The sequence below is a fragment of the Bacillus sp. FJAT-27245 genome (assembly GCF_001273955.1).
Taxonomy (GTDB): Bacteria; Bacillota; Bacilli; order Bacillales; family Cytobacillaceae; genus Bacillus_D.
The window spans coordinates 2,377,377-2,434,049 of sequence record NZ_LIGI01000001.1 but is presented as its reverse complement, the minus strand read 5'-3'; the positions used below and the strand labels follow the sequence as shown (position 1 = coordinate 2,434,049).

The window sequence follows — 56,673 nt, the reverse complement described above, 5'->3', positions numbered from 1 at the left end:
TGTGGGGCAAAGCAGGACATTCCGGAAGCAGCAGGCAAAGCCGCGGAGAAGTCCGCAACGAACGGGAACACGCTGGAAGAAATAAAGAAGAAGGGCGAGATTACAATCGCCGTTGACGATACGTTCCCACCGATGAATTACAGGAACGACAAAAATGAATTGGTTGGTTTTGATATTGACCTCGCAAAGGCGGTTTCCGAGGAGCTTGGAGTCAAGGCGAATTTTATCCCGACAGCATGGGATGGAATCCTGCCAGGACTAGATGCAAAACGCTATGACATCATCATGTCTTCAATGGGCATTACCGAAGAGCGGAAACAGAAAGTTGATTTTGTTGAATACTTGCGATTGGGCCAGATTCTTGCAGTTCAAAGCGGCAACCCGCTAAATATTCGTACAAAGGAAGATTTGTCAGGGAAAAAGGTCGGGGTCCAGATGGGTTCGACAAGTGAAAGCGCGGCAAGAGAGATTGATGGAGTAAAGGAATTGAAGGCGTATAACGGCTACACGGATGTCTTTAATGACCTTGCGCTTGGGCGGGTTGAAGGGGTCATCGTCGCAGAGGCGGTAGGCAGGTATTATAAGACTCTTAAACCGAAAGTTTTTGATGTAGCAGGAGATCCATTCTTGAAGATGCCAGTCGGGATCGCGGTCCGGAAAGACGATGATTCGCTTGAAAAAGCATTGAATGATGCTGTTCAAAAATTAAAAGAAGATGGTACATTCTCAAAGATCAGCAATAAATGGTTTGGGGAGGATGTAACCAGACAATAGACACTTTAAGCAGGATGAAGGAGAGAGGAAAACAATGGATTTTTTCACATTTGCTCTTACGTATCTCCCCTATTTGCTGAAAGGGGCCCTCGTGACAATTGAAATTGCTGTTATCGGGATTGCAGCCGGCAGTATCATCGGCTTGTTCCTTGGGCTTGGAAGGGTATCAAAGGTAAAGTTTTTTTCGAAAATCAGCGGGTTATATGTTTGGGCGGTCCGCGGAACGCCGCTATTGCTGCAGTTGTTTGTTATCCACTTCGCGATTCCATCGATGTTCAGCGCGCTGACGATGCCGCCGTTCGTTTCTGCCTGCATTGCACTTTCGCTGAACGCGGGCGCCTATATCGGGGAAATTGCCCGGGGCGCCATTCAGTCAATTGACAAAGGGCAAATGGAAGCTGCAAGGTCCCTAGGGCTTAATTACCGCCAGGCAATGCGCTATGTCATTATTCCGCAGGCTTTCCGCCGCATGCTGCCGCCACTTGGAAATGAGTTTGTTGCCTTGATTAAGGAATCGTCGCTAGTTTCAACAATTGCGCTCTATGATCTGCTTCGGACAGGGCAGCAAATCATCAGCAGCACATACCGCTATATGGAGATTTTTATTATGGTCGGGGCAATCTATTTATTGCTAACAACCTTTATGACAGCAATGGTTGGAAAAATTGAACGCAGGGTAAGCGTGTACGAATAATTGGCCGCAACGAACTTAAGATTGCAAAAAATCCGGGGCTGTCTGCGAAATACCAATTGCCAAAGTGGCAGGCAATAGGGTAGTTTTAAAAGGATAATGGCTTAATTTTACGACCCCTCCGGGTGGACTTTTTAAAATGATAACCCGTGGTATTCTTTGGGAGGAAAATTTAATGGCAGCAGTAAACGAAGTAATCAAGGATAAAGTTGAACAATTGTTTCCTAGGCTGGTGGAGATGAGACGGCAGCTTCATATGTATCCCGAGCTGAGCAACAAGGAATTCAAAACGACAAGACAAATTAAGAAGTGGCTTGAAGAAAGCGGGATAAAGACTATCCCACTAACCATGCCAACAGGCACGGCCGCTGAGATCAAGGGAAGGGATGCCGGTGGACCGACTGTTGCAATTCGCGCGGATATTGATGCTCTGCCAATCCAGGAAGAATCCGATCTTCCATTCCGGTCGAAAGTAGACGGCGTCAGCCATATGTGCGGACATGATGTGCATACGGCCATTGCCCTGGGAGCTGCAGTAATCCTGCAGGAAATGGCCGACGAGCTTCCCGTTAATGTCCGTATCCTGTTCCAGCCGGCCGAGGAAGCTGAAGGCGGTGCGGAAGGAATGATTAAGGAAGGACTTCTTAAAGGAGTCAACTCAATCATTGGCCTTCATAACAGCCCGGAATTGCCAACAGGCACTGTTGGAGTCAAAGAAGGGTTTCTAATGGCTAGTGTCGATGATTTTTGGATTACCATTAAGGGAAAAGGCGGGCACGCAGCACTTCCGGAGAAAACAATCGATCCGATCGTCATCGGCAGCGCGATTGTCGGGCAGCTGCAAACAATCGCGAGCAGGACAATTTCCGCGAAGGAGTCAGCAGTTGTAACAATTGGTTCATTCCAGGCGGGTGCGACGAACAATGTCATCCCAGATACCGCAATGCTAAAGGGGACAGTTAGGACATCCAATGAACAGGTAAGGCGTAAGATAGCTGAAACCTTCAAGCGGGTTGTGACAAATACAGCCTCCGCGCTTGGCGGGGATGTAGAGATTGATTATCAATTCCTATTGCCTGCTGTCTTTAATGACGCGGGGGTTACAGCGATTGTCCGCGAAGTTTCGGAAACGATTGTCGGAAAGGAAAAAACAGTTGTAGCCGAGCCAACGATGGGCGGGGAGGACTTCTCCTTTTACCAGCAGGAAGTCCCTGGATGTTATGTCTGGCTGGGGTCCGGCAATGAAGCGAAGGGAATAAAAGAAATGTGGCACCATCCGAAATTCATGGTTGATGAAGAAGCAATGAAAATCGGTGTTCAGCTGATGGTCCAATCGGCAATCCGCCTTTTGGAAAAGTCAACAACCCATGACTAACTCCACGAGTGTTATCGATTAATTCTAAACAAACAACCTTCCCGAATTTATTTCCGGGAAGGTTGTTGTTTTTATTTTTGTAGAGAAACTTTCGCCTCTGCCTTGGGAATCTGGTAAAGGCGTCTGCTGATCAGCGTTTGCAAAATGAGGAACGCACCGCCGACTGTCCAGTAAAGCGGAAGGGCGGCTGGCGATTTCAAGGAAAACATGACGATCATAATCGGCGACAGAAGCCCCATGTACTTCATTTGTTCCTGCTGCTGGGCAGGCATGCTTGATTGGGATACCTTGAATTGCAGGTAATAGATAAGCCCGGCAATTAGGGTAATGATCATATTCGGGCTTCCAAGGCTGAACCAAAGGAATTTATGGGATGCTATTTCCGATGAGCTGCGAATCGCATAGTAAAAGCCTGTTAGAATCGGCATTTGAATCAGGACTGGCAGGCACCCCATGTTCAAAGGGTTGACACCATACTTTTGGTACAGTGCAAAGGTCTGGCTCTGTAATTCCTTTTGCTTGGCAGGGTCCTTTTCAGCCTTGATTTTCTTTTGCAATGCATCTAGTTCCGGCTTCAGGCTGTCCATTTTGCTTTTCATGGCCAATTGATTTTTATATTGGCGGAGCATGAGTGGCATCAGCGCAAGCCTGATGATAAAGGTAATCAGGATAATCGCGAGTCCGTAATTCCCCCCGAACAGCTCACCGAAAAAATGGATGGCCGATCCGAATGGATGGACGATGAATCTTGTAAAAAAGCCCGCATCCCCATTTGAAGAAGATGAGCAGCCAGTCATGGCGATAACTGCAATGAAAAGGATAGTTGACAATAAAAGACTATTTTTATGTTTCATATTTCCTCCTGGTTAGTTAATTTGCGTTAACTGGCAGGGAGGAAATGCGGTTCTTCCGAGTCATCGTGTGAACCGTATTTTATTCGTATATATTTTCCGATCCAAATAAGTATGGAATTTACTATTTGTCTAAAGTTCTTATCCTGGATTGCCGAAAGGTTCAGCGCGGATAAGCCTGTATCCTGTTTTTCAATTTCCGCGAAGGATAGTTCGGTTCCCACATCAATCAGGAGTTTCAGAGCAATCCCAAGATAGATACCGGTATAGATTGCCGTCCAGGCATTTATGTCATACAGTTCCACAAGCAAATCTATCATGGAATCACCACCTTCGTGCAGATAAAAAAAGTATATAGCAGAATTCGGAAACAAGCAATGTGAATGAATGGAAAAAAATGTCGAGCAAGTTGGCTGCTCAGGCAAAAAAAGAAGCCGGAAATCAGCTTCTATTTAAGCACTATGTTTCATGTTGTTTTGAACTGGAAGGAGCAGGTTGGCAGATACGAGCCGCCTTCTGACGCCTATACCAATCGATGCTGCAAGCGCCGCTTTGATGATTCCCACAGGGATGAATGGATAAAAACCTCCTTTAAAAGCAGAGGCCCATTCAAGGCCAGCGGACATTTTCAGCCAAAAAGTTCCGAAAGCCAGCGTAACAATCATCCCGATTGTGTTAGCAATCATTGCGTTTTTCACCGTGAAGGATGTCCTTTCCATATACCAACCTATTAGGAAGGCGGTAGGGACAAAGCCGACGAGGTAGCCGCCAGTAGGGCCGAATAAAATGGAAACACCTGATTTCATTTCGGCAAAAACAGGCACGCCCACAGCGCCTAAAGCAAGGTAGACGAGAATTGACAGCGTGCCGTAACGGGAGCCCAGGATCGTTGCGGCAAGGCCAATCGCAAGCGTTTGTCCTGTAATCGGCACAAGTGGCAAGGGAATTGTCATCTGTGCCAGCACCCCTGTTATGGCGGCGAATAAAGCCGCGAGAATCATCCTTCTTAAACGTAATTGATCATTTGTCATTGCTACTCTCCCCTTTTGTTGTGTTAACCTAATTTATGTATTGGTTGACAATAAACACTTTATAACGGAGGAGAGTTGTTGTCAATATGGAAGTTCACCAATACGCCACAGTATCGAGAAGGCCAATAACAATCAGGAAAACACCTGCGGTTTTTTGGACAAAGGAGCCAAATTTCCGGCTCTTTCGTAAAAGGGCGCCATCCATCCCAAAGAACCAGACAATCATCAAAAAGACAATTAACGGAAGGGAGGTGCCGACCGCGAAAATCGATGGAAGAATTACTCCATATGAGGTACTTAGGACAATTGGCATCAATGTGATAAAAAACAGGATGAACATCGTCGGGCAGAAAGAAATTGAAAACGCCGTTCCCATTAGGAATGAACTCCACTTCCCCCCAGAGCGGTTGGCGGGGATAAATGAAAATATTTTATCAAGGAACCCCAATCTAAACCACCCTGCCAAAAACAGGCCGAGGAGGATAATGAATGGGCCAATCACTTTCCTTGATGCTGCGAAGAAGGTTATCAGTGTATCCTGGAATTCCCGGCCAATCGCCCAGACTGACAACCCAAGCAAGGAGAACACAACTATTTTTCCAAAAATAAAAAACAGGGCGTTCGCAGTCTGCCCGGGGGCCTGAATGCTTTTATTCCCATAAAAAGTGATGGCGCTGATATTACCCGTCAGCTGGCATGGTGCCAACGCTCCGACAATTCCGAGCAGAAAGGCGGCAAGTATAGGGAACTGGCCGGATGGGTCCACCATCGACAGAAAAGGCGTGCTCAGGAAGTTGCTGATGCTTGTAAGAATTTGGTGCATGGAGCATTCCCCCAAACGAATATCTTTCTTTTAAAATAACATGAAAATATGGAGAAACAATGCAGGACATGTGTGAATATATAAAATCTACGTAAGGTAAATAGAAAAAATGCTGCCGGCTGACAGCATTTTCTCTATAGTACGATCAGGGCCGATTCGTTCATCTGAAATTCAGCTGAAATCCACTGCTGATGCAAGGTTACTTTATAAAAAGGATGGGGCATTCCACGACTTTGTAATAATCTCATAGGCTTGCTGAACTTTCTCTTCGCTCGGCGGTTCAACATCCATGAGTGGGTATTCGTGGCCCAGGGCTTCCCATTTATACACGCCGAGCTTATGGTACGGGAGAATTTCCGCCTTTTGTACGTTCGCGAGCGTTCCGATAAAGTCACCCAATCTACTAAGATCTTCATGTGTGTCCGTCACGCCGGGAACGAGGACATGCCGAACCCATACAGGAATAGTTTTGTCAGACAAATATTTTGCAAACTCGAGGATATGGTCATTCGCCATGCCTGTAAGATTGATATGTTTTTTTCGGTCAATATGCTTCAGGTCAAGCAGGACGAGGTCTGTATACTCCATTAATTCGTCGAGCTGGTCGAGGAAATGCCTTGAGCTTGAAAAACATCCTCCTGATGAATCGATTGTCGTATGGATTCCCACTTTTTTGCATTCCTTGAACAACTCAATCAGGAATGGTACCTGAAGGAGGGGTTCACCGCCGCTTACCGTGATTCCTCCACCCGACCCTTCAATGAAAGGAAGATAGGAACGGAAATCATCCATAATTTCAGAAACGGACATCTGCCTGCCGGTTCCTATTTCCCATGTATCGGCATTGTGGCAAAACTGGCAGCGAAGCAGGCATCCCTGGGTGAAAATCACGTAGCGGATTCCCGGCCCGTCGACCGTTCCGAATGTTTCGATTGAATGAATATTTCCGTTCATGGTTGATTCTCCTTTCAATGGGAGGGGCGGACAGCTGCCCGGACCCTATCCGTTACAGCGATTCATGGAATGTCCGGTTGATGACGTCCATCTGCTGTTCCCTTGTGAGCTTAATAAAGTTTACCGCATAACCGGAGACCCGGATTGTCAGTTGCGGATAAAGTTCCGGATGCTCCATCGCATCCATCAGTGTTTCCCTGTTAAAGACATTGACATTGAGGTGGTGGCCCTCTTTAATTGCATACCCGTCGAGGATGGATACAAGATTGTTGATGCGGCTATCGTCTTCCTTGCCCAATGCCTTTGGCACAATCGAGAACGTATTTGAAATTCCGTCAAGTGAATATTCATAAGGAAGCTTTGCGACAGACGATAGGGAAGCAAGCGTCCCTTTTGTATCGCGGCCATGCATTGGGTTTGCGCCTGGTGCGAATGGTTCGCCAGCACGGCGGCCGTCAGGAGTATTTCCTGTCTTTTGGCCGTAGACAACATTGGACGTAATCGTCAGGACCGACATGGTTGTCATCGAATTTCTATATGTTTCATGTTTTCGAAGCTTGTTCATAAAAGTTTTTACAAGATCGACGGCGATGCTGTCAACTCGGTCATCGTTGTTTCCGTACTTAGGATAATCGCCATTCACTTCAAAATCGACGGCGATGCCATTTTCATCGCGGATTACTTTTACTTCGCCGTACTTGATCGCACTTAGCGAGTCTGCGACAACACTTAGCCCCGCGATACCCGTTGCCATTGTACGGAGAATCTCGGAATCATGCAGCGCCATTTCAATCCGCTCATAGCTGTATTTATCATGCATGTAATGAATGACATTCAGCGTGTTAATGTATAGGCCGGCAAGCCATTCCATCATGTTATCGAACTTCTTCATAACTTCTTCGTAGTCGAGGACATCGGAAGTAATTGGTGCATAATCAGGCCCGGCCTGAATTTTCAGCTTTTCATCGACTCCGCCATTGATTGCATAAAGGAGCGCTTTTGCAAGGTTGGCCCGGGCTCCGAAAAACTGCATTTGCTTGCCAATGGCCATCGCGGATACGCAGCAGGCAATACCATAATCGTCGCCCCACTCAGGACGCATGATGTCGTCGTTTTCATATTGAATCGAACTTGTCTGGATGGACATCTTCGCGCAGTATTTTTTGAAATTGGCCGGAAGCTGTGTTGACCATAGGACGGTCAAGTTCGGCTCTGGGGCCGGGCCAAGATTGTCAAGGGTGTGCAGGAAGCGGAACGAGCTCTTTGTTACGAGCGGGCGTCCATCCAGGGCAATTCCGCCAATCGATTCGGTTACCCAGGTCGGGTCTCCGCTGAATAGTTCATTGTAATCAGGCGTACGCGCGAATTTCACAAGGCGCAGTTTCATGACAAAATGGTCGACAAGCTCCTGTGCTTCCGTCTCTGTCAACACGCCGTTTTCCAGATCGCGCTCAATGTAAATATCCAGGAAAGTCGATACGCGGCCAAGGCTCATCGCCGCTCCGTTTTGCTCCTTAATAGCTGCTAGGTAGCCAAAATACAGCCATTGGAAAGCTTCGGCAGCATTTGAAGCAGGGGAAGAGATATCATAGCCGTAGCTCTTCGCCAGTTCCTTCAATTCATCAAGGGCGCGGATTTGCTCTGCAAGCTCCTCGCGGTGGCGAATTGTCGTTTCGGTCATTACGCTGCTTGTTGCTTTTACATCTTTCTTCTTTTCCTCAATCAGCAAGTCGACGCCGTAAAGCGCTACCCTGCGGTAGTCCCCAATGATACGGCCGCGCCCATATGCGTCCGGAAGGCCAGTGATGATTCCCGCTTTACGGGCGAGCATCATTTCATCGGTATAGGCATCGAACACACCCTGGTTATGGGTTTTCCGGAAGTCCGTGAAAATCCGTTCAATTTCCTCGTTCAGCTTATAGCCATACGCTTCACAGGCTGCTTTCGCCATGCGGATTCCGCCGAATGGCTGCATGGAACGGTTAAACGGCTTATCGGTCTGGAAACCGACAATCTTTTCCAAGTCTTCGTTCAGGTATCCCGGCCCATGTGATGTGATCGTGGATACTGTTTCGGTATCCATATCGAGAACGCCGCCTTTCTCGCGTTCCTGCGCCGTTAGGTCCATAACCTGTACCCAAAGGGCTTTTGTTGCTTCTGTCGCTCCCGCTAGAAAAGAATCATCGCCTTCGTATAGATTGAAGTTGTTCAAGATAAAATCCCTTACATTTACCTCATTTGCCCACTTACCAGTTTTGAAGCCTTTCCAGTGCGAAAGCTTCCGATTGGTATTAACCATTGTGGTTTGAGCCATTTTGGTTCACCTCTTCATTTATTTTGAAAACTATATAACAGTTTTATTGATATTATCTTACCTCGAGTATAACAGATGGAATGTGAGAAAAATCACCCTAAATCGGCCTTAATTGTTACTATATTGTGAAACTTGATTTTATTAAGGATTAGAGGTTTTTGTATATTTTCAGAAAAATAGAAAAGCAAATATCTGTATTAGTCCTGTATGCTTGTATCGTAAAACTGTTATACAAGAGAAAAGCTTTATTATCAACATTTTTACAATGGAGATACTGTGAACAGGAAGTTTAAAAGGAAAAACAAAAAAGCTGCCCCCCGTTTCCGGCGCGCAGCTCCCAATCCGCTAGTCGACGTTAATATAGGCAATCATCGGTCCGTTGTGCTCTTTATCCGGGTGGATCTCACAAATTAGCCTGTATGTCCCTTCTTTATCAAAAGAAAGGTCCACCACTGTTTCTTCACCCTTTTTAACGGTTCCTTTTATTGAAGTATTTTCAATGTGGAAAGGATGCTCTTTGCCGTTCACCCCATAAATAATTAAACGCACCTTTTCTCCTTTTTCCATAAAAATTGTTCCCGGATCCCATCTGTAAGCCTCAATTTTCTTGCCGCTTGGTAGTGTTGACATAAACTCACCGGTGACCATGTGGATTTCTCTTGGTGAATTCCCTGCTGTTTCATTAAACACCACCGTATCGCCTGCCTTTAAAAACCACCAACCGGCAGCTAAAACAATTCCGATCGCTGCTGCAAGAAAGATGATTGCCGTTCCTTTTCTAATTGTTAAAAATTGCATGAGGTTCCCTCCCAATCTTTGTCCTATTTTTAATTTATGCTCAATAGGCAGGTAAACTTGTCTATTTTTTCTGAAACTTCCTTTATAATAAAAAGGGGATGGTTAGTGGCCCCACGAATACGCATCTCAGCATAGCCCCCAGAAACAGAATGAAGTTTTAGCCATCGGGAGGAGGAAGCAAAAAATGAAAGCGGAAACAAAAAACAGGGTAGTAAGGTACAGAGGTGCCGAACTGAATACGAAAGGGTGGATTCAGGAGGCCGCACTCAGGATGCTAATGAACAATCTGGATGAGGAGGTCGCCGAAAATCCTGATGAACTTGTCGTGTATGGTGGGATTGGCAAGGCAGCCAGGAGTTGGGACTGCTTTGATGCTATCGTTGCATCCCTGAAAAAACTCGAAAGCGATGAAACATTGCTTATCCAGTCAGGAAAGCCAGTCGCCGTGTTTAAATCCCACGCCGACGCGCCGAGGGTACTTATTGCGAACTCGAATCTGGTTCCGGCCTGGGCGAATTGGGAAACATTCCATGAACTCGATAAAAAGGGACTGATGATGTACGGGCAAATGACAGCGGGCAGCTGGATTTACATAGGAAGCCAGGGAATCGTCCAGGGAACATACGAGACATTTGCCGAGCTGGCAAGGCAACACTTCTCGGGCAGCCTGAAACATACAATTACGCTCACTGCAGGGCTTGGCGGCATGGGCGGCGCGCAGCCATTGGCGGTTACGTTAAACGGCGGGGTTTGTTTGGCGATTGATACAGATATTCACCATATCCAGCGCAGGATTGAAACAAAATACCTGGACATTGTCGCCGATTCGCTTGAGGACGCGCTTTCGAAGGCGAAGGAAGCGAAACATCAGGGACAGGCGATTTCAATTGGGCTTGAGGGGAATGCGGCTGAACTTTTACCAAAAATGCTTGAGTTGGGCTTTATTCCTGATGTCCTCACCGACCAGACATCCGCCCACGATCCGCTGAACGGCTACATTCCCGCGGGTTATACGTTGGAAGAAGCCGCGGAATTCAGGAAAAACGACCCGGATGGCTATGTGAAAAAGTCATGTGAGAACATGGCGGTGCATGTAAGGGCAATGCTTGAGATGCAGAAAAAGGGCGCGATAACGTTTGATTACGGAAACAACATCCGGCAGGTCGCGAAAGACGAGGGTGTTGAAAATGCGTTTGATTTCCCGGGATTTGTGCCTGCGTACATCCGCCCGCTGTTCTGCGAAGGAAAGGGACCGTTCCGCTGGGTTGCGCTTTCGGGGGATCCAGAGGATATTTACAAAACTGATGAGGTCATCCTCCGTGAATTTGCCGACAACGAGCATCTTTGCAACTGGATTCGCATGGCCAGGGAGAAAATCCAGTTCCAGGGCCTTCCGTCAAGGATTTGCTGGCTTGGCTATGGGGAGCGGGCCCGCTTTGGGAAAATCATCAATGATATGGTCGCGAGCGGTGAACTGAAAGCGCCAATCGTCATTGGGCGGGATCATCTTGACTCCGGATCGGTCGCATCCCCGAACAGGGAAACGGAAGGGATGGCGGATGGAAGCGATGCGGTCGCGGACTGGCCGATTCTGAATGCGATGATCAATGCGGTTGGCGGCGCGAGCTGGGTATCAGTCCATCATGGGGGCGGCGTAGGAATGGGGTACTCCCTACATGCCGGCATGGTCATCGTAGCAGATGGTACAAAGGAAGCAGAGCGCAGGCTGGAACGCGTCCTGACGTCAGACCCGGGAATGGGAATCGTGCGCCATGTCGATGCGGGATATGATTTGGCAGTTGAAGCGGCCAGGAAGAATGGGCTCAACATTCCGATGCTTGATTAGCCCCTTACGGATTGCAGGGCAACTAAGAAGAAAGGGGAATTACGGCAAATGACCAAAGCAATTTTTATAAAAAATGCCTCACAGGTGATTACTGTGAAAGGCTACTCGGGGAAACCAGCCATTCGTGGGGAGATGAGTGAGCTCTCTATCATTGAAAATGGGGCGGTCCTCCTGATTGATGGGAACATCGCGGCGGTTGGCTCCTATGAGGAAGTAGAAGCGGCCGCGGGCGACGTGCTTGACGGGGCAGAGATGATTGATGCGTCCGGGAAAATTGTTCTTCCCGGCCTCGTCGACCCGCATACCCATCTTGTCCATGCGGGAAGCAGGGAAGAAGAATTCGGAATGCGCCTGAAGGGCGCAACGTATATGGAAATTATGGAGAGCGGCGGCGGAATCCATGCCACTACGTCAAGGACGAGGGCTGCCTCCGAGGAAGAGCTTTTCCGCGAAGGAATGAAAAAGCTCGACTACTTCCTGTTGCACGGGGTAACGACTGTTGAAGCGAAAAGCGGCTATGGCCTCGACTGGGAAACGGAATACAAGCAGCTTCTTGTTGCGAAAAAGTTAAATGAAGCCCATGTGTTGGATGTTGTCAGCACATTCATGGGAGCCCATGCCGTTCCTGCCGAGTACAAAAGTGACCCGGACCGTTTTATTGATCTTATTATTGAAGAAATGCTGCCTAAAGTAGCAGCTGAAGGGCTTGCCGAATTCAACGACGTGTTCTGTGAGCGGGGCGTTTTTACCCCTGAACAATCACGGCGGCTTCTGGAAGCGGGAAAACAGTATGGCCTAACGCCGAAAATCCATGCCGATGAAATTGAGCCATACAAAGGGGCGGAACTTGCGGCAGAAGTTGGCGCGATTTCCGCGGACCATTTGCTGAAGGCTTCGCAAACAGGGATTGACATGATGGCAGAAAAAGGCGTCATTGGCGTCCTTTTGCCCGGGACTGCCTTTTTCCTGATGGCGGAAAGCGCGAATGGCAGGAAAATGATCGATTCGGGGGTCGCCGTCGCTCTGTCGACTGATTTTAATCCAGGGTCATCGCCGACAGTCTCGTTGCCGCTCATTATGAATCTGGCCTGCCTGAGGATGGGCATGTCGCCTGAGGAAGTTATTACAGCCGCGACAATAAATGCCGCTCATGCGATTGGACGGGCGGGCAATGTGGGCAGCATTGAAAAAGGGAAACAGGCGGATATCCTGATTGCCAATGTCCCGAATTATAAAAGGCTCCAGTACAATTACGGGATGAATCATACGGATACTGTAATCAAAAACGGGAAATTTGTTGTAAGGGATGGGGTATTGTGCTAAAAGAGTACCTGGAACCAGCCCAGTTGGCGTGACGGAGAGATGGGAGGGCGAAAGACCCTAAGGTTAAGGACTGGAATTGCCAGGCGGATACCGGCTACAGTAGGGGTTCCGCTATCCCGGTCATCACTCTCGGTGTCGGGAGCATCCGATTTTTAATTGAAAACGGGGTAATCGAAGGCAGGAATGTTTTTAATATCGGGCTTCATGGATTTTTAACGGACAGACTCTGTTGGCCTACTTGATAATGCGTTCGCCCAGGGAGTCCCGCATCGACCTCAGGCGGGATGGCTTCCCATGAATTATTCGAGGCAGTTTACGAAGCGGGCCATTCAGCAAAAGCTGCAGCTATGGACATTGTCTACCTGGATCCAACGAAGGGTACGCCAGCGCGGGCAACGGTTAAAACAGGAGTTTACACCTTCCTGACTTTTTTCACCGGACTCAGGAATCGTCAGAGCTAACGAGGAAAAGGAGACGGTCAGTGGAAATAACGGCGTACCGGACACTTTCGGCATTGACACTTTTTCCATATAGATATCCTTCTAACCAAGAAATGAACGGGACGGGATACGTCCGGTACAGGCAGGCTCCATCACGGATTAGTTCGGCGGGCAACTGGACATCTTTAAGAAGGAATTCCGGAATTGGGCAGGCGAAGCTCCCCTTATCAAGGGGGGCTTTCTTTTTGATTGAAAGGATACCGTTCGGCTCGAGTATTGCTTTTTCAACTTCAGAAACCTTGAAAATCCCACTCTCTCGTAAATGCTGGTACAACCCTTCCTTTGTCAGCTTCACGCTTCTTAGGTTCTTCTCATTGATTTTTCCATCTGCAATCAGGATAGAGGAGGGGCCGGAAAGGATTTTATAGAAAAAAGGGGACCGATACGTCCCGATGGCTGCTAGATAATAGAGAAAAACTAGCGTCGCGAATGAGCAAGCCATTGGCAAAAATTTCAGATTGACATTGAAGCCCATATTTGACACAAGCGAGCCTGCGGTAATGGCCATCGCCATATTGAAATGGTTCTTATGCGCGTTGATTTGCCTTCCGAACAAAGCGAGGATAAAAAGCAATAATAGAAACGAAACCGCGGTTCTCAAAATCGATGAAGCAATCTCTTCCACAAAAGCACTTCCCAACAATTTGTTTAAGATAGCGGGTGTAGTTTGCCATGCTTTTGGGGAAATATGCAGCCACTATTTGTTTTTTAAAAAGGAAGAAAGATAGAGCATGATGAACGAAATAATAATAAGCAATACAACGAGGAACCAAGCTTCATCCGTCCTGCCTGACTCCATTGCCATGTAAATCGCGATTGGGGCTGTCTGCGTTTTTCCGGGGATATTCCCGGCGAACATGAGTGTTGCCCCGAACTCCCCCAGTGCACGGGCGAAACTGAGGATCCCGCCGGTGATTAAGGCCCTTGCCGAAAGAGGCAGGATGATATGAATAAACGTCCTCCATGGTCCGGCGCCGTCCATCTTGGCGGCTTCCTCAATTTCGGGATTAATGGATTCAAAGCCTGTTTTTGCCGACTGATACATTAACGGGAACGCGACAACGGTCGAAGCGAGCGCCGCCGCCCATGGGGTAAACATGATTGGATGCCCGAAGACCGTGTCAATCATGGCTCCAATTGGGCTATGTTTTCCAAACAGGACAATAAGCAAAAACCCGACCACGGTCGGGGGAAGGACAACGGGCAGCATGAAAAATGTTTCAACGGCGGTTTGTCCGCGGAATCTTCTTCCCGCCATTGCCCGCGCGAGCAAAACACCAATCGGAAAAGCAAGCCCTAGAGCGATGGCAGCTGTTTGAATTGAGAGAATAATAGGATTAACCAAATCTTATCCATCCAGTCACAATTGTAGTACCGCCATAAGGGCGACTTGTCTTCCCATATCCTGGACCGGTATGGAAAGACAGTCTTAATTTAACAAAGAATAGCGGTCCTGTCACTTGAAAAATAGTTTGGTTACCCGATCCTGTTCTCAATAAGGCTGCATACTTCTTCCGCCGAAAGGCCGTTTGCTTCAATAACGGGAGCCTTTGTCACTGTATCCTGGATGCCCATTATGTTCGAGTCCAAGCCGGTAACCACACAGCACGCACAATCGGCCGCATCCGACTCCTGCTTCAGTTCCACCACGTCATATCCCCGTTCCCTCAAGGCCTGCTGTACATTGCTAAGGGACTGTTCCACTCCGATCTTTGCCATAAATCCACACCTCCTTCGCCCATATCTTGCCCTTTTTTGAATAATTGATGCGGCGGGGTTCACCCTAATGGGTGGGAGGTGTTTTGAATTGGGCAAAAGAAAACAGGATCCATCCACAATCGGCCTGAATTCATCCGAGGTGGAAGGGCAGGGAACCACGGACAGGGAAACAGGGAACAAGAAAGCCCCTTCGTCCAGGAATAAACAGAAGCGGTCATAGTCTTTTGGGTAAGGCGGAACTCTTTTGAAATGGGTTCTGTCTTTTTTTATTAAGTGGGTTTTTTGAAAAAAGGATGGAAACTACCTTGAACAAGGTGGTAAGGGTGAAAACTAGCGCTGTAAATTTTCTGAAAGTTTAGATAAGGGCGAATGAGTGAAATAATGGGGCGAATAATTTGAAAAACAGGGTGAAACATAAGAAATTTGGGGTGAATAAAATTTTTAGGCTGGAATGCAGTTAGTGAAAAAACCTTATATTTACAAATACCACATTTTACGAACTTTTCTACATTATATAGTACCTCTATTTTACATTTAATGTTAAAAGTGTGTCTTTTTTTCAACAATATACAACGGTTGAAGGATTACACCAGTAGATTATAGAAGAAATAAAGCTGAAAAGATGAAAGGAGTTGTTTTTTTGCTAATAAAAGCCCGCGGGGTACCAATTTGGATTCAATGCCTCGAAGCACTTCTCCGGTTGCTGCCCTCAAATCACCGTCTCATCCCTGATATCCGCCGAAACCTGAAATACCGCAAAAAAGGATACAACGGCGAAAAAAGTTCCGATTACTATGCAGGCCTTCTTGACCAAAAGGAATTTCTCATCCTCCATGATTTAACCCTTTTTCACAAAAAACTCCATTTTCAAATCGATACCCTCATTCTAACTGCAAGGTTTTTCCTAATTATTGAAATCAAAAGCCTTGAGGGGGAACTGTACTTCAACCATGTGACCGGCCAGCTTACTGTCTCCCGCCATGAAACAGTATCGGGTGCGGATAATCCTCTCATTCAGGCATTAAACCATTGTATACAACTTAGAGGATGGCTCGCAGCCAATAAAATGAAACGGGTGCCGATTGAACATCTAGCCATCATCAGCAATACGCAATCTGTCATTAAATGCAGTAACCATGAAACTGCCAGGCATGTTGGCACGGACAAGAGCCTTCCGCTAAAAGTTATGGAGCTATCGAAGCATTATAAAGAAGAGCTGCTCAGTGAAAAGGAACTTAAAAAGATTGCCAGGATGATTAAAAAGGCGCATTCCCCGCAGCCTGTTAATATTATGGGTTTATATAAACTCAAGCACGAAGAACTACTAAAATATATCGCTTGCCAAAATTGCGGCTGCAGGCCAATGGAGAGAGTAAGGGGGGCATGGCATTGTAAAAAATGTTTCGCCAATTCAAAAGATGCCCACGTTACAGTTATTTCTGATCATTTGCTTGTACAGGAAAACCGGATTAGTAACAGGGAATGCCGTGACCTTTTAGGAGTAAATTCAGTTAAACTCGCCAATAAGCTTTTAACAGGCATGGCCTTGAGTAAAGAGGGGAACACGCGGGGCCGGACATATTCACTAAAAATGGAATAGAAAAACAGGAGCTAAAAGCCCCTGTTTAAAAGTTTTAGTACATTTTCGCAACTTGTTCCTGAACTTCCTTGTTTTCAAGGTATTCGTCGTAGGTCATCTGCTTGTCGACCAGGCCGGATGGCGTCAATTCAAAGATGCGGTTCGCAATCGTCTGGATGAATTGGTGGTCGTGGGAAGCAAACAGGACGGAACCTTTAAAGTTGATCAAACCGTTGTTCAATGCCGTAATGGATTCGAGGTCAAGGTGGTTAGTCGGTTCGTCAAGCAGCAGCACGTTCGCGCCCGAAAGCATCATTTTGGAAAGCATGCAGCGCACCTTTTCGCCACCGGAAAGGACGCTTGCTTTTTTGAGCACCTCTTCACCAGAGAAGAGCATCCTTCCAAGGAAGCCGCGCAGGAAGCTTTCGCTGTCATCCTTCGGCGAGAATTGGCGCAGCCAGTCAACAAGAGTAAGGTCGCTGTTTTCGAAATAGGCTGAGTTATCCTTCGGGAAATAGGCCTGCGAAGTGGTGATTCCCCATTTGAAAGACCCGGCATCCGGTTCAAGTTCTCCCATCAGGATTTTGAAAAGGGTTGTCTTAGCCAATTCGTTTGTGCCTACAAGCGCGATCTTGTCATCCTTGTTCATTACAAAGCTAATATTATCAAGGACTTTCACGCCGTCAATCGTCTTGGTCAATCCTTCAACACGAAGCAAGTCATTGCCGATTTCCCTTTCAGGGGTGAAACCGACATATGGGTATTTGCGGGAAGAAGGCTTAATGTCATCAAGTGAAATTTTATCAAGCAGTTTTTTCCTTGAGGTTGCCTGCTTTGATTTTGACGCGTTTGCACTAAAGCGGGCAATAAAGGCTTGCAATTCCTTGATTTTTTCTTCCTTTTTCTTGTTTTGATCGTGTGCCATCCTTAATGCGAGCTGGCTGGATTCATACCAGAAATCATAGTTGCCGACATAGATTTGGATTTTACCGAAATCGAGGTCGGCGATATGGGTACATACTTTATTCAGGAAATGCCTGTCGTGGGAAACGACGATGACGGTGTTTTCAAAGTTGATCAAGAATTCCTCGAGCCATTGAATCGCCTTGATATCAAGATGGTTCGTCGGCTCGTCTAGCAGCAGCACGTCAGGCTGGCCGAACAATGCCTGGGCAAGAAGGACCTTCACTTTTTCCGAACCGGAAAGCTCGGCCATTTTTTTATCATGAAGGGATTCATCAATCCCAAGGCCTTTCAGGAGAATCGCGGCTTCGGATTCAGCCTCCCAGCCGTTCAGTTCAGCGAATTCGCCTTCAAGCTCTGCTGCGCGCATTCCATCTTCGTCCCTGAAATCTTCCTTCATGTAGATCGCATCTTTTTCCTGCATGACTTCATAAAGGCGAGTGTGGCCCATAATAACCGTCTTCAGGACTTCATGTTCCTCGTATTCAAAATGGTTCTGTTTTAATACGGCCATTCTTTCGCCAGGGCCAAGGTGGACTGTACCAGTTTGGGATTCGATTTCACCGGAAAGGATCTTCAGGAAAGTCGATTTACCCGCTCCATTGGCGCCAATCAACCCATAGCAGTTCCCGGGCGTGAATTTTATGTTAACATCTTCGAATAATTTCCTGTCTCCATACCGTAAGCTTACATTACTGACTGTTATCATAGCATCCTCCAAATAGACATAATCTACAAAATTATACCATGATTCTTAAGGGGGTGCTAACACTTTCAAATCGCTTCTTTTGGAAACAGTGTTTTCAGGTGCAAATCAGAGGGTATAACGAACCGAGTAAACGAACTTATTTGCGGAAAATTTTTCTTTATTTTTTTTGAGATTTTCACACTTTATTCATATTTTTGGTGTAGAATTGACTTATGGAAATGCCGGGAAGAGAAGGTGAATCGTATGGCTAAGCAAAAAATTGCCGAACTTGTCAAAAAGTTAAGGAAATCGGGGATTAAAGCAAGCATAACAAAACCGAAAGCTGATTATCTATCAAACCTGCAGCATTTGAACAATACTCCTTCTTCGGTTAACTAATCATGTAAAAAGCGGGTACCCTCGTCCAATTAGGGTACCCGCTTTTCCTTTGTTGTCTAGGAAATTATAGAATTGAACCTTGTGGATAACTCGAATTAAGTTATTTTAATCCAGCTCCAGCGCCTAGCCCCTCGAGGTCATAAGCCGGTTCCCTCCGGAGGGCAGGCCCATCCTGCGGGTCCCGTCTTATGCTTGTCGGGGCTGACCAAGGCGCTTGCGCACTTTGTTCTTGTCCTACAAAAAATTATACACTTGTTCCTTGTGTTTAGCCCGTAGCAAGATATTGCGATCCCTAATTTAGTTCATCCATAATCGCGCCCAAAACTTCCTTGCGATTGAATTCTTTCCCCATCGGGAACTTTTCAATGAATTTATTGTTTTCATCGACCAAATATGTGAATGTCGTATGGATGAAAAATCCGTTGCCCGGATCCTTGTATTGGAATTGGAATGGTTCGGCCGCTTTTCTAATTTGTTCGTGGCTGTTTTTTAAGTTGTTTTTATCGCCAGTCAGGAAAATCCAATTTCCGTCATTTGTAATTTCGAACGAGTCCATATACTTGCTCATTACCTCAGGCGTATCACGGTAAGGATCGATGGTGATCGTAATAAATTCAACCTTGTTGCCAAAGACGCCTTTCTTTTCCAGGTCCTTTTTCAATGCGGACATCTTCTGCGTTGTTGTCGGGCATACATCCGGACAGTGGGTATAGATGAATTCAATCAGCTTGAGCTTGGTTTTATCCTCGCCGAAGCTGTAAGCCTTGTTTTCGTGTGTGACCAGTTCGACATCGTCCGGAATTTTTGCCATCGCATCCCTAACCTTAAAGAAACCGATGCCTCCGCCAATTCCCAGTGCAATCGCAATAGCGCAAATTATAATCGTTTTTTTCATGAGAAAAATTCCCTCCCTTTACCAAAGATAAAGGAGTTTCCCCTAAATGCATATGGATAATTTGTGAACAAGCAGCTTTCCAAGAATTCTCTCTCATTAATCTACATTGCAATACTCGATCGGGCAGTTGTCGCAATGGTTTTCTTTTTTCAAAAAGCCGATGTCATGGATAACAATTTTCCTTGACCGGACACTAACAATGCCCATTTTCTTTAGGTCGGAAAGCATCCGGCTAACGATTTCCCTTGCCGTTCCGCAAAAATTGGCCAAATCCTGGGTTGTTAATGGGACATCGATTGTGATGCCTTCTTCGCCAACGACTCCATAGCTGTTGGATAGCCTTATCAAAGTGGAATAAAGCGCGCCCTTTTTTCCATAAAGAACGAGATCCTTGAACTTTGTCATCGTTTTACGCATATGGTCATTCATCCATTTGAGAAACTCCAGGGCGAGTTTGCTGTTTTTGAAAATAGCCCGCTCAAGGTCGCCGATGTTCAGCGCGGCAATTTTCGCGTCCTCGATAACACGTGCGCTGAATATATATTTCGGATCAACGGTGAAGAGGGTAAGTTCGCCAACGATATCATTAGCCCCTGAAAGCCTTAATAGCAGCTCCTGTCCTTGGGGATGCATTTTTAAAATTTGGACCTTTCCTGAAATAATCAAATATACCTCAGTTGCTTCCTGGCCTTCCCTAAATAAATAGGCCCCTTTAGGGCATTCAAACGTCCTGTTCGCCGATGAAAGGAGTTCATTTAAATCATAAGAAAGAGAAGGCTTGCCGTAATCGTCCACTGCTTCTCACCCGTTTCGAGAAAATGGCTGTTATTCTTTCATTTTATCTCATTAAAACTTCAAAAGTGCTGAAGCTTTTTTACAAAAAAGAGAACGATTGCGGCTGTATCAATCATAATAAGAAGAGATTGGCGCATACTAATGGGCGGAACTCTACTCAGGAAAGACAATTAATTGAAGGAGGGAATAGCTTGTTTTTTGGGAAACGGCTTTCGAATGAAAAGGAAGAGGAACAATTGGTCAGCACCGAAATATATTCATGTAGCGATGACGGCTGCAATGGCTGGATGAGGAAAAATTTCGTTTCCGATGATTTGCTGTGCCCGATGTGCGGAAGTTCAATGGACGCGGGGGTCAGGGAGTTACCTAAAATGTAAAAAAGAGCTGATGCCAGCTCTTCTAAAGGTTTTCATTTTGCTGCCTGATTTCATCGCCTGTCAAAAGGGTGTTGGCCTCTTCGATCTGCTTGTGCTCGTCGACGGAGTCACCCGGGACACTTTCCGGATTAGGGAATGTGTCGCCTGTTTCAATAGTGAACGACGGTTTTTTTATGGCTGGCGTTGTGTACTTTGTATTTTTCTCCATTTTTGTTCAGCTCCTTGGAGATAAGCATGTACAGAGAAAGTATGTTTTATTCTTGATTTTGAAAGGCTTTCCTTCGCCTGTAGCCTTCAAAAGTCCCAAGTTCGTTATTCAAAAGCATCTCCATTTCTTCAAGATCGGCCCTCCTCACTGGCGGGTCGGCGGGATTCCACTTAATTGTATAGATGAAATAGTACTCCTTTATTTGCCTGAATATGACGGGTGAAAAGGGGAATTTATCGAAAAGTGCTTTTATATTGTATTTTTTGGAATAAGCCCAGCTAACGAGCTTCATAAAAATATCTCCCTTTAGGATGGTTTTACTATTATTTAAACATCAGAAAGGGTTTTCAAACAATGCCAAATGGCCGGCTTTCGCATCCACTTATGCGAAGCCGGCCAAATTTGTGCAAAAACCGCCTATATCTGTTGATAAAAGATGTACATTAATCGTTCTGTTTGGCTAGGCAGGAATCACATTCGCAGAGATAGGACTCTGCCTGTTCAGGGATGGCGCTTCCGCATGTCGCGCATTGCTTCTGTGGAAGATTACGAAAGAACTCAATTGGATTGACCAGCATTTATACTCGCTCCTTTTATATGACAGATTTATGTTTTATACCCTTTTATAATACAGTTTAAGCATTTCTTTTATTTTTGTGACACCTAATTTTCCGTTTGGATAATCTTTTGAATATCGATTAATGCAAAACTTTTCCTGTTAAATTTCACTATGAATATAGGAAAAATTAGTTGGATTTGGTAAGATGCATTCGGAGGTATATTAATTTCTCCAAATTCACTTCCTTAAATGTGAAATTTCTATTACAATTGTATTATAAATGTCAAAAACACAGGGGTTGGTACTTGACAATGGAAAATTTGGCGTTCAGTCCGGTTTTGCTTATATTCGCAATCGCCTTAACAATGATGGCTTCCTATACAGCTTTGGATATGTTTACTCTCATCCAATCTTCAAAAAAAAATAAGGGTTTTTTATTTATTGGCGGAACCTTTTCAATGGGAATAGGGATTTGGGTGATGAATTTCCTCGGGCTTTTATCGGAGGACATGAATAGATTTGCAACTTACCAGATTCCGCTTACATTGCTCTCGATGATTATTGGCATTGCGCTGACTGGCATGGCGTTTGTTTCATTAACTGTCAATCAGGTTAAATTTTCAAGCATGCTATTCGGCAGCCTTTTCCTGACAATGGCGGTTTTTTCAATTCATATAATCGGCATATATTCAATGAAGATCAGCATCGGGTTTAATCCAGCCATTTTTATTGTTTCAGGTTTATTGATTTTTGGCTCTTTTTTATTTTCGCTTTGGATGCTCGTTTATTCGAAAAATTTCAATATGGGAAATTCCGCATGGCTGAAACCGGTAAGTGCCGGGATCATTACCGCCGCTATTGTACAAGGGCATTTTTTGTTAAAGCGGGCGTCAAGCATTGGAGAAACCCCTGCGGTTCAAACAACGCTTATCCCGGATGACTCATTTATTTTTTACCTGGTCCTTTTTGTTGCCTTCCTGATTTTCGGCGGATTGATTATTTCAAGCACCTTGATTAGCAAAAAGCTCGCCGCAGCGGACAGCCATTTAAAGGATATAATGTCAGCGCTTGATGCATCTTCGATTGTCGGCATTACCGACAAAGATGGGAATTTAATTGATGTTAACGGAAAATTCCTGGAAATAACGAAGTATACGAAAGAAGAAATTATCGGGAAAAACCATCGGCTTATGAATTCCGGCTACCATTCCAAGGAATTTTTCAAGGACCTTTGGGATACCGTCCAGGCGGGGAGAATTTGGCACGGGGAGATTTGCAATAAAGCTAAAGACGGTTCTCTTTACTGGGTTGATACAACGATTGTCCCTTTCCTTGATACTAAGGGTAAACCTTATCAATACGTTTCAATCCGCTCTGATATTACCGACCGAAAGAAGGCGGAAGCAGAGCTATTGGAACGGCATAAAGAAATTAGCGATATTACGTTTGCGCTTAACCAATCATCCATTGTGGCAATAACCGATTCAAAAGGGATCATAACGAGTGTGAACGACAAATTCTGTGAAATTTCCAAGTATAGCCGCGAAGAGTTGATAGGTGAGGATCACCGAATACTAAACTCCGGAACGCATACTAAAGAATTTTTTATGGACCTGTGGAGGACAATCGGGAGCGGAAAGGTTTGGAAAGGGGAAATCTGCAACAGGGCGAAGGACGGGAAGCTATATTGGGTCGATACGACTATCGTTCCGTTCCTGAACCACAAAGGCAAGCCGTATCAATATGTTGCAATCCGGTCGGATATAACGAACCGGAAGACGGCCGAGGAGAATCTGAAAGACTCGCTTAAGGAAATCAGCGACTATAAGTTTGCCCTCGACCAGTCATCGATTGTCGCAATAACGGATGCCCAGGGAAAAATTATTAGCGTGAATGATAACTTCTGTGAAATCTCCAAATTTTCGCGGGAGGAGTTGATTGGCCAGGATCACAATATCCTAAATTCGGGACTCCATCCAAAAGAATTCTTCAAAAATCTTTGGCGGACAATCGGCCAGGGGGATGTGTGGAAAGGCGAAATCAGAAACCGGGCGAAAGATGGCTCCTTCTATTGGGTTGACACAACGATTGTCCCGTTCCTCAACGAGAAAGGACGGCCGTATCAATATGTGGCAATCCGAAATGATATTACCGAGCGAAAGAAAACCGAGGATATGCTGCACAGGCAGGATAAGCTTGCTGCGGTCGGGCAGCTTGCTGCTGGCGTAGCACACGAGATCAGGAATCCGCTCACTTCAATGAGGGGGTATGCGGAATTCCTGCAGCTGGATGAACGTGACCCTGAAAGGCAGGAATTTTTGAATATCATCCTTGATGAAATTGAAAGGGTGAATGGGATTGTTGAAGATTTCATGGTTCTTGCAAAACCAAAGGCGGTGGAACTGGAGGAGAAAAACGTTGTTCCAGTCATCAAAACTGTCCTTTCGCTGCTTGAATTTGAAGCACGTAAAAAGGACGTTAAACTTTACTTCGACAATTCCCACGAAATTATCCAAATTGAATGTGACGAAAACAGGCTGAAACAAGTTTTCCTTAATTTTGTGAAAAATGGCATCGAGGCCATGCCAAATGGCGGGGAGCTCCATGTGAAAACGAGCATCGACCAGAACCAGGTGCAAATCTCCATCCAGGATACCGGAGTTGGAATCCCGGAAGAGAAACTCAAAAAACTGGGTGAACCATTCTATACAACGAAAAAAGGCGGAAATGGGCTTGGGCTGATGGTCAGCTTCAAGATTATCGAAAGCCACAACGGTAAGGTCTTTGTTGAAAGCGAGCCTAATAAAGGCACGACATTCAATATTGTCCTACCGGCAAAAACTGCATGATTTTTTTCCTAAGGGGGAGCGGCAGGCCATCCCCTTCCTCATTAAACAATTGTGAAACCGCTTTCGTCATTTAGTGATTATTCATAAAGCTGACAAATTATCCGTGTTAATTTTGCCCAAGCGGTTATGAAAATGGATTAATATGATTATAGAAGGTCTTTATGTTAATAATGGGGGGATCTGAATGGGAGTCCAAAATCTGGTTAAAACGGTTTGTGGCTATTGCGGAACTGGCTGCGGCCTCGTAGTCGAAGTCCAAGATAACAGGATTGTCAAAATTCGCGGTGACAAGGACGCGCCTGTCAATAAAGGGCAAACTTGCGTGAAAGGCTCGTTTGCTTATGAATATGTGCATGCGCCAAACCGCTTAAGTTCGCCGCTAATAAGAAAAGGCGGGCAATTGGTCAAGGCAACCTGGGATGAGGCATTGGGCTTTATTGCCAATAAGCTTGGAACGATCAAAGCGGAGTTCGGGCCTGAAGCCATTTCCATGTTCGCATGTGCGAGGACGACAAACGAATCAAACTACATTACCCAAAAATTCATGAGGGCCGTCATTGGCAGCAACCATATCGACGGCTGTAACCGAACGTGACACGCTCCGAGTGTTGCCGGTCTGGCAACTGTATTTGGAAGCGGTTTCCCAACAAACACACTGGAAGATTTCGAAAAAGCCGAGGTATTATTGTTAATGGGTTCGAACACGAGCGAGGCCCATCCAATCATTGCGAACCGGATTAAGAAGGCTGTAAAATCCGGCTTGAAAATGATTGTCATCGATCCTCGGAAAATTGATATGGTGAAATCATCCCACCGCCATCTGCAAATTAATGTTGGCTCGGATATTGCGCTAATCAATGCCTTTATCCATGTCATCCTTAAGGAAGGGCTCTATAGCGAGGAATTTATCGGGAGGCATACAGAAGATTTTGACGTATTGCAAAAGCGGGTTGAACTGTATACTCCTGAATATTCGGCTTCCATCACTGGGGTTCCCGCGGAAGAGATTGTTGCGACCGCGAGGGAATATGCTTCGGCCAATGGGGCGATGATTGCCTATACGCTCGGGATAACGGAACATCATTGCGGAGTGAACAATGTATTTGATATTGCAAACCTTGCCCTTCTGACTGGGAATATCGGCAAGGAAGGGAGCGGCATCATGCCATTGCGCGGGCAAAACAATGTCCAGGGAGCAGGTGACATGGGCTGCCTGCCAAACCAGTTGCCCGGCGCCATGAGCCTCGCGAATGCCGGGTATAGGGAAAGGTATGAAAACGAGTGGGGAGTCAAGATTAATCCTCAGGCCGGCGACACCCAGACAAGGACATTTGACCGGATCGAGGACGGCGGAATTAAAGCCCTCTATGTTATTGGAGAGAACCCGCTCCTTGCCGATGTCCATATGAACCATACGCGGACGTTATTGGAAAAATTGGATTTGCTCATCGTCCAGGACATTTTCCTGACCGAAACAGCGCAGCTTGCGGATGTTGTCCTGCCAGCCCGTTCCTGGGGCGAGGTCGATGGGACTTTTACAAACACTGACAGGAGAATCCAAAGGACCCGCAAAGCGGTTGACGCCCATCCCGATACGAAAGAGGATTGGGAAATCCTTTGCGAACTTTCCACATTGATGGGTTATCCGATGAGTTACAGCTCGAGCAAAGAAATTTGGGATGAAGTGAGGAAACTCGCATGGGAAATGTATGGCGGCATCTCATACGAAAGGCTTGAAAAGGAATATTCGGTTCATTATCCTTGTCCGGATGAGGGCCATCCAGGGACATTCGTCATGCATGCGCGGTTCCATTCGGATTCCGAGCCGGACAGGAAATCGCCGTTCGTGCCGGTCGATTACACTGCGCCGCTTGAGCTTCCGGATGAGGAGTATCCATTTACCCTGACGACAGGAAGGCGCTATGAATCGTACAATACGCACACGCAAACGCGTTACTATGCTTCCGGGGTAAAAATAAAACAAACAGAAGAAACAATCGATATCCATCCTGAGGATGCCGCTAAGCTTGGCATCGCCGATGGGGATATGGTCCGGGTAACATCCCGCCGCGGGGAATTGACTGTAAAATGCAAAGTAACCGAGCAGGTCGTGCCAGGCCTTGTGTTCATGAGTTTCCACTGGCATGAAACGCCTACGAACGTTTTAACGCTGAACGAATATGACCCGATTTCGGGCACAGCTGAATACAAAGCCTGCGCTGTCGCAATCCAGCCAGTGTAGGAAAGAAGGAGCAGAGAAATCTGCTTCCTTTTTTTGTTACAGAAACGTAAAAGCAACGTAAAAGCCTGCTAGTTTTCTCTATTGTTTGGGTTTTTGGGTCCCGTAATCCACAATTTTTCCCCACGTGGCTTCCGATAAATCCCTCTATTGGTTCATGCGACCATTAAATGCACCATTTTCAGAAGATTCCCTCATTTGGTTACCTTATCGTAAACTTTTAGACATTCTTGTTACTGATTTATAATCCGCCTGTTCTTTGAATTTCGTTTATTCATGTTAACATGGACAATGTGAGTTTGATATAAGAACTAGGAGGTACAGGGAATTGAAGAAAACGTTAGGGAGTTTTATCATCGCGGCAGCAATTTCCGGTACATTTGCAGCCAGCACACAGGCGGAAGAAATTGTTGTCAAAAAAGGAGATACGCTTTGGGGGCTTGCTGGAGTACATAATACAAGCGTCGAAAACATTAAAGCGTGGAACGGGCTGGAGGCTGAAACCATCTATGCCGGAGAAACGCTAAATATTTTTCCAAAACGTATGTACGAGGTTAAAAAGGGTGATACATTATGGGGGATTGCTTCATCCCACAATATTTCCCTTCAGGAGCTTATAAATTGGAATGACCTGAAAAGTGATTTGATTTATCCGGGGATGCAGCTTGCTATAGAAGAAACGCACAACGTACAAGCGGCTCCTGCACAAGCGCAACAGGCAGCAGCTGAAAAGAAGGCGGCTCCTGCACCGGCAGCTCAACCTGCTTCCGCAGCAGCTCCGGAAAAAAAGGATAGTCCTGCACCAATGCAACAAACTAGCGGCAAGGAACTAATCGTCACCGCGACAGCCTATACGGCATCCTGCGAAGGGTGTTCGGGGATAACAGCTACAGGAATCAACCTTAAAAATAATCCTGGGGCAAAGGTGATATCCGTTGATCCATCAGTTATTCCTCTCGGCTCAAAAGTTTATGTTGAAGGGTATGGCTATGCTGTCGCTGGAGATACTGGCGGCGCAATTAAAGGAAACAGAATCGATATTTTCATTCCATCAAAGGATGCCGCTTTAAAGTATGGCGTCCAGAGTGTTAAAGTTAAAATACTTGATTAATAAATATTAAAAAAGCCGGGCAATGGTTGCCCGGCTTTTTGCCGTTAACGGAGCTGATGTCTAGGAAGCCTGTTTTAATGCAAGAACAGCGCTCTTCCTTTGATAGTAGAACCAGTTTAAAACGAAAGAGATAACATAGAAAGCGATAAAGAAATAAAACGCTGTTACTGGAGTGCCGGTAGTATTCACGGACCAGCCGAATAATTTTGGAATGAAGAATGATCCGTATGCCGCGAAAGCAGCCGTGAAACCAAGGACTGGAGCGGCTTCCTTTGGCACGAAAATACCAGGGATCATTTGGAACGTCGAGCCGGATCCGATACCGGATGCTACGAACAGCACAAGGAACGAAGCAAGGAACCCCGTGAATTGTTTTTGGCCAAGGAAGAAGATAACTCCGCCCGCGCCTATCGCCTGCACGATTAAGACGTAAGCTGTAACTTTCGCTCCGCCAAGTTTATCAGCAATCCAACCGCCTAAAGGCCTTGCGGAAGCTGCAAGAAGCGCGCCAAGGAAAGCGAGTGAAACATGCTCAGGGAACTGTGACCTCAAGAGGAGCGGGAATGCCGCCGAATAGCCGATAAATGATCCGAATGTGGCTATATAGAGAATTGTCATAATCCAAGTATGCTTCCTTTTTACAATAACAAACTGATCGGATACCGATTGTTTCGCAGTAGGAAGGTTATCCATTCCGAAATACGCGGCGATTGTCAAAATCGCAATTGGGATGACCCATATGAACGCGGCGTTTTGCAGGTAAACTTGAGAGCCATCCGGCAACGTTTGCGACCCGCCGACGAGTGCGAAGGTGCCTGACGCGATTATAAGCGGTGTAATGAATTGGACGACAGAAACACCCATATTGCCGAGACCGCCGTTTATGCCAAGGGCTGTGCCTTTTTCTTTTTTAGGAAAGAAGAAAGAGATGTTTGCCGTTGAAGATGAAAAGTTTCCTCCGCCAAGTCCGCAAAGTGCGGCTAACAAAAGCATAATGCTGAATGGCGTATCCGGGTTTTGTACCGCGAAGCCGATTCCGATAGCCGGGATTGCAAGGATAGCGGTGGAAATAACCGTCCAATTCCTGCCGCCGAATTTCCCAACAGCGAACGTATAAACAAAGCGTAGCGTGGCGCCAACGAGCCCTGGTATTGCCGCTAGCGTAAACAATTGCTCTTCAGTGAATTGAAAGCCGATATCATTCAGCCTGACCGCAACAACTGACCATATTTGCCAGACAATGAATGCGAGCATGAGCGAAGGGACCGAAATCCATAAATTCCTCCTCGCGTGTTTCTTTCCTTCCTTTTTCCAAAAATCCTCGCTTTCAGGATTCCAATTCGTAATCCTTGCCATGTAAATTTCCCCCTTTTGTTAAATCGGTTAAACACTATATTAGTACTGACAATGTTAATGATAATGTGATGTTACCATCCTAAATGTGATGTTTGTCACTCGATTTTTGAAGGATTTGTGAAAACAGGGGGGAGTTCATAAAGTTGTAAAATCTCTGTCCAACGGCAGGATTTTGTTTTAACCGGGCCATGGCGGGTAAACTATTTTCAAACAGACAGAAAGGAAGATGTCTATGTTATGGACAATCATAGGGCTATTGTTGCTCTTCTGGGTTATCGGTTTGGTATTTAAAGTTGCCGGGGGACTGATTCATTTACTGCTTGTCGCCGCAGTCATTGTCTTTTTATTCAACTTCTTTAAAAATAGGGCGACTCGTTAGTACAAAAGCAAGATGCCGCATCTGGCCGGATGCGGCATCTTGCTTTTACTTCTATTGGAACGATGCAATAAAGAAGATCTTTAACCACTTTCTGAACATGAATACTATTGGGCTGGATAATCTATATAGTAGCTGAAATTTTTCTTGGCAGTTTCCATCACAGGATTTAAGATTAGAAAGTAATGCCATGTGGTAAACCATTATTTATATACTAGGAAAACATTTTGGTTAAAAGAAGGCGAATAGTATGACTGTAAGAAACATTTCTTTGGACCCTCCGAAGGTTCTCGTACTGGGGTTTGTCCTAATTATCCTAATCGGGACAGCGTTGCTGACGCTTCCCGCCGCAACCCCCGACCATCAAGGCCTGCCTCTCCTAAAAGCCTTGTTCACGGCTACATCCGCAACGTGTGTAACCGGGCTTGTGGTCGTTGATACGGGAACAGCCTTAACAACGTTCGGCCAGGTGATTATTCTTTTCTTGATCCAGGTTGGCGGGCTCGGGTTCATGACGTTTGCAACACTGTTCGCTTTCATTCTCGGAAAAAGAATTTCCCTAAAGGAAAGGATTCTTCTCCAGCAATCGTTAAACAATATGTCAATGGAAGGGATCGTCCGCCTCGCAAGGAGAATACTCATTTTTACCGCCTTTTTTGAATCAATGGGGGCCTTGATCCTTTCGATCAGGTTTTCGTTTGATATGCCGGTTGGGAAGGCGGTTTATTATGGAATTTTCCATTCGGTTTCAATGTTCAATAATGCAGGATTTGATATAATGGGTGAATTCCGGAGCTTGACTGGATATGTAAATGACCCAATCGTTGTTTTGACAGTCTGCTTGCTGATTGTTTCAGGCGGCATTGGCTTTATCGTCATAAACGAGTTGTATGACTACCGCCATAATAAACGGCTGTCATTGCATACAAAAATCGTCCTGGCAACTACTGCATGGCTCATTGCGGCTGGGACGCTGTTCATATTTTTACTCGAATTTTCAAATGGGATGACGCTCGGGCCTCTTTCCCCAGGCGGAAAAACCCTTGCCGCTTTATTCCAGTCGATTACGGCCAGGACGGCGGGGGCGAACACAATCAGCATTGGCGATATGACACATTCTAGCGTTTTCATAATCATCATCCTTATGTTTATCGGCGCTTCCCCCGGATCCGCTGGCGGAGGGATAAAGACAACCACGTTCGCGACGCTGCTTTGCGCGGTATGGTCGCAAATCAGGGGAAAGGAAGATGTCGTTTTATACCGGAGAAGAATTGGGTATGAAACGATTTACAAAGCTTTGACCGTCACTTTAAGTGCGCTTGTGCTCATCATTGCTGTCACAATGCTGTTGACAATCACCGAGGACGGCAAGGACTTTTTAATGATACTATTCGAGGCTACCTCTGCGTTCGCAACGGTCGGGCTTTCTATGGGACTGACGCCGGAACTGTCCCCCGCTGGCGAGCTTTTGATTACATTCATGATGCTTGCCGGCAGGGTCGGGCCCTTGACAGTGGCATTCGCAATCACATTGCGAAGGAAACAGGATCCATTCCGTTATCCAAAAGGAAAGATTATGATAGGCTAGGAAGATTGTAAGGAGTGCTTGTAAATGGTAAAACAGTATGCTGTAATCGGTTTGGGCAGATTCGGGATCAGCCTTGCGGAAAGTTTATATGAGGCTGGCCAGGAGGTCCTAGGCGTTGATATTAGCGAGGAACGGGTACAGGAAGCGCAAACGGCTGTCACGCACGCCGTCATTGCGGATTCCACGGATCCTGAAGCGCTAAAGTCAATTGGGATCCGGAACTTTGATACCGTTATAGTTGCGATTGGAAATGACATACAGGCGAGTATACTTACGGTTCTGCTTTTAAAAGAAGCGGGCGTGAAGAAAGTCATCGCCAAGGCGATCAACAAGCTACAGGGACAGGTGTTGAACAAAGTTGGGGCTGACTGGGTTATATTCCCGGAGCGGGACATGGGCGAAAGGGTTGCCCACATGCTGCTGTCGCCAAATGTCCTTAACTTCATTGAATTGTCGAAGGAGTACAGCGTGGAAGAAATCAAGGTTCCATCATCCATGACGAACCAATCGTTAAGGGAGCTGGATTTGCGGGCAAGGTACAATCTAAGCGTGATTGCCATCAGGCATGGGCGGAATATTAATATATCCCCATCACCGGATGAAACCATTGATGAAGGCGATGTACTCGTCGTGATTGGCGGCAACCGGGATTTGGAGCGGTTTGCCAATCTGCAATAGAAGGTTTTTAGTGGATGCCAAAGAGGCGTCCGCTTTTTTTGTTTTTCCCATTTACAGGATGGTTAGGGTAAAATAAGGGATAGACAGAAAATTTACATAAAGGGGATTTAAAACGTGATTGATTTGAGAAGCGACACCGTTACAAAACCGACAGAAGAGATGAGAAAGGCGGCTTACATGGCGGAGGTTGGCGATAATGTATATGGGGAAGACCCGACGGTAAATGAGCTCGAAGAAACAGCCGCCAGGCTCCTCGGAAAAGAAGATGCTTTATTCGTGACGAGCGGTACGCAGGGAAACCAAATTGCCATCCTTGTGCATTGCCGGCCGGGCCAGGAGGTCATCCTGGAGGAACAATCACACATATTTTATTATGAAGCTGCCGCGGCCTCGGCATTGGCAGGAGTTCAAACCCGGACGCTTCCGGGAACCCGGGGTGCAATGGACCCTTCCATGGTTAAAGCGGCGATTAGGGGTGATGACATCCACTATCCGGAAACAGGTTTGATTTGCCTGGAGAATACACATAATCGCGCGGGAGGAGCCGTCCTCCCCATTACCAATATGAAAGAGATATATGAAATTGGACAATTGCATAACGTACCTGTACATATTGATGGAGCGAGGCTCTTTAATGCGGCCGCGGCATTGGGGACCGAGGTGTCCGAATTGGCGCAATATGCCCACACAGTTCAGGTGTGCCTGTCAAAAGGCCTCGGCGCGCCGGTCGGTTCCATTCTTGCAGGAAGCAAAGAATTTATTGTGCGTGCAAGGAAATGGAGAAAACGGTTGGGCGGCGGAATGAGGCAGGCCGGCGTCATTGCGGCACCCGGACTGATTGCCCTGACACAAATGAGGGACAGGCTTGTCGAAGACCACCGGCATGCAAAGCTTCTTGCCGAAGGGATCGATGAAATTCCGGCCTATGCTGTTGTGAATGAAGTCGAAACGAATATTGTAGTCGTTGATGTCAGCAAGTCCGGGATGAATGAACAGGAATTTACGGAGAAGTTGAAGGGGGAAGGCATCTTGTGCGGAACGTTTGGCCAAGGCCTTGTCCGTTTGGTGACAAACTACGGGGTAAGCCGGCAGGATATCCACACCGCCATTTCCGCAATTGAAAGGCTTACATAAAAAGACAGGGGAGATTAAGGGAATTGATTATCAATACTAGGTCAAGTGATGAGCGAAAAGTCACGATGGTTGCTATTACAATTATTATGTTCATTAGCAGTATTTTTGTCCCGTTCGTTATCATTGCATCGATACACAGTATGTTTTTTTTTAAGCGAGAATATTGGTTTTTTGAGACCCCGCCAAGTGCCTACGTTGCATTTATGGGCGGAATGCTCCTATCCGCGTTATTGTTCACCCTTTATCTCGTTTCCGCATGGAAATGGGGGAGCAAAAAACTTGGAATCGTCTTTCTCGCAAGCCAAATCCTCACCATACCCGTGTACATTGGCGCGGTGGACAATTATTACTATGCCACGGATGAAGGGATCTTTTTTAACAACCTGACAGGATATGGCGTGAAAAAATATTCCTGGGCTGATATGGAACGGGTAAAAATCGTTTATCGGCTCTCAAATGGGTCCGTCCGGCTTGATGGATATGAATTTACCGATAAGGCCGGGGATGAACTATTGATTCCTTATACACGAAGAATGGCTGATAGCCAATGGAAAATCGATGAAGTAATAAAGTATTTTAAGCTTGAGGTCACCGATAACTATGATAATCCGATAATGGATTGAAAAATGAGAGGAGTCCCTTTATATGGGGATTCCTCTATTGTTTTAAAATCCGCTGTCCATGGAAAGGGGACTGAGAGCCGTTGTTTCGCTTATAAATAGGAATGCGTCGTACCTGTGGGAAATGGAAGAAGGCACATAGTTTCCGAATTTCTCAAAGCGAGGGTCATAAACAACGCCAATCGCCCTGTGGCCAATTTCCTTAGAAAACTCGTTTCTGTTTTTATCCGTAAAAAAAAGAAGCTTGTCGTCATCCCCGGCTTGGAACAATTCATCCTCCCAACTGAAAGCCTGGGCGGGAGGTACCTCCATTACTTTTAAGGGGGCTCCCCACTGATCAGCCGCAATAACCGTTCCGCGATGAGTGCCAAATCCGCAAATGAAAACATCGCTAGTTCCATGCTGTTCCCTCATTATTTGACCGACATTAATCATGCCTGCCCTCTGCATATCCGTAGCCCTTGCGTCACCGATATGGGTATTGTGTTCCCACACGATGGCCTTTGTGTTTTTGCCATGGAAGTTCATTATTGCATTCAGTGTTTCGGCCATATGGGTATCACGTGTATTCCATGACCCGGCGTCACTCATAACCATCAACCTGTAGTATTGTTCGGCATTTCGGGCGACAAGTGCATTGATCTCCAGATTGAGAGCATCGTCCGACTCCAAGTTATCCTGCCGAACGCTTTTCCTTATCGATGTCAGAAGTTCAACTACTTCCTTCCTGCATCCATCCGATAAATAACCTGCTGACATTGCATATGTTTCATTGCTTCGGTTAAAAGGCTCGAAGCAGGAAAATGCTTCGATTGCAGCCTCCAAGTCCGGGGAGTTTATTTTTTTAAGATAATTTACGATCTCGTCCATTGATTCCCAAAGGCTATAAACATCCAAACCGTAAAATCCGGCCTTTTGATCATCGGGAATCGTTTCGTTATATTCCTTCATCCAGCCAACAAGCCCGGCGATTTCCTTATTTGCCCACATCCAGGTTGGCCAGCGGTGAAAAACCTTTAGGACTTCCTCGGGGGATCTCCTGTCTTTATCATTTTTTATATAAGAATTTATTGCCTGGCATGCCGGCCAGTCTCCTTCAACCGCGATGAATCTGAATCCGTGTTCTGAAATTAGCTTTTTAGAGAGTTCCGCACGGAAAGTGTAGAATTCGGATGTTCCATGAGAAGCTTCTCCCAGGAGAACAAATTTGGCCCTTGCTGCTTGGTGTGCCAATTCATTCAGGACATCTTGTTCTCCTAGCGCCCTTGACCATTTAGTAATTGACTTCCGAAGTTCATTTCCCATCTTAAAGCCTCCTTTCCGATTTCTATTGAAAACATTGTTGTAATCAAAAGGATTTTGTCAATTCATGTTTAAACTATAGTCCTAATAGTAGCGCCTTTTGTCAGTCTTTGCGCTTGCCTGGGAAATAAAGATTTCCCGTTTGCGTTCTAAATTAATTGTTCATATACCTTATTCAGCTGGCCGGCCCGTTCTTCATCCTTTTCATTTAAGGAATAGTCAATTTCCTCAGGAAGGATGGAGTTTAGGAACTTGACGCCGCCTTCATCCAAATCCTCTGCAAATTGTTCAACTGATTGGTATTCGTTTTTTAACAAGTCGAAAAGCTTTTTTCCTTCTGAATGGCCTTCTGTATAATTTGAGAGGATTTCCCTCAGATAAGCTAGAGATTGGTCCATTTGTGCCATATTTAATTCCTCCTAGTGGTGAGTCATTTTTTTTCAAGCAGGGACAAAATTGGCTTAACAGCCTCCGCCAATGAAGGGGCACTTGCATCCGCACCCGTTTTACCAGTGCCGATAAATACGGTCTTGCATCCGGCCGCTTTGCCCGCTTCAATATCCCTTTCATGGTCCCCGACCATAACAGATTCGAATAGGTTGATTCCGTGTTTTTCGGCCAAGTCTGTCAGCATTCCAGGTTCGGGCTTTCGGCAGCTGCAGCCTGCATTCGGTTTATGCGGGCAGTAGGCGATATCTAGAACCTTGCCGCCTTTTTTCTCCAGCATCGAGATGAGACGGGTGTGGACTTTCTCCAGTTTCTCCTCTGTCATAAAGCCAAGCCCGATTCCCCCCTGATTCGTGACAATGAAAACCGGGTAGCCGGCTCTTGTAAGTTCGGCGACCGCATCCGCCGCTCCTTCCAAAAGAAATATCTGTCGCGGATGATTGACAAATTTGACACGCTTCGTTAAAACCTCATTCAGGACTCCATCCCTGTCCAAAAACACAGCCTTTTTCATTTCAAAAAGCCCCTTATTTTAAAAGTAGCCATTATTCTTCCTGTTCCTATTGTTCCTTATCGGCTTCGCGGTTAAACCGAAAATACTAAGCCAATAAACAATTTGAATTTAGGGATTCCGTCAAAAAGTGGAATATTTGTCTTCCAAATAGGGAAATTAGAGGGATAGGTAACGCAATAAAGTGGGAAGGGGTGAGGCAATGCCTTCACCAGTCGTCCGATCTTTGCCTAACTGGTTTACGATCGCCAATTTGCTCTGTGGGGTTTTCTCAATCATTTTGAATATGAACGGCCTTGTCTGGATATCGGCACTGCTTATCTTCGCCGCCGCGCTCATGGACTTGTTCGATGGCAGGATAGCGAGAAGGCTGAAAGTGAACAGTGAAGTTGGTGTCGAGCTTGACTCGCTGGCGGATATTGTCAGTTTTGGTGTGGCGCCGGCTCTGCTAGTGTATACGCTCGCTCCTCATTCAATGCTTTCCTCTTTTGCATTTACATTTTATGCTGCGATGGGGGCTCTCCGCCTTGCAAGGTTCAGTGCAAGCCCAACAATCGGCTATTTTATGGGAATACCTATTCCGTTGGCCGGGTTGGTGATTGCTGGGATGGCTTTGTTTGATTACAGCAATGCCTATATAACGATTATCCTGGCCATCCTGATGGTCAGCCCAATCCGTATTAAAAAATTATAAGGAAACGAGGCAATCCAATTGGGTTGCCTCTTTGCTTTGTTTAGAGCTGCTTGTACTACTTTTCAGGGGAAACGAATAAAATGGAACATAGATGCCTTCCAGGCAAAGCAGGGATGGGGTATATGGGCAGATTTTTAAGAAAAAGCGCTATAGTAACGGCTGGCGGCCTCATCCAGGGGCTTGGCATGGGCCTTTTTTTGTTTCCGCACAGCATCCCTTCCGGCGGTGCAGGGGGGCTTGCCGTGCTCCTTCACCATTTTTTTCTGCTGGATATGGGGTTCGCTCTTTGGGTAGTTAATTTTTCCATGCTTGTCATCGCGATTAAATTCCTTGGTAATCGGTGTACCGTTTGGACAATGTTTGCCATAACGGTAACGTCGCTGTCGATTTATTTTTCACAAAAGGGCATTCCAATTCCCCACAGGCATGTTTGGGTTGATTTAGTGACAGGGTCATTGTTCCTTGGGGCCGGGGTGGGGCTACTACTAAGGCAGGGAGTTTCGAATGGGGGAGTCGGAGTATTGGCTCTCATTATTTCTTCCATGCGGGGAACACTACCAGGCCGGCCCTTATTCTGGATTAATGGTTGTATTTTCCTTCTGACGGCGTCGATCATTAAATGGGAAATCATCATACAGGCGCTCCTAAGCCAATGGATTTCAACAAAGATTGTCGACGTGGTCTTCAAAATCCGCCTGTATGATGCTTACTCTTTTGCCTTTAGGAAAAAGTAACAGGATTTGCACCGGCTATATATAATTATATCGGAACGAATATTTGGTTTTATCTTTTTCATCACCTTTGTTTGGGACATGGATTAGGGCAAGGGCAAGGATTCCGGCGATCAGCGTCAAGGAAGCGATGGTCAGGAACATCCCTGGCCTCGTCCAATCCATCAACCTTGTAAAAATTGGAGGGCCGATGGCGACGCCAATAAACCTCACAGAACCATATAGCGACGTAACAAACCCACGCCTTTCTTTTCCAACAGATCCTGTAATGAGGCTGTTCAGGCATGGGAGAACGAGGCCGGTCCCAATGCTGCTCAGGATAAGCACAAATAAAAATGGTACAAGCTTTTCAAAGAAAACAAGAAGTGCGTATGAAACTGTCATCAAGCCGAGGCCGATAACAATCAGGCGTTTCATTGCCGCGGTATTTTTCCCAATCCGGCTTCCTGTAAGATAGGAGGTCCCGCCCATTACAAGCAGGGGAATCGCCAAGATCAATCCTTTTACGACTCCGTCAATGCCGTACTGTTTTTCCAGGACATCCGAAAGGTAAAAGAGGATCCCAAAAAGGGTGAATAGGCAGACAGCCCCTGCGAAATAAGCTGTCAATAGCCAGCGTCCTTCAAATTTGAAAACACTTGCCAACCCCCTCATGTATTTGCCAAATGGCGGAGGCGCCTGGCGGTGGCTTTTTTCTTTAATGAAAAACAACGTAAGCGTTATTGAAACTAAACAGATTGCCGGAAAAGCAAAGAAAACCGCAAACCACGCCAAAAGGCCAAAAAGAGCCCCAAGGATGGGAGAAAGGACTTTTCCAAGACCATTTGACGCTTCGACAATTCCCAGCACCTTGCTTTGTTCCCCTCCCTTAAACAAATCCCCGGTCAATGCCATGGCGATTGGGGCAGTACCCGCCGCGCCAATTCCTTGCATCGTCCGCCCGGCAAGTATCCACCAATAGGCGCTAGGGAAGCTCGTTGCCGCAAAACCGGCCAATAGCCCTCCGGCTCCGTAAAGGATTAATGCCGGCAGGATAATGACTTTTCTTGAAAATCTGTCCGATAAATAGCCGAGGACCGGGATGAAAAGCGCGGCCGCAATCGAAAAAACCGTAATAGTCATGCTCGTTTGAAGCGGGGTCAAACCAAGCTTTTCTTTCATTTGGGGGAGAATTGGGATGAGCATTGAATTTCCCAGTGTCATTATTAATGGAATTGAGCCAATGGCTGCGACTGTCATGCCGTTATTCTTACTTCCCACCAGGATACACATCCTTTGTTTTGAATGGCACTATTTCAAATTTAAAGGCGGCAGTACAAGCCATCCTTTTTCCTTGTTGATTGCGGCAAGTTTATCCGCGTACTCTGTTTTTTGCGTCAGGAAATCACCGAACATTTCGCGGATATCTGCCCTTAGAGAGAGGCCCATTATATAGCTTGCCAGAACATTCGCGCCTGTTATGTCCTTTGTTAAAAGAGCCGCGATTTCCGAATCGTTGAAGCGTGCCCCGGCGGGTATCTCTTCGGTTGATACATTCGGCCTGTCAGGCGGGGCGGGCGGAAGGCGAATGCCATTTTCCTTTAATACACCCTCAACTTGCTGTTCTTCCTGTTTTACGCAATTCTCCATGAAATCCTCGATAAACACTTTAAGGTCATGGTCGCCCGAATGGTTCGAAAAAACCTGCAAGGCGACAAGATATGCTTTTGTGCCCAGCAAATGCGACCATAGATGAAAAACCTCCCCCGCGTGTAAAGGTTCATCCTGCGGGTTTCCACTCATGATACCCATGGCTATCACTCCATTCTCTGCATGCTTGCGGTTAGTATTTGTGGAAAACCATAAAAATAGCATGAAACTATTTTCCATGTCTGGAAAAACACACACGCAAATCCATTCCGGAAAATTTAAATAAAAAAACGGCACAAATGGCCGTTTTTTTGTCCTAAGAATCCTTATTGTTTTACACCATAGAGTATGCAGGCGACGCCCGCGAAAACCCATACCATCTTTATTAATGACACCTTTTCTACTATTCCTATCAAGCCAATAGTAGTTGTTGACAACAAAATAAGCGGCCCGATTAATGCCAGGGAACTGTTGATCAGCAAAGCTTTTTCTACAGCATTGAACTTGATCATCAGAAGCGCGGCGAAAATTTCTATACCACCCGAGACAATCCGCAATAACGACATGGCCAAAACAGTTTTTTCAATAACAGTAAACATATAGCCCTCCATCTTGGACGAGGTTCTTTTTCAATATATGCTCGGATCGTAAAGGAATAGTACAAACCTTCCTCGCAAGAACAAATTTTATTGGACAGGAACGCATCCTTCTAATTTTCATAGTTTAAAACAGGTAGACGTACGCCCAAATTCTTTGAAAGGGATGGAACCCTATGAGATTGTTTAGAGCGAAAGGGACTCTTTATTGGCTGCTCGTATTCTTTACGGCTTTCACGTTTCTCTCGGGATGTTCGGAAACAAAGAAAACAGATGTGAAAGCCGGGGCGGAAGAGAAAACGGTGAAGACAATCAGAATTGGCTATCAAAAGAACGGTCCGCTTGTCATTTTGAAATCGCTTGGCACCCTTGATGAAACGCTTGAAAAAAAAGGTATTGCTGTCGAATGGAAGGAATTCCAGGCAGGGCCTGCACTTGTCGAAGCGCTGAATGCAGGCACCATTGACTTTGGAAGGACAGGAGATTCACCCCCAATATTCGCACAGGCGGCTGGTGCGCCTTTTGTCTATATTGCAGCGGGAAAACCAAAATTCAACGGAAGCGCGATATTGGTCAAGAAGGATTCGCCCATCAAAACGGTCGAGGATTTGAAAGGGAAGACGGTGGGCTTTGCAAAAGGGTCGAGTTCACATTATTTGCTGATTAAGGGATTGGAAAAAGCAGGGCTTTCCTATTCGGATATTGAGCCAGCATTCCTTGCTCCCGGCGATGGCAGGGTGGCGTTCGAAAAAGGAAATATTGACGCATGGGTTGTATGGGACCCCTTTACGTCCGCGGCTGAAATCGGTTCTGGAGCAAGAATGCTCGTTAACGGTGAAGGGCTCACAACGGATAGGGATTTTTTTCTGGCCAGCACTACCTTTGCGAAGGAACATCCGAAGATAATCGACCAGATTCTGGATGAAATAAAACGTTCGTCTGAATGGGCGAATTCCCATCACGAGGAGCTTGTTGGGATGCTTGCCCCCATTTTAAAAATAGATGAACAATCGTTGGAAGTGGCAGTAAAACGAAGGGTTTATGGGGTGGATGAAATCAATGGGCAAATCAAACGGGAACAACAAGAAATCGCCGATACGTTCTTTAAGTTAGGAATCATCCCGAAAGAAATAAATGTAAAGGATGCCATGCAAAATTAGCAGGGGAGGCATTTTGATTGAAGCCATTTATGAAACGATTATTGCCGCAAGCCATTCCCTGGGCCTTTCCAATGCTCATTCTCGGTTTCTGGCAAGTTTTATCCTCGCTGGGATTCATCCCTGCCAAAATCCTCCCTGCGCCTACCGATGTAGTAAAAGCTGCCTATGCCTTGGTTCAATCAGGTGAGCTTGCCGGACACATTTGGGTGAGCCTTGGAAGAGCAGTGGCCGGGTTCGCCATTGGCGGAACGATCGGCTTTTTGCTCGGCTTATTCAATGGGCTATTTAAATATTCAGAGATGCTTTTGGATACTTCGGTCCAAATGCTAAGGACCATTCCTCACCTGGCGCTAATACCGCTAGTTATTCTCTGGTTCGGCATTGATGAAACATCCAAGGTTTTCCTTGTGGCGCTTGGAGTGCTATTCCCTATTTACATTAATACTTTCCACGGGATAAAGTCGGTCGATAAAGGGCTGGTCGAAATGGGGAAGGCGTATGGCTTAAAGGGAACAAAACTATTTTTTACGGTTATTTTTCCTGGCGCACTGTCCTCAATTCTCGTCGGTGTCCGATTTTCACTTGGCGTTATGTGGTTGACGCTGATTGTCGCTGAAACAATCTCCGCACAATCGGGTATTGGTTACATGGCGATGAATGCCAGGGAATTTTTCCAAATGGATGTAATCGTTTTAAGCATTCTCCTATACGCGCTATTTGGTAAGCTATCCGATGTGATTGCTAGGGCAATGGAAGGCAAATGGCTTAAATGGGATTCTTAACAGGGGGGAACAAAGTGAAACAGGGGGAATCGGCTTATTTGCTGCTGAAAGGTGTAAAAAAACAGTACGGACCAAGGATTGTCCTGGACGGAATCGACTTTTCTGCTGCTCCCGGGGAATTTATTTCCATTGTCGGGAAGAGCGGATGCGGCAAGAGCACGCTTTTGCGCCTGATTGCCGGGCTTGAGGGACAACACCAAGGAAGGATTTATATAAAGGGGGAGGAACTGAAAGGTTTAAATCCGCACGCAAGAATTATGTTCCAGGATGGAAGGCTTCTCCCGTGGAAAAGCGTATTAAAGAACATCGGGTTAGGCCTTAATGGCGAGTGGTTGGATAATGCGCTCCTTGCTCTTCGGAATGTCGGGCTTGAAGACCGGAGCAAAGACTGGCCATCAAAACTCTCGGGGGGACAAAAACAGCGTGTCGCACTCGCGAGGGCGCTTGTCCATGAGCCGGACATTTTGCTTCTAGATGAGCCGCTTGGAGCACTCGATGCATTGACCCGAATCGAGATGCAAGATTTGATTGAACGGATTTGGAGGGAAAAAGGGTTTACCGCTATCCTTGTTACACATGATGTGGAAGAGGCAGTGGCCATCGCCGACCGGGTGGTTCTCATTGAAGCCGGAAAAATTGTCATGAATCGGACCATCGACCTTCCCCGTCCAAGGCAGCGCGCAAACCGTGCTTTTCATAACTACGTGGATGAAATACTTGAAAGGATTCTTGGCCCCAATGGCGAAAACGGATTGAAATTGGTTGGAAAATGAGGGGGCATACACGCGATGCCGCCTTATTTTCTTTTGAATAGAGGCAAAGTTTATAACTATTTACTTTCCGGAGTGAAACGTTATAATGAAGGGGATATAGCATGTGGCAACAGACTGCTAACAATTTGCTAGCAGCTAATAGCACTATGGCAGGGAGTGGATTTTTGGTGGAGGACCAACGTATTCAGCTGAATGTAAGGATTACAAAAGACGTTTATGAAAAGTTGGATGAAATTGTGGCGTACTACCAGGAAAATACAAAGGTTGGGAGAATTTACAAAGGCGATGTGCTGATGGACATCATTGAAAAGTCATATGAAATTATGGAAAAGCAGAAAAGCAGGCAGCGTTAAAATCTGCCCGTTGAACTGGTTTTTGCACGGTACGGGCCACAAATTCTGTCCGTTGCCTTCCGTTAAGGATTTTTCGCGTTTTGGGATCGGCTTCCTGAACTCGTGGGTTATTGAAAGCCCGCCATATCCAGTTCCTTCACGGTATATCCGTCAACTACGATCGAAAGCGGAATAGGATATGAAAGGAGGATCTGGAGGTGGAAAAGTGGCGGTAATCAAGGCTACCGATGCAGATATTGACTTGTTGGCGCGTCTTCTAAGGGCAGAGGCGGAAGGTGAAGGCTTGCAGGGTATGCTCATGGTCGGCAATGTCGGAGTGAATAGGGTAAGGGGCGATTGTTCGGATTTCAAAAATATACGGACTATTCGCCAAATGGTTTTTCAGGAACATGCATTCGAAGCGGTTCAGCACGGCTACTTTTATCAGCGGGCAAGGGATAAGGAAAGAAGGCTTGCCAGAAGAGCGGTAAATGGGGAAAGGGTGTGGCCTGCGAAATACAGCCTTTGGTATTTCCGGCCTGCTGGCGACTGCCCGGCTACGTGGTTTAACCAGCCGTTTGTCGGGAAATTTAAGCTCCATTGCTTTTATGAGCCGACGGGAGAGGAATGCCCAAACATATATAATACATTTTGAATTTTTACCCAACTATCAATGAGCCAATTACGGCTCTTTTTCTTTGGATTCATTCCCAAAGCCAAATCTTCCATTACTGGATGAATTGGAATAGTATTTGCACTCCTTAATAAAAGATACTAATAACGGAATCCTTTTGCGGGATCCACTATCATGGAAGGGGTGCCTGCACATGAATATGCAAATGGTTGCGTCCATATTGCGGGGGCTGGCAAACGGAAGGCAGAGTAAACGGATGTTCTGGGCTTCTCTTATTGGTGTTGGGATAAGTGCCACAGCATTAGGGCTAAGAAAGACCCGTTACCGTAATGTCCTTCCTAAGATTCAACAGGCTGCAGAACGGCTAATGGCCCCTATGGCTGGCAATACGGCCCTGGCTGAATTTTCGAATGAACTTTTTCCGAACAAGGCGATGGGAAAGCAGGGCGACAAGTCGAATCAATAATCCAAAAAGCCGCTTTAGCGGCTTTTTGCAATTGAACTCATTATATTTAGTTCTTCACTTTAAAAGGCGGTTTTATTGGCAAAGGCAACTTAGTGACGGACAGGAGCAGAGAAGGAAAATCACATCTAATGGTGATGAACCCCTTTAAAAAATAACCAATTTCTATAAACTAAGAGCCTTCATTAATTATATGAGTTAAATACCTTTTCCAGGCTAACGAAAAAAGGCACTTTGCCATGCACGGCGTTAGGATTTATTGCTTATTTGTTATAATATAAAATGGAACTTGGACGTTCAATCTGAGTGAATAAAGGAGGGCGATTGCTGTATGGTGAGCGACCATCTTAGGGGAAATCTTGATATTCTGTTTGTTGGCTTTAATCCAAGCCTGCTTTCTGGGGAGACAGGGCACCATTTTGCGAACCCGAACAACAGATTCTGGAAAATCCTTCACCAAGCGTCAATTACACCACGGCTCTTCAAACCCGAAGAGGACGGGCTCCTTCCCGATATTGGCCTCGGACTGACGAACATTGTTGAGCGCCCGACACGTGCCGCCGACGAAATTACAAAGGAAGAATATAGCCAGGGCAGGGTAAAGCTAAATGAGAAAATCAGGGCGTACAAGCCGCGGATTGTTTGCTATGTTGGAAAAGGCGTATATCAACAGTTCAGCCGGAAAAAGGATATTCCGTGGGGAATCCAGCCTGAGCCAATTGTTCCGGGTATTATAGATTTCGTCGCGCCTTCTTCAAGCGGGCTAGTGAGGATGAGGCTTGAGGAAATTGTGGAAATGTACAAGGAACTGCCCGGACTTGTTTCCCGGCTAAGAGAAACGTAAAAAGGCGCCTCACAAGGAAGCGCCCGCCTCTTCCGTCCGAACTGGTTAAGTGTCCCGCAACAAGCGATTGTCGGAAGAGGCAAAGCTATTGTATCATGGGACGCGCGGAATTTTCAAATTGTGTAAGGTTTCGCTTAATACTTCATTCAGCCAAAAAGAAATGGTATGATAGTTGTTATCTGATGTTAAGGAGATGTAACCATGGGAAAAAAAGGTGTAATCACTATGCAAAACGGTGAAAAAATTGAATTCGAATTATATCCGGAAGAAGCTCCCGGAACAGTCGAGAACTTTGAAACTTTGGCAAACAAAGGATATTACAACGGGTTGACTTTCCACAGGGTGATTCCTGGGTTCGTAAGCCAAGGTGGATGCCCTCATGGAACAGGAACGGGCGGTCCAGGCTACACAATCAAATGTGAAACAGAAGGCAATCCGCACAAGCATGTGGCCGGCGCGCTTTCTATGGCGCATGCGGGCAAAGATACAGGCGGAAGCCAGTTCTTTATTGTCCATGAGCCGCAGCCGCACCTTGATGGAGTCCACACAGTATTCGGGAAGGTTACTTCCGGCCTTGAAGCTGCAAGGGCAATGAGGAATGGCGATGTAATGGAGAAAGTCGAAGTATTCGAAGACTAAAAGCGGTGGCAGAAGGGCCTTCCGGATTATCGCCGGACAGGCCCTTCTTTATTGTCCTATAGGGGGGAGAATGGCAATGAAGCTTATATCCTGGAATGTGAATGGAATCCGGGCGTGTGTAAACAAGGGATTTCTCGATTATTTCCATGAAGTGGATGCCGATGTTTTCTGCCTGCAGGAAACGAAGTGCCAGGACGGGCAAATTTCACTTGAATTGGAAGGCTACCATCAATACTGGAATTACGCTGAGAAAAAGGGCTATTCAGGAACGGCAGTTTTTACAAAAAGAAAGCCGTTGGAAGTCAGTTATGGACTTGGCTCATCCGATAGGGAAGCCGAAGGAAGGATTATTACGCTTGAATTCGAAGATTTTTTCCTTGTAAATGTGTACACCCCTAATTCACAGCGCGACCTTGCCCGGCTTGGGTACAGGCTGGAATGGGAGGATGCCATAAGAGGGTACTTGCTTGATTTGGAAGCGAAAAAGCCGGTTATCCTATGCGGGGATTTAAACGTCGCCCATTCATGGATTGATCTGAAAAACCCGAAGCCGAATGTTGGAAACTCTGGCTTCACCGATGAAGAAAGGGCGAAAATGTCCGAATTGCTGGAGGCTGGTTTTATCGACAGTTACCGGTATTTTTATCCTGACAGGGAAGGGGCCTATACATGGTGGTCGTATATGAGCAAGGTCAGGGAGCGGAATATCGGCTGGCGCATTGATTATTTCATTGTTTCCAAAAAGCTAGAGGGACGGCTGAAAAACGCGCATATCGATTGTTATATCATGGGCAGCGACCATTGCCCCGTTATTTTGGAATTAAAATAGGGCGGAAACCTGATTATCGGGTTTCCGCCTTTTCTATTCGTGTATAAATTTTATCTCCTGAATCTCCCCATAACCTCAATGGCTTTCGTAATATGGACAAAAGCACCTGGATCTGTCTTTTTGATGGTATCCTTTGTTTCTGTTAATTCGTATTTTGTTATTACGGTTGTCAGCACTTTCTTTGGCGCATGCGTGTATCCCCCTTCAGCGTCTGTCATCGTTATGCCGCGCTGATGCAGGCGAAGAAGGGCCTCATTCAATTCAGTCCATTTTTCAGAAACAATCGTTACAACAAGCTTTGTATGGCTCGTGTGGATTGTATCTACCGCGCGGCCCGAAGCGAAAATGGTGAATAGGGTATACAGGGTTTTGTCCACCCCGAACACAAGCCCCGAGGTTAGGACGACAAGAAGATTGATCCACGTGATCAGGACCCCGACGGGCAAGTCCTTTTTCCTTGCCAGGATGATGCTGATGATATCAATTCCGCCAGCCGACCCCCCGAACCTGATCAAGCCTCCGACGCTTGTCCCAAAAAGGACGCCCCCGAAAATGCCCGAGAGCAATAAATCATCGCTAAAGGCATGGACAGGAAGTATCTTCATCAGAAATGAAAGGAGCAGGACGGAATAAATTGTATAGACGAGAAATTTCCTTCCGAGATGAAAATAGCCGAGTACAAACAAAGGCAAGTTGATGCCAAGGATAATCCAGCCAGTACTGATCGGCACAAAATTATTGATAATAATCGCCATTCCCGCAACCCCGCCTGTCAGCACTTGATGGGGAATTAAAAAGGAATTTAGTGCATAGGCCATTCCCATCGTAAAAAAGGTTAAGGCCACGATTTGCAAGGCGGTTTTTCGCATTAGGACACCTCGTTTGGTTATTCATTCATTCCTGTACTAGTCTATAGCGGACATACGGCCAATGCCAGTGAAATATTTGTGGATATTTCCCTGCATTGCCGGCTTTTTGCTATTTCTTCTCGGCATGGCGGGTAATGTATTACAAATCTTTTTTGATTGGTGGGAAAGCTAGATGAATATTGTTTGGTATAGGCGGGATCTGAGGGTGAACGACCATTTGCCGCTTGTGATGGCTGCAAAATACGGTGAAGTGCTTCCTTTGTATATTATCGAGCCTTCCTTTTGGCAAGGGGGGATTCTTTCAGCGCGGCATTACGCATTTGTATTCGAAAGCCTGGAAGAACTGTCCCGCCGGCTTTCCGAACTCGGCGGATGCCTTTTTGTAACAATAGGCGAAGCAGTGGATGTGTTCAGGAAATTGGAGAATGAATACGGGCCAATTCGGGTCTTTATTCATAAAAGCAATGAACTGTCAGGAAGTATAGTAGGCGAATCGCTGAAAAAAAGCGGCATTTCGTTCGAGGAGGCTCCTTCCATTACAGCTGGAACGGCAACCATTCAATCAAAATCAAACTGGATAAAGGTTTTCGAGGAATCGTGCGAATTGGCCCCGCCTAATTTCCGGATCCCGAAACGGCTTCCCGATTGGCTATCCGAGCCCAACCGTAAATTCCGTAAATATCACGTTCCCGGAGAATTAATTCCAATGGGGCAGCCCGGCGGGGAGCGGAACGCCGAGGAAACATTGCACTCGTTTATCCAGGGGAGGTTCATGAGATACGGAAGAAGCGGTGAAGAACTTTTAAAAGCGTCGAATGATTCGAGCAGGTTGTCCCCTTATTTGGCCTGGGGAAATGTTTCGCTTAAAACGGTTGTCAAGAAAACCTTGGGCGAATTAAAGGAAGCAAAGACTGAGGATGCGAGGAAAGCGCTACATTCTTTTCTCGACAGTCTTTACAAGCGGTTCCTTGCTTACGAAAGCGGCTTTCCAGGAAAAAATGGACAACTTTTTATTGAAGGTGAAATGTGGGACCAAGATGTAAAGGAACGGATTCAATCTGGGCGGACCGGCATTCCGATCATTGATGCCGCGGTTGTTTCTTTAACAAAAACCGGCTGGCTACCATATAGCCTCAGGGCTGTTTTGGCCTTCTTTTTATGCAATGGGCTACAGCTGGAAAAACAGCTTGCTAAGGAATTTCTTGGACGCCTTCTTCAGGATTATGATCCATGCATTCTCGACCGCGAACTTGAGTTATGCGTGTCTTTTTCCGGGAAGGGTATGTCGCGGTATTATCATCCAGTAAGGGTGGGAAGGAAGCTTGATAGCGAAGGAGCTTTTATTAAAAGGCATATCCCTGAATTAGCAAGACTGCCTGCAAAGTATGTGCATGAACCATGGCGGTATCCGGGTTTTTATAAGCTTGGGTATCCGGTTCCGGTAAAAGATCCGGATCACCTTTTCAAAACGATTAAACTGGCGGCCGAAAAAGCGGGAAAAAAGCGAAATAAGAATCCGGTACGCTCCCAGGAAATTGGGGAGCAGCTGAGCATGGGATTATTTGACGATTAGTATAGCATATATCGAAAACACTCCTTGTTAACAAAATAGACATAAATTATTTCGCTTAAAAGTTTCCATTCTCGGTTAAATGTAATATACTAATTAAGAAAAATGGTAACACATTTAAACTATTAAGCTTTTAAGCTTGCCATTAGGATGTCTAATTGGGAGGTGTTCTAAAATTAAACTGTCCAAACGGCAGGAGGAAATCATTGAAATCATCAAGGCTTCCGGGCCGATTACAGGAAAACAAATCGCCGAAAAGCTTTCGCTTTCAAGAGCGGCTCTTAGGCCTGATTTGGCCATTTTAACAATGGCAGGATCTATTGACGCCCGGCCCAGGGTTGGATATTACCTGAGCAGGAACGCCCCTCCGCAAGCGATCGTCCGGGGTACAGTGCAAAAGGCCATATCTGAATATAAAGCCCACCCAATTGTTGTCCAGAAATCGGCTTCCGTTTACGATGCAATCGTCCAGCTGTTCTTGGAAGATGTCGGAACCCTGTATGTGGTTGATGATAGCGGCCATCTGGCAGGCGTCTTATCAAGGAAAGATTTGCTTCGTGCTTCCATTGGGACGAGGAGTCCTGAGGAAATACCGGTTAGCATCATCATGACCAGGATGCCAAATATCGTTATGGTCGGACAGGATGATACGCTTCTTGACGCAGCCAGGAAAATGATGGATTCCCAAATTGATTCCCTTCCGGTAGTAAAAGAAGTGGACAAAACCACCCATACATATTCGGTCGTCGGAAGGATTACCAAAACAACCATTGTAAAGGCATACCTGGAGATTGCGGGGCAGTGGCCTTGATAAGGAGTGAAAAGAGAATTGGCGGAAAAGGAAATCGTGTATGTTATATCCGATTCGGTCGGGGAAACAGCTGAAATGGTTGTTAAGGCCGTCGCGTCCCAATTTAATGGAGGGCATGTCGATATCCGAAGAAATTCGTATGTTGAGGATACCGAAGACTTGGAGGATGCGCTATTGCTTGCCAAGAAGCATAAGTCGCTGATTGCCTATACCTTGGTTGTCCCTTCCCTTAAGGACTATCTTGATAGAAGGGCGGAGGAGGAAGGCATTACGGCTATTGACTTGCTGAACCCGCTCATGGACGCGTTTGTTAAAAGGTTTAACAAGCACCCGAGGCATCGTCCGGGCCTCATGAGAAAGCTCGATGATGACTATTTCAGGAAAATCGAAGCAATAGAATTCGCAGTTAAGTATGATGATGGCCGTGATTCCCGGGGGATTGCCAAAGCTGATATCGTTCTGATTGGCGTTTCCAGAACGTCAAAAACACCATTATCAATGTATTTGGCGCATCAGCGATACAAGGTTGCAAATGTACCACTAGTTCCTGAGGTCGCGCCTCCGGATGAAATTTTTTCGCTTCAAAGGGGAAAATGTGTCGGGCTTATCATAACACCTGACAAACTTAATGCCATCAGGATTGAACGGTTGAAAGCGCTTGGCCTTACTTCCCAGGCCAATTACGCCAGCTTCGAGCGAATATTGGAAGAGCTCGATTACGCCGAAAAGATTATGAAGCGCGTCGGCTGCCCGGTGATCAACGTTTCGAATAAGGCGGTCGAAGAAACAGCCAGCCTCATTGTGGATGTACTTAAATTGGAGAGGAGCTCAAAGAGATGAAAAAATTTGTTTACTTATTTAATGAAGGCAATAGCGAAATGAAAGATTTGCTTGGCGGAAAAGGGGCCAATCTCGCGGAAATGACAAGAATTGGGCTGCCTGTTCCTTTTGGATTTACTATTTCAACCGAAGCGTGCAATGCCTACTACGAATCAGGGGAAAATATTCCTCACGAAGTAACGGACCAGGTTTTAGAAGCGCTTCGAAAACTCGAAGGGGAAATGGGCAAAAAACTTGGCGACCCGTCCAATCCTTTGCTCGTATCCGTCCGTTCAGGTTCTAAGTTCTCAATGCCTGGTATGATGGATACAATCCTGAATCTAGGCTTGAACGATGAAACAGCTGAAGGCCTGGCCGCACTGACCGGCAATCCCCGTTTCGTGTATGATTCCTACAGAAGGTTCATCCAAATGTTCAGTGATGTCGTCCTGGATGTCGATGTGTTCTTTTTCGAACAATTCCTGGAGGAAGTACGTGAAGGCAAGGGCTATTCTTCGGACCCTGAAATGAAGGCCGAGGATTGGGCGGAGGTAATTGAGGGCTACAAGAAAATTGTTGAGAAGCATACAAAGCAACCATTCCCGCAAGACCCGAAAGAACAGCTATTCCTGTCCATCAATGCGGTTTTCAATTCCTGGAACAACCAGCGTGCCATCGTCTACAGACGCTTGAACAAAATCCCGGACCATCTTGGAACAGCCGTAAATATTCAGAGTATGGTTTTTGGAAATATGGGGAATGATTCCGGCACAGGCGTCGCCTTCACCCGCAACCCTTCTACAGGCGAAGCGCTCCTTTATGGAGAATTTTTAATGAATGCCCAGGGAGAAGATGTCGTCGCAGGAATCCGCACGCCAAGGCCGATTTCCGAGCTTAAAGCGGAAATGCCCGAAGTTTACAGGCAGTTTACCGAGACATGCGAAAAGCTTGAGAAGCACTACCTTGACATGCAGGATATTGAATTCACAGTAGAAAAGGGGAAATTGTATATCCTCCAGACCCGTACAGGAAAAAGGACAGCGCAGGCCGCAATTCGGATTGCTGTAGAAATGGTGGCGGAAGGCTTGATCTCAAAGGAGGAAGCACTGCTGCGTGTCGACCCTGACCAGCTCAATCAACTTCTCCACCGCCGCATTGATGATAAATTTGAAAGGGTCAGGATTGCAAAGGGCCTGCCGGCATCACCTGGCGCGGCGTCAGGAAAAGTCGTTTTTGAAGCGGATGAAGCAGAGAGCCTTACAAAAGAAGGGAAAAAAGTTATCCTTGTCCGCCCGGAAACGACCCCGGATGATATTCATGGAATTATTGCTGCGCAAGCCGTTGTCACAAGCAGGGGCGGGATGACAAGCCACGCCGCAGTAGTTGCAAGGGGAATGGGTAAAGCATGCGTATGCGGCTGCGAAGTATTGAAGATCGACTTGAAGAACAAACTTTTTTCAGTTGATGGAACTGTCGTAAATTACGGCGATATTATCACGATCGATGGCAGCACTGGTGAAATTATGCTTGGAGAGATTCCGATGATTGAGCCTGAACTATCGGATGAATTCAAACTCCTGCTTTCGTGGGCAGATGAAATTCGCGCTATCTCCGTAAGGGCAAATGGCGATAATCCTGAAGATGCTCGCAAGGCATTGGAGTTTGGGGCGGAGGGAATCGGCCTTGTCAGGACTGAGCATATGTTTATGGACGCGGCAAGGGTTCCGATTGTCCAGGAAATGATTTTGTCCGAAAGTTTTGAAGAGCGAAGCGCAGCGCTCGAAAAGCTTCTCCCGATGCAACAGGGTGATTTTGAAGGCATTTTTGAGGTAATGAAGGGACTCCCGGTCACAATCCGCCTCCTCGACCCACCGCTTCATGAGTTCATGCCTGACAAAGAGGAATTGCTCGTCGACATTACGAAACTGCAAATCCTTCAGCCTGATTCCGATGAACTTAAGGAAAAGGAACACATGCTCCGGAAGGTCAGGCAGCTTGAAGAGTTCAACCCGATGCTCGGCCACAGGGGATGCCGTCTCGGGATGGTTAATCCGGAAATTTATTTGATGCAGGCAAAAGCCATCTTCTACGCTGCGGCGGCTTCGGCGGAAAAAGGCTTTGATGTGAAACCTGAAATCATGATTCCTCTCGTCGGCCATGTCCACGAGCTTAAGGAGATGCGCCAGCTCGTAATTGACGCTGCTTCACAAATAAAAGAGGAAACTGGCAGGGATTTTGAATATACTGTTGGTACGATGATTGAAATACCGAGGGCTGCCTTAACGGCGGACGAAATTGCCTCGGAAGCGGATTTCTTCTCCTTCGGTACAAATGACTTGACCCAGACAACGTTTGGATACAGCCGTGATGACGCGGAGGGGAAATTCCTGCAAACGTATATAGAAAGAAAGGTATTGCCGGATAATCCTTTTGCTGTCCTCGACCAGACTGGAGTTGGGAAACTCGTCGAAATGGCCGTAAAGCTTGGCCGGACAACCAAGCCGAACCTTAAAACCGGCATTTGCGGAGAGCATGGGGGAGAAAAGAGTTCAATCGATTTCTGTTTCAGGAAAGGCCTGGATTATGTAAGTTGTTCGCCTTTCCGGGTGCCATTGGCGCGGCTCGCAGCTGCCCAGGCGACAATCCGGCACGGAAAGCCGGCGGAAACAGCAGTCATGAACGCGTGACAAAACGTAAATCCGCTAAGGCTTGATATTTAGTGAAAAATAGTTTATGATTTTCCTATCTTATAGGATAAGCATAAAGGGGAGTAGCTTTTACAGCAAAGTCGTCAATTCGGGGCACTGCCTCCGGCTTTGTTGGCAGCAGCCATGTTGTTAGCAAGACCTTTACCTGTCGAGGGTAAGGGTCTTTTCTGTCCAAAAAGGGCCCTTGCCATTCGGCAGGGGCTCTTTCTTGTATAGGCGCCCATACTGCCCGGCTGTACCTAATCAAAGGCGGCCGGGATGGGCAGACTAAAACAAACCTGCTGCAGGAGTCAATGAAGGAGGAAACAAAAAAATGGAATTTTTCTCAATGGAATTTTTAACGGCATTGATGGCGATCGTCATGATCGACTTGGTGCTGGCAGGTGACAATGCAATCGTAATCGGCCTTGCCGCAAGGAACCTGCCCAAAAACCAACAAAAAAAGGTCATTCTATGGGGAACCGCAGGGGCCATTGTCATTCGCGCGCTCGCAACAATCATCGTCGTATGGCTTTTAAAAATCCCTGGCCTTTTGCTTGTCGGCGGAGTTTTGCTCATTTGGATCGCAATCAAGCTATTGGTTGAAGATAAAGGGCATGATGTGAAAGCGGGAGGTAGCTTTTGGGCGGCCATCAGGACTATTATCATTGCCGACGCGCTAATGGGGCTGGACAATGTCCTTGCGGTCGCGGGAGCTGCACACGGAAATTTCGTACTTGTCATCCTTGGCCTTCTTATCTCGGTGCCTATCGTTGTTTGGGGAAGCACGCTTATATTGAAATGGGTCGACAGATATCCAATCATCATTACAATTGGCGCCGCCGTCCTTGGCTGGACAGCTTCAAAAATGATTGTGAGTGAGCCATTTTTGAAGGGATATTTTGCAAATCCTTTCGTGAAATATGGCTTTGAGCTTCTCATTGTTGCCGCTGTCGTTTTAATCGGCAGAGCCATCAAGAGCAAACAGCATAAGCCGACAAATGGAGCCGCTTAAAATTGCTCATATCGGGGAACCAATCGTTATGATTGGTTCCCTTTTATATAGTAGTATCTGAATAGGGAAATAATAATAAAGAAGGTTCAGTGAATGAAAAGGAGAAGTATTGATGGATGAAATAAAAGCCGCGCACTCCGGGGCGGTAAAGAATACAAAGCACAAAATAATTGAAGATGTCTCGAAGTATATGGAGCCTCTGGAAACGATTCCAGCCCTAGAGCACTATTTGGCAGATAGGAGCCAGTATATTGAACAGCTTTGGTTGAATGTCTGGTTGAACAAGGTGACAAACGGCGTGTCGAAAATGGGGAAAAAGGAGTTTCTTGAACAAAATGGAATCGAGACGGACGGGGTCAACCGGAAATTGATTAACAGCGTGTTCAGGAATGAAATGAGGCAGTTTTGCCCTTTCAACCCTTCTGAATGGCTCCGCGCGGAAGTGGACGCAAAACCCGGAATGTGGGAAGAATTATTCAAGGAGGCCAGGGAACGTTTCAGGAACGCTAAGGAAGCCGAAAGGAAAATGGAGGAACGGGCCCACCTTCTCCATTCAATGAGCGAAGCTGCCGAACGGATCCTCCTTGATAACGAATGGCTCCTGTATTTATACACCCGGTACGAAATGGCACGCAAACTGAAAGCAGACTTTGACACTGGAACCCGTTATAAAAAAATCGATACGTTCGCACTTGAAGAAAAGCTTCTTGGCCAAGGCCGTTTCGACCCGGAAGATTACCTAAGGACAGGTGAGTTTTTTGAAGAACTGACAGGGGAGATTCATAAAACGTTTTACCGGGGCAGGATGTTTTTTGAATATGAAACGTATTACTTTAAGTACGAACGCAAACTTACTGCTCTTGTCCTCGGGAATGCTGCGCGGCTTGTCTCGGAAAAGTTGCCGGAGGGCGCTTATAACGAGTATTTATCCCAAGAACTAGAGGAAGGCGATGAAAGCAATTTAGCCATACTCATTTCCGATATGGCGGAGCAGCTGGCAGAAGAATTTTTGGAACGGATTTCCGGTGAATATCTTGAGGATTTGTTAAGGCTCGCGGCCATTCCATTCGACGCTGAAACGCATAAGGCCCTTTATGAATCCGATATGGCCAGGGCGGAGGAACGACTCGCGAAGGAAATAGCGGAAGCGGAACGGAAGGCAGCGGAAGAACAGCGAATGATTGACGAAGTATTCGGGAGTGAATACAGGCCTTCAGTTGAACGAAATGTGAAATACGTCCTTCATATTGGGGAGACGAATACCGGCAAAACCCATCACGCCCTTGAAGCGATGAAAAAAGCGGAAAGCGGAATCTATCTCGCCCCTCTAAGGCTCCTGGCGCTTGAGGTATATGACAGGCTGAACTCCGATGGGGTGACATGCTCGCTAAAAACCGGCGAGGAAGAAAAACTGGAGCCAATGGCCGCCCACTTTTCGTGCACGGTCGAAATGTTCCATGAAAAGGACTATTATGAAGTGGCGGTCATCGATGAAGCCCAAATGGTCGCGGACACGGACCGGGGCTTTTCCTGGTACAAGGCCATAACAAAGGCGAATGCGAAAGAGGTCCATATTATCGGAAGCATAAATATAAAAAATATGGTAATAAAACTTCTTGGCAACGCCGAGTACGAATTAAAGGAATATCGGAGGGAAATACCGCTTCAGGTGGAAGAACAGGAATTTTCCCTTAAAAAAGCCCGGAAAGGCGACGCGCTCGTCTGTTTTTCCAGGAAACAGGTGCTGGCCACGGCTGCGATTCTCCAGGGGAACGGCCACAAAGTCAGCATGATTTACGGAAGCATGCCCCCGGAAACGAGAAAAAAGCAAATGCAGCTTTTCCTATCAGGGCATACCGAGATAGTCGTTTCAACAGATGCAATCGGAATGGGCCTGAATTTGCCCATCAGAAGGATTGTATTCCTGGAAAATGAAAAATTTGATGGTACGTCCAGGCGGACCCTGACCTCGCAGGAACTCAAGCAAATTGCGGGAAGGGCCGGGCGAAAGGGACTTTACAATATTGGAAGGGTAGCGTTTGTATCGGATGTTCAAAGGATGAAGAGGCTTCTCGAGGGTAAGGATGAGCCCGTGAAGGTTTTTGCAATCGCTCCTACGAGCGCAATTTTTGAGCGCTTCCAAAAACACAGCCGAAGCCTGGGTGATTTTTTCAATTTGTGGGACAAATTCGAAAGCCCGCCAGGAACAAAAAAAGCCGAACTGGCAGAAGAGCGGAACAGGTATGAACTGATCGAAGGCACGTTGATCGAGCGACGTTTTCCGATGATGGAGCTGTACGGATTCCTGCATCTCCCTTTTTCGGCGAAAGAGCCCCAGCTTACGGAACAGTGGCTTGAGACAATGATGGCAATCGCAGAGGGACAGGAATTGCCCGAGCCGCCAATCAAGAAAAGAAGCCTTGAGGAAATGGAATTGACGTATAAGGCGATTGGCCTCCATCTCCTGTTTCTGTATAAACTTGGCAGAAGGACGGAGGCAGTTTATTGGGAGCGCATGCGTGAGCAGGTAAGCAACAGTGTCCATGAAGAGTTAAAGGATGTTGCGAAAAGCCAGGGGAAAAAATGCCGCAATTGCGGAAAAGTTTTGCCCGCGGGATTTCAGTTCCCGATATGTGATGTATGCCATTCGGGCCAAAAGAAGAGAAAAAGCCATTCAAGGCGAGGTTGGAGGCAAAAGGGAAAATTTTGACGAAACAGGACTAAAATAGCGAACTTATGTTCGTAAATAATAGGAAGATATGCTATAATTAAGCTAATCGGCGGTTCTTTAAGGGTGGGTAAACAGTTATCAGAAACTTTCTTCAAAATCAAGACGAATATGTAAGCCTTTGTTTTAGTACGGACATTCATTAGAATGCGTAAATTCCAATGGAAGATGGCCGTAGAAGAATAAAGGTAGCCCAGGTAACTCCTGCCCTATGGGGTGCTCATTACGAGACCGTAAGACATAGGTGTTTGAAAGAAGGCTAAACCCTAGACCAGCGGAGGGTTGGACGAATTGTCCTTACTTCGAATCCATGACAAATGTTACAATTTGTTATGATTTTAAAGAGCTGGGCACGAACACTCCCCGCGAAAGGGGGTGATGCCGAATGACAGTTT

General features: G+C 46.3%; 59 protein-coding genes (2 of these 59 running past the window's edge). 35 read left to right on the top strand and 24 right to left on the bottom strand.

The window, feature by feature from the left end:
* The 3 genes from ADU24_RS11710 to ADU24_RS11700 form a co-directional block, all read left to right on the top strand.
* Positions 1-774, top strand: the 3' portion of a protein-coding gene (locus ADU24_RS11710; protein WP_053366805.1) for an ABC transporter substrate-binding protein. 57 nt of this gene lie to the left of the window's left edge; the window shows 774 of its 831 coding nt (coding positions 58-831); the start codon falls outside the window, past its left edge; the stop codon is at positions 772-774.
* Positions 775-808: 34 nt separating this feature from the next.
* The gene (locus ADU24_RS11705) at positions 809-1,468 is read left to right on the top strand and encodes an amino acid ABC transporter permease (RefSeq protein ID WP_053366804.1); all 660 of its coding nucleotides are present in this window, start codon (positions 809-811) and stop codon (positions 1,466-1,468) included.
* A 172-nt stretch (positions 1,469-1,640) separates the two neighbouring features.
* Positions 1,641-2,840 carry a M20 metallopeptidase family protein gene (locus ADU24_RS11700; RefSeq protein WP_053366803.1) on the top strand — a complete coding sequence of 400 codons (1,200 nt, stop codon included), beginning with the start codon at positions 1,641-1,643 and terminating at the stop codon, positions 2,838-2,840.
* A gap of 71 nt (positions 2,841-2,911) precedes the next feature.
* On the opposite strand, the gene yidC is transcribed toward ADU24_RS11700, so the two are convergent.
* From yidC to ADU24_RS11665, 7 genes are all read right to left on the bottom strand, one after another.
* Positions 2,912-3,694, bottom strand: coding sequence for a membrane protein insertase YidC (gene yidC / locus ADU24_RS11695; RefSeq protein WP_053366802.1), 783 nt, complete (start codon positions 3,692-3,694; stop codon positions 2,912-2,914).
* 26 nt (positions 3,695-3,720) lie between these two features.
* A complete protein-coding gene (locus tag ADU24_RS11690) occupies positions 3,721-4,011 on the bottom strand; it encodes a hypothetical protein (protein ID WP_053366801.1) in 291 nt (96 codons plus the stop codon).
* Positions 4,012-4,143: 132 nt separating this feature from the next.
* Positions 4,144-4,722: a biotin transporter BioY gene (locus ADU24_RS11685; protein WP_053366800.1), complete on the bottom strand. Its 579-nt coding sequence runs from the start codon at positions 4,720-4,722 to the stop codon at positions 4,144-4,146.
* Positions 4,723-4,816: 94 nt separating this feature from the next.
* The gene (locus tag ADU24_RS11680; protein WP_053366799.1) at positions 4,817-5,545 is read right to left on the bottom strand and encodes an urease accessory protein UreH domain-containing protein; all 729 of its coding nucleotides are present in this window, start codon (positions 5,543-5,545) and stop codon (positions 4,817-4,819) included.
* A gap of 204 nt (positions 5,546-5,749) precedes the next feature.
* Positions 5,750-6,499, bottom strand: coding sequence for a pyruvate formate-lyase-activating protein (gene pflA, locus ADU24_RS11675; protein ID WP_053366798.1), 750 nt, complete (start codon positions 6,497-6,499; stop codon positions 5,750-5,752).
* Positions 6,500-6,551: 52 nt separating this feature from the next.
* Complete coding sequence (gene pflB, locus ADU24_RS11670; RefSeq protein ID WP_053368902.1) at positions 6,552-8,798, bottom strand: formate C-acetyltransferase; 2,247 nt, start codon at positions 8,796-8,798, stop codon at positions 6,552-6,554.
* Positions 8,799-9,158: 360 nt separating this feature from the next.
* On the bottom strand, positions 9,159-9,611 hold the full coding sequence (locus ADU24_RS11665) for a cupredoxin domain-containing protein (RefSeq protein ID WP_053366797.1): 453 nt from the start codon (positions 9,609-9,611) through the stop codon (positions 9,159-9,161).
* A gap of 184 nt (positions 9,612-9,795) precedes the next feature.
* Between ADU24_RS11665 and hutU the strand changes: the two genes are divergently transcribed.
* Positions 9,796-11,457 carry a urocanate hydratase gene (gene hutU, locus ADU24_RS11660; RefSeq protein WP_053366796.1) on the top strand — a complete coding sequence of 554 codons (1,662 nt, stop codon included), beginning with the start codon at positions 9,796-9,798 and terminating at the stop codon, positions 11,455-11,457.
* A gap of 48 nt (positions 11,458-11,505) precedes the next feature.
* Entirely contained in the window at positions 11,506-12,780 is a 1,275-nt protein-coding gene (hutI, locus tag ADU24_RS11655; protein WP_053366795.1) for an imidazolonepropionase, read from the top strand.
* A gap of 441 nt (positions 12,781-13,221) precedes the next feature.
* On the opposite strand, the gene ADU24_RS11650 is transcribed toward hutI, so the two are convergent.
* The 3 genes from ADU24_RS11650 to ADU24_RS11640 all read right to left on the bottom strand — a co-directional run bounded on the left by ADU24_RS11650 (position 13,222) and on the right by ADU24_RS11640 (position 14,999).
* Positions 13,222-13,905, bottom strand: a complete 684-nt coding sequence (locus tag ADU24_RS11650; protein ID WP_053366794.1) for a DUF421 domain-containing protein — start codon at positions 13,903-13,905, stop codon at positions 13,222-13,224.
* A gap of 72 nt (positions 13,906-13,977) precedes the next feature.
* The gene (gene modB / locus ADU24_RS11645) at positions 13,978-14,625 is read right to left on the bottom strand and encodes a molybdate ABC transporter permease subunit (protein ID WP_053366793.1); all 648 of its coding nucleotides are present in this window, start codon (positions 14,623-14,625) and stop codon (positions 13,978-13,980) included.
* Between the two features lie 131 nt (positions 14,626-14,756).
* Positions 14,757-14,999 (bottom strand): YkuS family protein, encoded by a 243-nt coding sequence (locus ADU24_RS11640; protein ID WP_053366792.1) that lies wholly within the window; start codon positions 14,997-14,999, stop codon positions 14,757-14,759.
* 88 nt (positions 15,000-15,087) lie between these two features.
* Here ADU24_RS11640 and ADU24_RS22575 point away from each other — a divergent pair, with 88 nt between their 5' ends.
* Together ADU24_RS22575 and ADU24_RS11635 are read left to right on the top strand one after the other, a co-directional pair.
* The gene (locus ADU24_RS22575) at positions 15,088-15,219 is read left to right on the top strand and encodes a YuzL family protein (RefSeq protein ID WP_082306889.1); all 132 of its coding nucleotides are present in this window, start codon (positions 15,088-15,090) and stop codon (positions 15,217-15,219) included.
* Positions 15,220-15,639: 420 nt separating this feature from the next.
* Positions 15,640-16,599, top strand: a complete 960-nt coding sequence (locus ADU24_RS11635) for a nuclease-related domain-containing protein (protein ID WP_053366791.1) — start codon at positions 15,640-15,642, stop codon at positions 16,597-16,599.
* 34 nt (positions 16,600-16,633) lie between these two features.
* Here ADU24_RS11635 and ADU24_RS11630 read toward each other — a convergent pair whose 3' ends face one another.
* Positions 16,634-18,250 carry an ABC-F family ATP-binding cassette domain-containing protein gene (locus ADU24_RS11630; RefSeq protein ID WP_053366790.1) on the bottom strand — a complete coding sequence of 539 codons (1,617 nt, stop codon included), beginning with the start codon at positions 18,248-18,250 and terminating at the stop codon, positions 16,634-16,636.
* Between the two features lie 243 nt (positions 18,251-18,493).
* On the opposite strand from ADU24_RS11630, the gene ADU24_RS23670 reads away from it, so the two are divergent.
* Positions 18,494-18,628 carry a hypothetical protein gene (locus ADU24_RS23670; RefSeq protein ID WP_269432230.1) on the top strand — a complete coding sequence of 45 codons (135 nt, stop codon included), beginning with the start codon at positions 18,494-18,496 and terminating at the stop codon, positions 18,626-18,628.
* Between the two features lie 292 nt (positions 18,629-18,920).
* Here ADU24_RS23670 and ADU24_RS11625 read toward each other — a convergent pair whose 3' ends face one another.
* Both ADU24_RS11625 and ADU24_RS11620 read right to left on the bottom strand, forming a co-directional pair.
* Positions 18,921-19,523 (bottom strand): SCO family protein, encoded by a 603-nt coding sequence (locus ADU24_RS11625; protein ID WP_053366789.1) that lies wholly within the window; start codon positions 19,521-19,523, stop codon positions 18,921-18,923.
* 96 nt (positions 19,524-19,619) lie between these two features.
* Positions 19,620-20,318: a Crp/Fnr family transcriptional regulator gene (locus tag ADU24_RS11620; RefSeq protein ID WP_053366788.1), complete on the bottom strand. Its 699-nt coding sequence runs from the start codon at positions 20,316-20,318 to the stop codon at positions 19,620-19,622.
* A 191-nt stretch (positions 20,319-20,509) separates the two neighbouring features.
* Between ADU24_RS11620 and ADU24_RS23545 the strand changes: the two genes are divergently transcribed.
* Positions 20,510-20,695, top strand: coding sequence for a cold-inducible protein YdjO-related protein (locus ADU24_RS23545; protein WP_053366787.1), 186 nt, complete (start codon positions 20,510-20,512; stop codon positions 20,693-20,695).
* Positions 20,696-20,717: 22 nt separating this feature from the next.
* Here ADU24_RS23545 and ADU24_RS11610 read toward each other — a convergent pair whose 3' ends face one another.
* The 3 genes from ADU24_RS11610 to yhfH form a co-directional block, all read right to left on the bottom strand.
* On the bottom strand, positions 20,718-20,903 hold the full coding sequence (locus ADU24_RS11610; protein WP_053366786.1) for a hypothetical protein: 186 nt from the start codon (positions 20,901-20,903) through the stop codon (positions 20,718-20,720).
* A gap of 46 nt (positions 20,904-20,949) precedes the next feature.
* Positions 20,950-21,195, bottom strand: coding sequence for a hypothetical protein (locus tag ADU24_RS11605; protein WP_053366785.1), 246 nt, complete (start codon positions 21,193-21,195; stop codon positions 20,950-20,952).
* A 151-nt stretch (positions 21,196-21,346) separates the two neighbouring features.
* The gene (yhfH, locus tag ADU24_RS22565) at positions 21,347-21,481 is read right to left on the bottom strand and encodes a protein YhfH (RefSeq protein WP_082306886.1); all 135 of its coding nucleotides are present in this window, start codon (positions 21,479-21,481) and stop codon (positions 21,347-21,349) included.
* Positions 21,482-21,767: 286 nt separating this feature from the next.
* Here yhfH and ADU24_RS11600 point away from each other — a divergent pair, with 286 nt between their 5' ends.
* The 3 genes from ADU24_RS11600 to ADU24_RS11585 all read left to right on the top strand — a co-directional run bounded on the left by ADU24_RS11600 (position 21,768) and on the right by ADU24_RS11585 (position 27,661).
* Positions 21,768-24,311 (top strand): PAS domain S-box protein, encoded by a 2,544-nt coding sequence (locus tag ADU24_RS11600; RefSeq protein WP_053366784.1) that lies wholly within the window; start codon positions 21,768-21,770, stop codon positions 24,309-24,311.
* A 184-nt stretch (positions 24,312-24,495) separates the two neighbouring features.
* Entirely contained in the window at positions 24,496-26,553 is a 2,058-nt protein-coding gene (gene fdhF, locus ADU24_RS11590) for a formate dehydrogenase subunit alpha (RefSeq protein WP_231689604.1), read from the top strand.
* Between the two features lie 325 nt (positions 26,554-26,878).
* Positions 26,879-27,661 (top strand): 3D domain-containing protein, encoded by a 783-nt coding sequence (locus ADU24_RS11585; protein ID WP_053366781.1) that lies wholly within the window; start codon positions 26,879-26,881, stop codon positions 27,659-27,661.
* Positions 27,662-27,721: 60 nt separating this feature from the next.
* On the opposite strand, the gene ADU24_RS11580 is transcribed toward ADU24_RS11585, so the two are convergent.
* Complete coding sequence (locus ADU24_RS11580; protein ID WP_053366780.1) at positions 27,722-29,017, bottom strand: NarK family nitrate/nitrite MFS transporter; 1,296 nt, start codon at positions 29,015-29,017, stop codon at positions 27,722-27,724.
* A gap of 232 nt (positions 29,018-29,249) precedes the next feature.
* Here ADU24_RS11580 and ADU24_RS23040 point away from each other — a divergent pair, with 232 nt between their 5' ends.
* The 5 genes from ADU24_RS23040 (at position 29,250) to ADU24_RS11560 (ending at position 33,416) form a co-directional block, all read left to right on the top strand.
* Entirely contained in the window at positions 29,250-29,396 is a 147-nt protein-coding gene (locus ADU24_RS23040; RefSeq protein ID WP_156324566.1) for a lmo0937 family membrane protein, read from the top strand.
* A 247-nt stretch (positions 29,397-29,643) separates the two neighbouring features.
* On the top strand, positions 29,644-30,981 hold the full coding sequence (locus ADU24_RS11575; protein WP_053366779.1) for a TrkH family potassium uptake protein: 1,338 nt from the start codon (positions 29,644-29,646) through the stop codon (positions 30,979-30,981).
* 24 nt (positions 30,982-31,005) lie between these two features.
* Positions 31,006-31,659: a potassium channel family protein gene (locus ADU24_RS11570; RefSeq protein WP_053366778.1), complete on the top strand. Its 654-nt coding sequence runs from the start codon at positions 31,006-31,008 to the stop codon at positions 31,657-31,659.
* Between the two features lie 114 nt (positions 31,660-31,773).
* Positions 31,774-32,793, top strand: coding sequence for a low-specificity L-threonine aldolase (ltaE, locus tag ADU24_RS11565; protein WP_053366777.1), 1,020 nt, complete (start codon positions 31,774-31,776; stop codon positions 32,791-32,793).
* A 23-nt stretch (positions 32,794-32,816) separates the two neighbouring features.
* On the top strand, positions 32,817-33,416 hold the full coding sequence (locus ADU24_RS11560; RefSeq protein WP_053366776.1) for a hypothetical protein: 600 nt from the start codon (positions 32,817-32,819) through the stop codon (positions 33,414-33,416).
* Positions 33,417-33,458: 42 nt separating this feature from the next.
* Here ADU24_RS11560 and ADU24_RS11555 read toward each other — a convergent pair whose 3' ends face one another.
* From ADU24_RS11555 to ADU24_RS11545, 3 genes are all read right to left on the bottom strand, one after another.
* Positions 33,459-34,718 (bottom strand): erythromycin esterase family protein, encoded by a 1,260-nt coding sequence (locus ADU24_RS11555; RefSeq protein ID WP_053366775.1) that lies wholly within the window; start codon positions 34,716-34,718, stop codon positions 33,459-33,461.
* A gap of 146 nt (positions 34,719-34,864) precedes the next feature.
* The gene (locus tag ADU24_RS11550) at positions 34,865-35,122 is read right to left on the bottom strand and encodes a sigma-G-dependent sporulation-specific acid-soluble spore protein CsgA (protein ID WP_231689603.1); all 258 of its coding nucleotides are present in this window, start codon (positions 35,120-35,122) and stop codon (positions 34,865-34,867) included.
* Positions 35,123-35,145: 23 nt separating this feature from the next.
* Complete coding sequence (locus ADU24_RS11545; RefSeq protein WP_053366774.1) at positions 35,146-35,676, bottom strand: D-glycero-alpha-D-manno-heptose-1,7-bisphosphate 7-phosphatase; 531 nt, start codon at positions 35,674-35,676, stop codon at positions 35,146-35,148.
* A gap of 199 nt (positions 35,677-35,875) precedes the next feature.
* On the opposite strand from ADU24_RS11545, the gene pssA reads away from it, so the two are divergent.
* Both pssA and ADU24_RS11535 read left to right on the top strand, forming a co-directional pair.
* Entirely contained in the window at positions 35,876-36,367 is a 492-nt protein-coding gene (pssA, locus tag ADU24_RS11540) for a CDP-diacylglycerol--serine O-phosphatidyltransferase (protein WP_053366773.1), read from the top strand.
* Positions 36,368-36,447: 80 nt separating this feature from the next.
* Entirely contained in the window at positions 36,448-37,101 is a 654-nt protein-coding gene (locus ADU24_RS11535; RefSeq protein WP_231689602.1) for a YitT family protein, read from the top strand.
* A gap of 15 nt (positions 37,102-37,116) precedes the next feature.
* Here the strand turns inward: ADU24_RS11535 and ADU24_RS11530 are convergent, their stop codons facing one another.
* From ADU24_RS11530 to ADU24_RS11520, 3 genes are all read right to left on the bottom strand, one after another.
* On the bottom strand, positions 37,117-38,370 hold the full coding sequence (locus tag ADU24_RS11530; protein ID WP_053366772.1) for an MFS transporter: 1,254 nt from the start codon (positions 38,368-38,370) through the stop codon (positions 37,117-37,119).
* A gap of 18 nt (positions 38,371-38,388) precedes the next feature.
* Positions 38,389-38,889, bottom strand: a complete 501-nt coding sequence (locus tag ADU24_RS11525; RefSeq protein ID WP_053366771.1) for a DUF3231 family protein — start codon at positions 38,887-38,889, stop codon at positions 38,389-38,391.
* A 164-nt stretch (positions 38,890-39,053) separates the two neighbouring features.
* On the bottom strand, positions 39,054-39,326 hold the full coding sequence (locus ADU24_RS11520) for a YqhV family protein (protein WP_053366770.1): 273 nt from the start codon (positions 39,324-39,326) through the stop codon (positions 39,054-39,056).
* 173 nt (positions 39,327-39,499) lie between these two features.
* On the opposite strand from ADU24_RS11520, the gene ADU24_RS11515 reads away from it, so the two are divergent.
* The 9 genes from ADU24_RS11515 to ADU24_RS11475 all read left to right on the top strand — a co-directional run bounded on the left by ADU24_RS11515 (position 39,500) and on the right by ADU24_RS11475 (position 45,779).
* Positions 39,500-40,483 (top strand): sulfonate ABC transporter substrate-binding protein, encoded by a 984-nt coding sequence (locus ADU24_RS11515; protein ID WP_053366769.1) that lies wholly within the window; start codon positions 39,500-39,502, stop codon positions 40,481-40,483.
* Between the two features lie 17 nt (positions 40,484-40,500).
* Complete coding sequence (ssuC, locus tag ADU24_RS11510; RefSeq protein ID WP_442853741.1) at positions 40,501-41,265, top strand: aliphatic sulfonate ABC transporter permease SsuC; 765 nt, start codon at positions 40,501-40,503, stop codon at positions 41,263-41,265.
* 14 nt (positions 41,266-41,279) lie between these two features.
* Positions 41,280-42,038 carry an ATP-binding cassette domain-containing protein gene (locus ADU24_RS11505; protein ID WP_082306885.1) on the top strand — a complete coding sequence of 253 codons (759 nt, stop codon included), beginning with the start codon at positions 41,280-41,282 and terminating at the stop codon, positions 42,036-42,038.
* A gap of 146 nt (positions 42,039-42,184) precedes the next feature.
* Positions 42,185-42,391, top strand: a complete 207-nt coding sequence (locus tag ADU24_RS11500; protein ID WP_082307053.1) for a hypothetical protein — start codon at positions 42,185-42,187, stop codon at positions 42,389-42,391.
* A gap of 205 nt (positions 42,392-42,596) precedes the next feature.
* Positions 42,597-43,025, top strand: coding sequence for a cell wall hydrolase (locus ADU24_RS11495; protein ID WP_053366766.1), 429 nt, complete (start codon positions 42,597-42,599; stop codon positions 43,023-43,025).
* Between the two features lie 172 nt (positions 43,026-43,197).
* The gene (locus ADU24_RS11490) at positions 43,198-43,470 is read left to right on the top strand and encodes a hypothetical protein (protein WP_053366765.1); all 273 of its coding nucleotides are present in this window, start codon (positions 43,198-43,200) and stop codon (positions 43,468-43,470) included.
* Between the two features lie 328 nt (positions 43,471-43,798).
* Positions 43,799-44,311, top strand: coding sequence for a G/U mismatch-specific DNA glycosylase (gene mug / locus ADU24_RS11485; protein WP_053366764.1), 513 nt, complete (start codon positions 43,799-43,801; stop codon positions 44,309-44,311).
* A 201-nt stretch (positions 44,312-44,512) separates the two neighbouring features.
* Positions 44,513-44,950, top strand: a complete 438-nt coding sequence (locus tag ADU24_RS11480) for a peptidylprolyl isomerase (protein WP_053366763.1) — start codon at positions 44,513-44,515, stop codon at positions 44,948-44,950.
* 76 nt (positions 44,951-45,026) lie between these two features.
* Positions 45,027-45,779, top strand: a complete 753-nt coding sequence (locus ADU24_RS11475) for an exodeoxyribonuclease III (protein WP_053368898.1) — start codon at positions 45,027-45,029, stop codon at positions 45,777-45,779.
* Positions 45,780-45,829: 50 nt separating this feature from the next.
* Here ADU24_RS11475 and ADU24_RS11470 read toward each other — a convergent pair whose 3' ends face one another.
* The gene (locus tag ADU24_RS11470; protein ID WP_053366762.1) at positions 45,830-46,648 is read right to left on the bottom strand and encodes a YitT family protein; all 819 of its coding nucleotides are present in this window, start codon (positions 46,646-46,648) and stop codon (positions 45,830-45,832) included.
* A 172-nt stretch (positions 46,649-46,820) separates the two neighbouring features.
* Between ADU24_RS11470 and ADU24_RS11465 the strand changes: the two genes are divergently transcribed.
* The 7 genes from ADU24_RS11465 to ADU24_RS23760 form a co-directional block, all read left to right on the top strand.
* A complete protein-coding gene (locus tag ADU24_RS11465; RefSeq protein ID WP_053366761.1) occupies positions 46,821-48,221 on the top strand; it encodes an FAD-binding domain-containing protein in 1,401 nt (466 codons plus the stop codon).
* A gap of 136 nt (positions 48,222-48,357) precedes the next feature.
* The gene (locus tag ADU24_RS11460; protein WP_231689601.1) at positions 48,358-49,029 is read left to right on the top strand and encodes a helix-turn-helix transcriptional regulator; all 672 of its coding nucleotides are present in this window, start codon (positions 48,358-48,360) and stop codon (positions 49,027-49,029) included.
* Positions 49,030-49,047: 18 nt separating this feature from the next.
* Positions 49,048-49,869 (top strand): pyruvate, water dikinase regulatory protein, encoded by an 822-nt coding sequence (locus ADU24_RS11455; protein WP_053366760.1) that lies wholly within the window; start codon positions 49,048-49,050, stop codon positions 49,867-49,869.
* A complete protein-coding gene (gene ppdK, locus ADU24_RS11450) occupies positions 49,866-52,535 on the top strand; it encodes a pyruvate, phosphate dikinase (RefSeq protein WP_053366759.1) in 2,670 nt (889 codons plus the stop codon). Before ADU24_RS11455 ends, ppdK begins: the two co-directional genes overlap by 4 nt.
* A gap of 334 nt (positions 52,536-52,869) precedes the next feature.
* Entirely contained in the window at positions 52,870-53,550 is a 681-nt protein-coding gene (locus tag ADU24_RS11445) for a TerC family protein (protein WP_053366758.1), read from the top strand.
* 112 nt (positions 53,551-53,662) lie between these two features.
* Entirely contained in the window at positions 53,663-56,260 is a 2,598-nt protein-coding gene (locus ADU24_RS11440) for a helicase-related protein (RefSeq protein ID WP_053366757.1), read from the top strand.
* 403 nt (positions 56,261-56,663) lie between these two features.
* A protein-coding gene (locus tag ADU24_RS23760; protein ID WP_442853759.1) for a putative holin-like toxin crosses the window boundary here: on the top strand, positions 56,664-56,673 show its beginning. Its footprint extends 74 nt past the window's final position; the window shows 10 of its 84 coding nt (coding positions 1-10); it begins with the start codon at positions 56,664-56,666; its stop codon lies beyond the right edge, outside the window.

What these genes read in the sequence shown, in the direction of transcription:
- pflB (WP_053368902.1), bottom strand. Translation starts at nt 8,798, where the DNA reads ATGGTTAATACCAATCGGAAGCTTTCGCACTGGAAAGGCTTCAAAACT.
- ADU24_RS11445 (WP_053366758.1), top strand. Translation starts at nt 52,870, where the DNA reads ATGGAATTTTTCTCAATGGAATTTTTAACGGCATTGATGGCGATCGTC.
- ADU24_RS11625 (WP_053366789.1), bottom strand. Translation starts at nt 19,523, where the DNA reads ATGAAAAAAACGATTATAATTTGCGCTATTGCGATTGCACTGGGAATT.
- ADU24_RS11570 (WP_053366778.1), top strand. Translation starts at nt 31,006, where the DNA reads ATGGTAAAACAGTATGCTGTAATCGGTTTGGGCAGATTCGGGATCAGC.
- ADU24_RS11575 (WP_053366779.1), top strand. Translation starts at nt 29,644, where the DNA reads ATGACTGTAAGAAACATTTCTTTGGACCCTCCGAAGGTTCTCGTACTG.
- ADU24_RS11440 (WP_053366757.1), top strand. Translation starts at nt 53,663, where the DNA reads ATGGATGAAATAAAAGCCGCGCACTCCGGGGCGGTAAAGAATACAAAG.
- hutU (WP_053366796.1), top strand. Translation starts at nt 9,796, where the DNA reads ATGAAAGCGGAAACAAAAAACAGGGTAGTAAGGTACAGAGGTGCCGAA.
- mug (WP_053366764.1), top strand. Translation starts at nt 43,799, where the DNA reads ATGGTGAGCGACCATCTTAGGGGAAATCTTGATATTCTGTTTGTTGGC.
- ADU24_RS11605 (WP_053366785.1), bottom strand. Translation starts at nt 21,195, where the DNA reads ATGAAGCTCGTTAGCTGGGCTTATTCCAAAAAATACAATATAAAAGCA.
- ADU24_RS11500 (WP_082307053.1), top strand. Translation starts at nt 42,185, where the DNA reads ATGGCAGGGAGTGGATTTTTGGTGGAGGACCAACGTATTCAGCTGAAT.
- hutI (WP_053366795.1), top strand. Translation starts at nt 11,506, where the DNA reads ATGACCAAAGCAATTTTTATAAAAAATGCCTCACAGGTGATTACTGTG.
- ADU24_RS11545 (WP_053366774.1), bottom strand. Translation starts at nt 35,676, where the DNA reads ATGAAAAAGGCTGTGTTTTTGGACAGGGATGGAGTCCTGAATGAGGTT.
- ADU24_RS11520 (WP_053366770.1), bottom strand. Translation starts at nt 39,326, where the DNA reads ATGTTTACTGTTATTGAAAAAACTGTTTTGGCCATGTCGTTATTGCGG.
- ADU24_RS11680 (WP_053366799.1), bottom strand. Translation starts at nt 5,545, where the DNA reads ATGCACCAAATTCTTACAAGCATCAGCAACTTCCTGAGCACGCCTTTT.
- ADU24_RS11525 (WP_053366771.1), bottom strand. Translation starts at nt 38,889, where the DNA reads ATGGGTATCATGAGTGGAAACCCGCAGGATGAACCTTTACACGCGGGG.
- ADU24_RS11580 (WP_053366780.1), bottom strand. Translation starts at nt 29,017, where the DNA reads ATGGCAAGGATTACGAATTGGAATCCTGAAAGCGAGGATTTTTGGAAA.
- ADU24_RS11630 (WP_053366790.1), bottom strand. Translation starts at nt 18,250, where the DNA reads ATGATAACAGTCAGTAATGTAAGCTTACGGTATGGAGACAGGAAATTA.
- ADU24_RS11685 (WP_053366800.1), bottom strand. Translation starts at nt 4,722, where the DNA reads ATGACAAATGATCAATTACGTTTAAGAAGGATGATTCTCGCGGCTTTA.
- yidC (WP_053366802.1), bottom strand. Translation starts at nt 3,694, where the DNA reads ATGAAACATAAAAATAGTCTTTTATTGTCAACTATCCTTTTCATTGCA.
- pssA (WP_053366773.1), top strand. Translation starts at nt 35,876, where the DNA reads ATGCCTTCACCAGTCGTCCGATCTTTGCCTAACTGGTTTACGATCGCC.
- ADU24_RS11555 (WP_053366775.1), bottom strand. Translation starts at nt 34,718, where the DNA reads ATGGGAAATGAACTTCGGAAGTCAATTACTAAATGGTCAAGGGCGCTA.
- ADU24_RS11690 (WP_053366801.1), bottom strand. Translation starts at nt 4,011, where the DNA reads ATGATAGATTTGCTTGTGGAACTGTATGACATAAATGCCTGGACGGCA.
- ADU24_RS11465 (WP_053366761.1), top strand. Translation starts at nt 46,821, where the DNA reads ATGAATATTGTTTGGTATAGGCGGGATCTGAGGGTGAACGACCATTTG.
- ADU24_RS11550 (WP_231689603.1), bottom strand. Translation starts at nt 35,122, where the DNA reads ATGGCACAAATGGACCAATCTCTAGCTTATCTGAGGGAAATCCTCTCA.
- yhfH (WP_082306886.1), bottom strand. Translation starts at nt 21,481, where the DNA reads ATGCTGGTCAATCCAATTGAGTTCTTTCGTAATCTTCCACAGAAGCAA.
- ADU24_RS11640 (WP_053366792.1), bottom strand. Translation starts at nt 14,999, where the DNA reads ATGGCAAAGATCGGAGTGGAACAGTCCCTTAGCAATGTACAGCAGGCC.
- ADU24_RS11535 (WP_231689602.1), top strand. Translation starts at nt 36,448, where the DNA reads ATGGAACATAGATGCCTTCCAGGCAAAGCAGGGATGGGGTATATGGGC.
- ADU24_RS23040 (WP_156324566.1), top strand. Translation starts at nt 29,250, where the DNA reads ATGTTATGGACAATCATAGGGCTATTGTTGCTCTTCTGGGTTATCGGT.
- ADU24_RS11470 (WP_053366762.1), bottom strand. Translation starts at nt 46,648, where the DNA reads ATGCGAAAAACCGCCTTGCAAATCGTGGCCTTAACCTTTTTTACGATG.
- ADU24_RS11490 (WP_053366765.1), top strand. Translation starts at nt 43,198, where the DNA reads ATGAATATGCAAATGGTTGCGTCCATATTGCGGGGGCTGGCAAACGGA.
- ADU24_RS11665 (WP_053366797.1), bottom strand. Translation starts at nt 9,611, where the DNA reads ATGCAATTTTTAACAATTAGAAAAGGAACGGCAATCATCTTTCTTGCA.
- pflA (WP_053366798.1), bottom strand. Translation starts at nt 6,499, where the DNA reads ATGAACGGAAATATTCATTCAATCGAAACATTCGGAACGGTCGACGGG.
- ADU24_RS11700 (WP_053366803.1), top strand. Translation starts at nt 1,641, where the DNA reads ATGGCAGCAGTAAACGAAGTAATCAAGGATAAAGTTGAACAATTGTTT.
- ADU24_RS11705 (WP_053366804.1), top strand. Translation starts at nt 809, where the DNA reads ATGGATTTTTTCACATTTGCTCTTACGTATCTCCCCTATTTGCTGAAA.
- ADU24_RS11610 (WP_053366786.1), bottom strand. Translation starts at nt 20,903, where the DNA reads ATGGAGAAAAATACAAAGTACACAACGCCAGCCATAAAAAAACCGTCG.
- ADU24_RS11515 (WP_053366769.1), top strand. Translation starts at nt 39,500, where the DNA reads ATGAGATTGTTTAGAGCGAAAGGGACTCTTTATTGGCTGCTCGTATTC.
- ppdK (WP_053366759.1), top strand. Translation starts at nt 49,866, where the DNA reads ATGAAAAAATTTGTTTACTTATTTAATGAAGGCAATAGCGAAATGAAA.
- ADU24_RS11530 (WP_053366772.1), bottom strand. Translation starts at nt 38,370, where the DNA reads ATGTGTATCCTGGTGGGAAGTAAGAATAACGGCATGACAGTCGCAGCC.
- ADU24_RS11480 (WP_053366763.1), top strand. Translation starts at nt 44,513, where the DNA reads ATGGGAAAAAAAGGTGTAATCACTATGCAAAACGGTGAAAAAATTGAA.
- ADU24_RS11475 (WP_053368898.1), top strand. Translation starts at nt 45,027, where the DNA reads ATGAAGCTTATATCCTGGAATGTGAATGGAATCCGGGCGTGTGTAAAC.
- ADU24_RS23670 (WP_269432230.1), top strand. Translation starts at nt 18,494, where the DNA reads ATGGCTAAGCAAAAAATTGCCGAACTTGTCAAAAAGTTAAGGAAATCG.